This window comes from Ruegeria sp. J8, from assembly GCF_056531925.1.
This window is the reverse complement of record NZ_JBQFMR010000007.1, coordinates 1-56,180: the sequence shown is the minus strand read 5'-3', so window position 1 is coordinate 56,180 and position 56,180 is coordinate 1. Positions and strand designations below refer to the sequence as shown.

Here is a 56,180-nt window from a genome sequence, read left to right as displayed (position 1 = left end):
CCGACGGCGCATCGCTCAGGCGGCCTTCGTCTTCCCAGAAGAAATGCGGATGGTCATGGGTGTTGGTGTCGAAATAGCTTTTCGAACCGTCCACGGTGATTTCCTGCAACACCCCGGCCTCGCAGAACGCGCGCAGCGTGTTGTAGACCGTCGCCAAAGACACAGCATCGCCGTTCTTTTTGGCCGATTCAAACAGGCTTTCCGCGGTGACATGACGATGATTTCCGTCACCCACCAAAAGCTCCGCCAGGGCCACGCGCTGACGTGTCGGGCGCAATCCGGCGTGAACCAACCAATTAGTGGCTATGCTCTGGCTTTCTGGTGTCATGAATCCGATACCGATTTGTTGCTTGTGTATATATAAGTGCTGAGGCCTAGGAATTTCAAATGAAATTCATTCGCAAGAACAGACGGAACTGGTCATGATGTATGTCACCGCTCTTGCAGGACCTTGCATACGGGTGCTAGACGAGGCCAGATTAGATAAACGGACCCCTGGCAGGAGAGGCGGCAAGAATGGCCCAATTCCCGAGCAGCTTTGACAAGGATGATCTGCTGAAATGCGCCCGTGGCGAATTATTCGGCCCCGGTAACGCGCAGTTGCCCGCCCCGCCGATGCTGATGATGGACCGGATTACCGATATCTCAGCCGATGGTGGAGCCCATGGCAAAGGTCATGTTTTGGCGGAATTCGACATTACTCCGGACCTGTGGTTCTTTGACTGCCACTTCCCCGGCAACCCGATTATGCCCGGTTGTCTGGGGCTGGATGGCCTGTGGCAGCTGACCGGCTTTAACCTGGGCTGGCGCGGCTGGCAGGGGCGTGGCATGGCTGTTGGCGTGGGCGAGGTCAAGCTGACCGGCATGGTCCGCCCCGACCGCAAGATGCTGACTTACAAAATTGATTTCAAAAAAGCGATCCAGACGCGCCGCCTGACCATGGGTGTGGCGGATGGTATCGTCGAAGCGGACGGTGAAATGATTTACGACGTCAAGGACATGAAAGTCGTCCTGTCCGAAGCCTGAGCCTGATCGGCCCGAAATAAGGAGCACGCATATGCGTCGAGTAGTTGTCACCGGTTTGGGGATTGTCTCCTCCATCGGGAACAATGCCCAAGAGGTTCTGGCCTCACTTAAAGCTGGCAAATCCGGCATTGAGGCCAACGACCAGATGGTCGAACACGGTTTCCGCAGCCAGATTGCAGGGTCGCTGAAGATCGACGTGACCGAGTATGTGGACAAGCGCACCTTGCGTTTCATGGGTCCCGGCGCGGCTTATGCCCATATCGCGATGAGCCAGGCGATCGCAGATTCCGGTCTGACCGAAGATCAGGTGGTGAACCCGCGCACAGGTCTGGTGGCCGGCTCGGGTGGCCCCTCGACCAGTGCGATGCTGACTGCGCACCAAACCGTACTGAAGAATGGCGCGACCAAGCGGATCGGGCCGTTTGCAGTGCCGAAATGCATGTGCTCAACGATTTCGGCCAACCTTGCGACCGCGTTCAAGATCAAGGGCATTAACTACTCGATCACCTCGGCTTGCTCGACCTCACTGCATTGCATCGGCAACGCGGCGGAACAGATCATGCTGGGCAAGCAGGACGTGATGTTTGCAGGCGGCGGCGAAGAGCTGGACTGGACGCTGTCCTGCCTGTTTGACGCGATGGGCGCGATGTCGTCGAAATACAATGACACGCCGGACAAAGCCTCGCGCGCCTTTGACCAGAATCGCGACGGGTTCGTGATTTCCGGTGGCGGCGGCATTGTCGTGCTGGAGGATCTGGATCACGCGTTGGCACGCGGTGCCAAGATCTATGCCGAAGTGACCGGTTATGCCGCAACCTCGGACGGGCATGACATGGTGGCCCCTTCAGGCGAAGGCGGCGAACGCGCGATGCGTCTGGCCCTGTCCACCCTGCCCGAAGGCCGAAAGGTTGGATACATCAACGCCCACGGCACCTCGACCCCGGTCGGCGATGTGGGCGAAGTTGAGGCCGTGCGCCGCATCTTTGGTGAAGGCAACGTGCCGCCGATTTCCTCGACCAAGTCGATGACCGGCCACGCGCAAGGTGCCGCAGGCGCGTTAGAGGCGATCTTCTGCTTGCTGATGCTGGACAATGATTTCATTACACCGTCGATCAATGTCGAAACGCTCGCCGAAGGCATCCAGCCCGGTGAAATTGCAACGCAAGTTGTTGAAAATGCGGGACTCGACTCGGTGATGACCAACAGCTTTGGCTTTGGCGGCACCAACGGATCCATGGTTCTTTCAAAGTATAACGGGTGAATGTGATGTCGGATCTTCTTAAAGGCAAACGCGGCCTGATCATGGGCGTGGCGAACGACCGCTCGATCGCGTGGGGTATCGCCAAAGCCATGCACGAGGCCGGTGCTGAACTGGCATTCACCTATCAGGGCGAGGCTTTCGGCAAACGGCTGGAGCCGCTGGCCCAGAGCCTCGGCAGCGACTTCATGGTCGACGCCGATGTCACCGATGACGACTCGCTGGACCGAGCGTTCGGCGAGCTGGGCGAACGCTGGCCCACCATTGATTTCGTGGTTCATGCGATTGCCTATTCGGACAAGTCGGAACTGACCGGCCGCTTCCTGAACACGACGCGGGCGAATTTCAAACACTCGATGGACGTGTCGGCCTATTCCTTCATCGAGGTCGCGCGCCGCGCCTATCCGCTGATGAAAGACAATGGCGGCACGCTGCTGACGCTGACCTATCAGGGCTCGAACCGCGTGGTTCCGAATTACAACGTGATGGGTGTAGCAAAGGCGGCGCTGGAATCGGCGACGCGTTATCTGGCCAATGATCTTGGCCCCGAAGGCATTCGCGTCAACGCCATCTCGCCCGGTCCGATGAAAACGCTGGCCGGTGCGGCCATCGGTGGCGCACGCAAGACCTACAAGTTCTGCGATCAGAACGCCCCCATGCGCTCGAACGCAACGCTTGAGGCCGTAGGCGGCACCGCTGTTTATCTGGCATCCGAGGCCGGGGCATGCACCTCGGGCGAGATCATCAAGGTAGATGGTGGCTTCCACGTTCTGGGCATGCCGCAGCCTGACTTTATGTGACCCCAATTTTCCCCGCCGGTGCCCAGATTTGACCATCTTTCACCGGCAGGGATACGGGTATGAGCAAAGCTGAACATATCGCGGCAAGCACCGCACGCACGTCCCGATCCCGTCGCAAGTCTGGATTTCTGGGTGCGCGAGGGCGCATCGCCCTGCTGGGCCTGACCACAATGCTGATGCTGTTTGTGTACTTCACCCAGCCGCAGGTCAGAACCGCAGTCGCATCCTGGACCAGCCTGCTGACAGGCTGAACCGCATCGGCGCGGGGTCAGTTGATCGACACCACCTCGATATCAAACACGAGATCCTGACCGGCCAAGGGATGGTTGGCGTCCAGTGTCACCGTCGCCTCATCCGCATCAACCACCGTCACAGGCATGACCTGCCCGTCGGGTGCCTGCATTTGCAGGCGTGAACCGGGCTCCAACGGGATATCGTCGGGGATGCCTTCGCGCGGGATGCTTTGCCGCATCGCCGGGTTGATCGGCCCGTACGCGTCGACACAGGCAATCTCGACCTTCTTCTTTTCACCCACCGTCAGGCCAGACATGGCGCTGTCGAGCCCCGGAATGATCTGCCCCGATCCCACCACGAATTCCAGTGGATCGCGCCCGTCCGAGCTGTCAAAGACATTCCCGTCCAGCAACGTCCCCGTATAGTGAATGCGAACCGTGTCGCCCTGTTTGATAGCGGTCATTCTGGCCTCCGGCCTTTAAAGAGTTGAACGGCCAACCCTAGAGTGTGACACGCCATTGTAAACCCGTTCCTCTTTTGCCAACCTGCGCCCCAGGGATGGAGGGATCAGATGCCGATCAAAACATGTATCTTCGACGCCTACGGAACGCTGTTTGACGTAGCCGCCGCCGCACGACAGGCCGCAGCCGAGCCGGGGTTTGAGGAGCTGGGGCAGAAATGGCCCGAACTGGCTAATTACTGGCGCCTGAAACAGTTGCAATATACTTGGTTGCGCGCAGTCTCGGACGCACATGCGGATTTCTGGGATGTCACTCAGGACGGGTTGGATTGGGCTTTGGAGGCCACCGGTCTGGATGGCGATGCAAAACTACGGCAACGTCTGCTCGACCTCTATTGGGAGTTGCAGGCCTACCCCGAAGTGCCCCAGATGCTGCAAGCGCTCAAGGCCGGAGGATTGCAGACCGCGATTCTGTCGAACGGCTCGCCGCCGATGTTGGACGGTGCGGTGCAATCTGCGGGGATTGGCGATGTGCTTGACGATGTCCTATCGGTCGAAAGCGTCGGCGTCTTCAAACCCCATGTGCGCGTCTACGATCTGGTGCAGGAGCGGTTCGGCGGCGAACGGGACGAGATTTTGTTCGTGAGTTCAAACGGCTGGGACGCCGCAGGCGCCAGTGGCTATGGTTTTACCACCGCATGGGTCAACCGCGCGCAAGAACCGATGGACCGCTTGCCCTGGAGGCCCGCGCATGTATTGTCCGACCTGACGACGATCCCTCAACTTGCTGGGCTGGAATGACATTTTTTACAACAACTGATGGAAAGAACCTGTATTTCGAAGAAAACGGATCAGGTTCGCCCGTCCTTTGCCTTGCAGGGCTGACACGTAATACCCAGGACTTCTCGTTTCTGACACCGCATATGGCAGATCATCGGATGATTGCGATGGACTACCGAGGGCGCGGCCAGTCGGAGTATGACACCGACCACGGCAACTATAACGTTCTGCGCGAAGCCCATGACGCGATCGAATTGCTGGACCATCTTGGGCTTGAGCGGGTTTCGGTGATCGGCACTTCGCGCGGCGGGTTGATAGCCATGGCGCTCGCCGCCAGTCACCCCGAGCGTCTGGCCTCGGTCGTGCTGAACGATATCGGGCCGGTTATCGACACTTCAGGGATTGCCAAAATCATGGGCTATGTCGGTAAAAAGCCGGTTTCCAAAACCTATGATGAAGCAGCTCTTGCCCTGCAGCATATGATGGCCGAACAATTCCCCGGAGTTCCGCTGGAGCGATGGCGGCAAATGGCTGAATTCCAGAATCAGGAAACTGAACAGGGCCTAGCTTTGCGCTATGATCTGGGGTTGCGCACCGCCTTGCTGGAACAGGCCGCCGCCGGGGCGATTCCGGATATGTGGCTGTTTTTTGAAGCTTTGCGCGACATTCCAACCGGCGTCATTCGGGGTGCAAATTCCGATGTGCTGGGCAAGGACACTCTGGCCGAGATGCATAGACGTCATCCCGGCCTGGTCTCAGTCGAAGTCCCTGACCGGGGCCACGCGCCCTTTCTGGACGAACCGCAATCCCTGGAGCTGATCCGCAACATATTGGACGCCGTATGAGCACATTGCAAATGATTGAAGCGGCCGCAGAACGGTTGCGGGGCCACGTGCGGGAAACACCGATCCTGACCTCCCCGTTTCTGGACGAGATTGCGGGCCGCCGGGTGCTGGTCAAACCCGAATGCCTGCAACATACCGGCAGCTTCAAGTTTCGCGGAGCTTGGTCGGCGATTTCAGCGCTCAGCGAAGCCGAGCGCAGCCGCGGGGTGATCGCTTTTTCCTCGGGCAATCACGCGCAGGGCGTGGCCCACGCCGCCGCCCGTCACGGTATCGCGTCGGTGATCATCATGCCGTCAGACGCGCCCCAGTTGAAAATCAACAACACCCGCGCTCTGGGCGGTGAGGTGGTTCTGTACGACCGCGCTACGGAAAGCCGCGAAGAAATTGGTGAGGCTTTGGCCGTCGAGCGTGGCCTGACCCTGATCCGCCCCTATGACGAACCGCAAGTGATTGCCGGGCAAGGCACCACTGGTCTGGAGATCGCCCGGCAAGCTGCGGATTTGGGCGTGCAACACGCAGATGTGCTGGTGTGCTGCGGTGGCGGCGGGCTGACCTCGGGCATTGCGCTGGCGCTTGAAGAACACGCCCCCGGTCTGCGCCCCCGCCCCTGCGAACCCGAGGGGTTTGACGACGTGAAACGCTCTTTGGCGACAGGGCAAATCCAAAGCAACGCAGCGACCAGCGGCAATATCTGCGACGCCATCCTGACTCCGCAACCGGGGGACATCACCTTCCCCATCCTCAACCGCCTGTGCGGCCCCGGCCTGTCTGTGTCCGAAGATGAAGCCATGCACGCCATGGCGCTGGCCTTCTTGCGCCTCAAGATTGTTCTGGAACCGGGCGGAGCGGTATCGCTGGCCTCGGCCCTGTTTCGGAGCGACGAGATCGAGGGTGATGCGGTGATCGTCGTCGCCTCGGGCGGCAACACGGACCCGGATGTCTTTGTCAAAGCGCTGGAGTTCCTGACCTGACAAACCCTACGCGATTTGGGTATTAGTCGGTTCCAGATGGGATGAACGGGGAAACAGTCATGCAGATCGCTGATCTTGGGGATGTCCAGATTCACTATCGGGTCGACGGAGACCCCGATGGGCCGACCGTGGTGTTCGCGAACTCACTGGGCACCGATATGCGCCTGTGGGACGCCGTGCTGCCCCATCTGCCCGCTGGTCAGCGGATCATTCGGTATGACAAACGCGGGCACGGCCTGTCGTCGTGCCCAACGGGTCCCTATTCGATGGGGGCGCTGGTGCGGGATGCCGAAGCGTTGCTAGATCTTCTGAATGTGCGCGACTGCGTGTTTGTGGGCCTGTCTATCGGCGGGCTGATTGCGCAAGGCTTGGCCGTTAAACGCATGGATCAGGTGCGCGCACTGGTGCTGTCGAACACGGCGGCCAAGATCGGCACGCCCACCATGTGGCAGGACCGGATCGACGCCATCAGCAAGGATGGGATCGAGGCGCTGGCCGACGCCACGATGGAACGCTGGTTCTCGCGCGCGTTTCGCACCACGCCTGATATGCTGCTGTGGCGAAACATGATGGAACGCCAGCCTGCCGAAGGATATATTGGGTGTTGTGCAGCCATTTCGGGCACGGATTTTTACACCCCCACAAGCGGCTTGCGCCTGCCCACGATGGGCATTGCGGGCAGCGAGGATGGCTCGACCCCGCCCGATCTGGTGCGCGAGACCATCGAGTTGATCCCCGGATCGAAGTTCGAGTTGATGCGCAGGGCCGGTCATTTGCCCTGCGTCGAGCAGCCCGAAGAATATGCAAACCTGCTGCACCGTTTCCTGACCGATATCGGTCATATTTGAAGGAGGGCGACATGGCGGATTTTCTGTTGGTTCACGGCTCCTGCCACGGCGCGTGGTGCTGGCGCGATCTGATCCCGGCGCTTCAGGCTTTGGGACACACGGCCCGCGCGATCGACATGCCCAGCCATGGCTCGGATCCGACGCCGGTCGCGCAGGTCACATTGGCCGGGTGCCGGGATGCGGTGTTGGCCGCCTCGACCCCCGAAACGATCATCGTCGGACATTCCTGGGGCGGCTACCCGATCAGCGCCGCGGCCGAGGCCGATCCTTCCGCCATGAAGGCGCTGGTCTATCTGTGCGCCTATGTGCCCAAAGATGGCATGTCGATGGTCGAGATGCGCCGCCAATCGCCGCGCCAGACCATCGCTGACGCGGTCGACAAATCCGCGGATGGCCTGTCGTACACCGTAAAGCCCGATTGCGTCCAAGAGCTGTTCTATCACGATTGCCCACCTGCCACCGTGCGAAATGCTCTGGCGCGTCTGTGCCCGCAACCCATCGCGCCGCAGGACACGCCTCTGCCCCTCACCGACAGGTGGGATCAAGTTCCAAAGGCTTATATCCGCGCGACCGACGACCGCACCATTCCCCCAGAATATCAGTCACAAATGAGCCTGTCGGTGCCGCCAGATATGCGCTTTGACATCGACAGTTCGCACTCTCCGTTCTTCTCGCAGCCTGACACATTGGCCGGAATTCTGAACGCCATCGCCGAACAAACCTTTCCATCCGGTCGTCCGTGTTGACGCTTTTCGTCCAATCACCGAGGGACCAGCGCCCGCCGGACCACTTGGGTGATTGCTGACGATGCGCCTGCCCTTCCTCTTTGTCCTGCTGACCGTGATGATCGACGCGATGGGCATCGGCCTTGTTCTGCCAATCATGCCAGAGCTCATTGTCGAGGTTCAGGGCGGCACCCTCGCAAGCGCCGCTATCTGGGGCGGCGTGCTCAGCACAACATTCGCGGCCATGCAATTTGTATTCGGCCCGATCCTGGGCAACCTCTCGGACGCGTATGGGCGGCGGGTTGTTTTGCTGGTCTCGCTGTTCGTGATGGCGCTGGACTATGTCGTGATGGCACTGGCAGGCAGCATTTGGCTCTTGCTGATTGGGCGCCTTGTCGGAGGTATCACAGCAGCCACCCATGCCACCGCTGCCGCCTTCATGGCCGATGTCTCGAAACCGAAAGACAAGGCAGCCAATTTCGGCCTGCTGGGCGCGGCTTTTGGCATCGGCTTTGTCCTTGGCCCCGTAATCGGTGGATTGCTCAGCGAATACGGAACCCGCGCGCCCTTTTGGGCTGCCGCTGGGCTTTCAACCCTCGCATTCGCCATCGGTGTCTTTGTCATGCCCGAGACCGTTACCGACAAAACCCGCCGCGCGTTCAGCCTGCGCCGCGCCAATCCGGTCAACTCTTTGCGCGCCATAGCCAGCCTGCCCGGAATTCGCCCGTTGTTGTGGGTTTATTTCCTCTATTCCGTGTCGATCTACGTCTATCCGGCAATCTGGGCTTATTTCACCACCGAGCGCTTTGGCTGGTCGCCGCAGATGATTGGCCTGTCGCTGGGCGTCTACGGCATCGGAATGGCCGCGGTTCAGGGCGGGTTGATCCGACCGGCCATGCGGTATTTTGGTGAGCGCAAGACCATCATCTACGGCATGGGCTTCGAGATCGTCAGCTTTATCATACTGGGATTTCTGACCAACGGCTTCATCGCCCTGATGCTGATCCCGATCACCGCCATTGGTGCAATCGTCACCCCGGCGTTGCAAGCGATGACATCCCGCGCCACGCCGGATTCCCAGCAAGGAGAGTTGCAGGGCGTCCTCACCTCACTGCATGCCTTGTCGATGGTAATATCGCCTTTGGTGATGACCAGCGTCTTTGCGCAGTTTGCGCGCCCGGATGCCGTGCTCTATCTGCCGGGGGCACCGTTTTTTCTGGCCATGCTGTTGATGGTTGTGGGCTTTGTCCTTTTCTTCCGGTCACCTAAGGTCATGACCTGACAACGACACTTTTGTGACGGTTTCCACCTTGCGTCGCGCGCCCGTCCGCGTCACCGTGACCGGAAAAGGACGAGGGCAAACCATGCAAACCATCAAAGCCGCCGTATGCCGGGCGTTTAACGAACCTCTGGTCATCGAGGACGTGCAACTGGCACCACCGGGAACGGGCGAGGTCGAAGTGACCCTGGATGCGGTGGCGATCTGCCACTCGGACATTTCCTACGCCAGTGGCGCGTGGGGCGGGTTCCTGCCTGCGGTCTATGGGCATGAGGCTGCGGGTGTGATCTCCGCCGTGGGCGCTGCAACCGACGGGTTTCAGGTCGGGGATCCAGTCGTTGTCACGCTGATCCGCGCCTGCGGGTCCTGTCCGTCCTGTGCGGGTGGGCAACCGACCATTTGCGAAACGCCCTACGACACAGTGAAAGGTCCACTGCGGACCTCGGACGGCGATCCGCTGGAACAGGCCATGGCCTGCGGTGCCTTTGCCGAAAAGGTCGTCGTCAGCCATAGGCAGATCGTGAAAATCCCCGAAACCATGCCCAAGGACGTTGCCAGCCTGCTGTCCTGCGGTGTGATCACCGGTGTAGGTGCTGCCGTCAACGCCGCTGGTTTGCGGGCCGGTCAGGACGTTGTCGTGATCGGCGCGGGTGGGGTGGGCCTGAACGCAATTCAAGGCGCTCGTATAGCCGGGGCCCGCCGTATCGTGGCTGTCGACATGACCGAAGAGAAGCTTGAGATCGCGAAAGAATTCGGTGCGACCCATGGCGTTCTGGCAACGGCCAAAGCCCCTTGGAAGGAATCCTACAAGGCTTTGGGCGGGCGCGGCGCGGATGCGGTACTGATTACCGTCGGCGCCATCCCGGCCTATGATCAAGCCCCGCGCTATCTCGGACGCGGCGGCAAGGCGATCATGATCGGAATGCCGCATTCCGGGGATATGTCGACCTATGAACCGGTTATGCTGGCCGCTTTGGGCCAAGGCGTGATCGGGTCGAAAATGGGCGATGTGGTCATTCAGCGGGATATCCCATGGATGATCGACCTCTATGAACAAGGGCGGCTGAAACTGGATGAGCTGATTTCGGGCCGCTGGTCGCTGGATCAAATCAACGAGGCCATTGCCGACACCAAGACCGGATCGGCCAAACGCAATGTGATCCTGTTTGACCGAGGCTAGCCACGCATGAAACTGCAAGATCTCGACATCATCGTCACCGCCCCGCCTGCGCCGGGTTGGGGAGGGCGTTATTGGATACTGGTGAAGCTAACGACCGATACCGGGATTACCGGCTGGGGGGAATGCTATGCATCCTCCGTCGGGCCCAAGGCGATGCGCCACGTCATCCGCGACGTGTTCGAGCGGCATATGCTGGGCGAGAACCCCGAGAACATCGAACTCATGTTCCGCCGCGCCTATTCCAGCGGCTTCACGCAGCGCCCCGACCTGACGGTGATGGGCGCGTTTTCGGGGCTCGAGATCGCTTGCTGGGACATTCTGGGCAAAGACCGCGACCGCCCGGTCTATGCCTTGTTGGGTGGGCTGATGAATGACCGCATTCGCGCCTATACGTACCTCTATCCCCTACCCCAGCATAACCTGACCGACTTCTGGACTTCGCCCGAACAGGCCGGGGAATGCGCGGCCGAGATGGTGCGGCGCGGCTTTACAGCCGTCAAATTCGACCCCGCCGGGCCTTACACGATCCGGGGCGGGCACATGCCCGCGATGTCCGATATCTCAATGTCCGTGGCCTTCTGCAAAGCGATCCGCGAGGCGGTTGGCGACAAAGCCGACCTGTTGTTCGGAACCCACGGCCAGTTCAACACCGCAGGCGCGATCCGTCTGGGACAAGCGCTGGAACCATATTCTCCGCTATGGTTCGAAGAACCGACGCCGCCCGACATGGTCGAGGACATGGCCCGCGTCGCCCGAAATGTCCGCATCCCGGTGGCAACCGGTGAACGAATGACGACCAAGGCCGAATTCGGCGCGGTCCTGCGCGCGGGTGCGGCTGAGATCCTGCAGCCCGCATTGGGACGTGCTGGCGGGATATGGGAGATGAAAAAGGTCGCCGCCATGGCCGAGGTTTTCAACGCCCAGATGGCACCGCATCTTTATGCCGGGCCGATCGAGTGGGCCGCGAATATCCATCTGGCGGCCTCAATCCCGAACCTACTTCTGCTTGAGACGATCGAAACCCCGTTCCATGACGCGCTGATCAAGGGCAGCCTTCGGGTTGAGGACGGGTTTGTCACCGCGCCCACCGCGCCGGGGTTGGGAATTGAAGTAGACGAGGAATTGGCCCGCGCGCATCCCTTTGACGGAACGGGTCTGCATTTACAGATGCAGGAAGAACCTTGCGACTATGTCAACGGAAATGCGTTTCAGGGCGGCGCGCCTGCAACCGAGGGGTGACAAACCGCAGGGTTTTGCGGCATATTGCATGAACCCCCTAGTTTCAGACAGGCCACCCATGACACTCATGGAAAACGACACGCAAACGGCAGATGGTGCCGTAACAGATATGAAGGAAAGCGCCGCGCAGGCGGCGGCTTTTCTCAAAGCTCTGGCCCATGAAGGCCGACTGATGATCCTATGCCATTTGGGAACGGGCGAAAAATCGGTGGGTGAGTTGGAAAGGCTGCTGGAAATCCGTCAGGCCGCCGTCAGCCAGATGCTGGCGCGTTTGCGGGCCGAGGGGCTGGTTTCAACCCGTCGCGATGGCAAGACGATCTATTACTCGTTGAAAGACGGCAATACCGAGCAGGTGATCGGCCTGCTTTACGATCTGTTCTGCAAGCCGCAGGATTAGTTCGACACGTAGCCCGCAATCACCTGCATCAGCTTAAACGCCGTCGCGGCGTCATTTTCCACAACGGCCAGGAATTCCTCTTCGCCCACGCGCAGACAGGACAGCTCTGTCTCGGCGATCATGCTCAGCGCGCGCGGTTCTTTGCGGATCAGTCCCAGTTCGCCCACCAACGCCCCTGCGCCTACAGTGGTGATCAACTGATCCGGTCCGTCGGGCTGCGGCAAGTACAGCCCAGCCTCCCCTTCCAGAACTACATAGGCCCCGTCGGTAGGCTGGTCATCTTTGAGGAAAACAATCTCGCCCGGTTTGGCGTCGAACCAGCGGGCACCAAATGCCAGTAGGCGAAGTTGGCGACGGTCGAGGCCAGAAAACAGCGGCGTCTGCTCCAACGCGCGCAGTTTGCGCGCGAGGTCGGCCGATGCAGCACTGTCTTCTTCCACGTCCGTAGGTCCTTCGTCTGAAACCACACGACCTTGCCGTATTTCGACAAACATGTCGAATACGGCGGGGTTGTCGAACTGGTCGTTCAGATAGATGACAGTCGTCTCGGGTAGCAGCGATCGCAGGTTCTTATAGACCGCAACCTGCGTGGACATGTCATAGCTGGCGAGCGCACTATCAAGGATCAGGATATCGGGTTTCTTGATCGTCGCACGGGTAAAGGAAAGCGGTTCGGCAAAAACCGCAGGCAGGTTCTGCCCGCCCAACGCCACCGGCACGTCATATATCAACTCGACCACTAAAGGCCGTGCGCCGTTCTGATCCAGCACATCCACGATCAGCTTGCGCACCTCGTCCGAGCGCGCGCCACCGATCTGGCTGACTTTTCCGAACAGCGCATTCTCCATCACCGTCAAACCCGGTGCAAAAGCATCTGCGTTCAGCGGCACAAACACATCGTGCAGCGTTTCCAGCAGCTTTTGCGAGTGACTGTGGCGCAGTTCCAGAATCCGATCCTTCAGCTCATCGGTGAACGCAGGCCCGATCTGCTCGGCCGAGATCACAACAGGCACGGCCAGAAGCGTGGCAAGCTGTTCATCATCCAGACCTGACACGCCTTCGTCCCGCGTGCGTTCCAAAAGTTCGATGGCCTTTTCATAGGTCTGCGCCTCAAGCCCAAGCTTTCGGAACAAAGGGTGATCGGTTCCGTCCAGACCGAAAATCTGGCGCAGCATTTCGATTACGTCGCGGGTCAGATGCACCAGCGTTTCATCCAGCCCCAATTCCCGAAGCTGGCCAAGGAAAACGGTCTGCTGTGCCAACAGGGCCTGCGTCACCGGAACGCGCGGGGTGGCAAACAGCAGGTTCTCGGCCACCGGCAGGGCCGCGTTGTAGCAGCAGCGATCAAAGACCAGCGCCTGTTGCTCCAGCCCGGCATCACGCACGGCCTGCTGCACCACCGGGCGCAGCTCAATCAGTTTTCCCGCCAGATTTTGGTGCGTGTCCGGATCAAACGCCTGTTCCGCCCCGCGCTGGAACAACGCCCCACCCGAGCCCATCCCGTCAATCAGGTGCAACCACCAGTCGCGTAGCGCCTCGGGGCTGTCCAGATCCGCACGCGACGGGTCCAGCCATTGGGCCTGCAACGGGTCATCGCTGTTGCCCGCCCGTCGAGTTTCGGCAAATCCGGGATCGTCTGTGGACGCGCTTAGCGGTTTGAACCGGATCGGCATCATTACGTTGTCGCCCAGCGTGCCCTGAAACATCACCGGGCGAGACGAAGCATAGCCGATACGCGCCGCGACGACCCCCTGATGCAGGCTCGCAATATCCTGTGTCCCTATCGACACTCGCCCGGCACTGGGCAGCATCTCGCGCGTCAGCAGCTCGGCAATGGCGCGGCGATCTTCCTCGCTGGGTGCCGCGATCCCGATAGTCTTACCCGCCGGAAAGCTGAGGTTCAGATCATCCAGCACCTGATTGCCGTCCATATCCCGGACCGAGACATGATCCAGCACGATATCGCCCCGCAGACGCGGTTGTTTTTCGGGCTCACCCTCAAACAGCTTTTCGTCCAGCATGCCCGGTGGGGCAAATCGCTCGACGACCACCTCCCATCTCAGCGACATGTCCTGAGTCTGGTTGTAGTAGGTCAGCAATTCCTTCCAGGGCGAGCTGAGGTCCTTATACGCCGCCAGCGCCGCCACCAGCGCCCCCAGCGAGACCGAACCCTGAAGTACCAGCAAACCACCGACCAGATAGAACATGAACGGGGTCAGTTGCGAGATGAAGTTGTTGATGAACTTCATAAAGAACTTTTTCTGGTAGATCTCGAACCGGATACCGAACAGACGCCCCAACTGATCCGAGACCATCGCCCGCCGATACCGCCATCCGCCATTGGTGCGCAGGGTCGAGGCACCAGCCGCGTTTTCACCGATCTGGGCGGCCAGAACGCGGACTTCCTGAATACGCTTCTTGTTCAGCAGGTTGATCTGGCGTTGAAGCTTGGGGATCAGCCACGCCTGCACCGGGATCAACGCAACAGCGGCCAGGCCGAACCAGACGCTTTGCAAAAACAGGAAGGACAGGATGGTAATCATCTGTCCTGCCTGCAACACCGGCTGACTGATCGCATCGCCCATCAGCCCGCCCATCGGCTCGCTTTCGGCGGTGATCATCGACACCATCTCACCCTGACTGACCCGTTCAAAATAGGGTTGAGGGAACCGAAGGGCACGGCTGATTAACTGATAACGAAAGCGGCGCAGCATCCGCTCGCTCAGCACACCTTTCATCGTGTTGATCCGCATTTTCATCAGGCCATGAGCCAAAACTGCGGCAAGGAAAGCAAAACACAGGATGATCAGAAATGTGGTTTGCGGCAGTTGGTAGCCAAGCACATTCACCACCGAGCTTCCGGCCCCGATGGCGTCATTGATGATCCGCTTAGGCAACTCCAGCGTGAGATACAGCAAGGGAAACAGCGTCGAAGTCACAGCCAGCAGGATTAACTGGTCGCGCTTCGAATATTTCCAAATAAAGCGGAAGATCGTGCGTTCTATGGAACCTGCCCCTGCTACGGTTCATGGACCCGGCCTGAACAGCATCGCCGCACAACCGTTGCTTTGAATTTACCGCAATCGAGACCAGCGACGCAAACAGTTTCCAATTTGATCAGATTTTTGCCGAATGTGAACAAGTTCATTTGCGCAACCACAAGTTAGCGCCTAGACTTTGCATCAGGACGATGTCGGGAGGATTCATTTGCATGCCAGTTTAGGCGCAGTGTTTTTGATGCTCTGCTTATTGCAGATCAAACATATGTTTGCGGACTACTACCTCCAAACGCCAAAAATGCTGGCGGGACGCGGAGAATATCTTCACATGGGACGGGCACAACATGCAGCGGTGCATGTAGTGGGCTCTGTCCTTGTGTTTTTGCTGTTCGGCGCGCCCTGGGCCTTTATTCTGATCATCGCCGCGTTGGAATGGATCGTTCATTTCAACATTGATTTCGCCAAGGCCAGTTATTCCGACAAAAAGCAACTGGTACCGACGCAATCGGCCTTCTGGCGTGCTGCCGGTCTAGACCAATGCCTGCACAATCTGACGTATGTCGCTATGGTCTGGGCTTGGGTAAAATTTGCGGTTTAGGCCACGTCAACAAGGCCGGATCGACTGTAGATCGACAACCACATGTCATCCAGCACATCCAGCTTCTCAACGTCAAAATTGTCTGCATGTTCCCAATACCGACCACTCGGAACATAATATCCCAGATCCCGTTCGCACCGCAAAACGTTGTCCATCCCATCCGTCGATGGCAACTGAGGTGACATCAAAGAGGTCGTGGAAACTGAGGGGTAGACCAACCTGCTGCACCCTTGCGACAGCCGCACGACCCGGCAGCCCTGCGCAGCCCCGAACAAGCCCAGACGCGCGGACTTGGCCTCGAGCGATCTAAGCGTGACATCATCACGCAAGGGATCGGCGGCCCCGCGACCGTAGAAATGCGTCTTGCCTACTTTCGGGTAAATCATGTCGCAGCCAAAGTAGGCTAGAACCGCCGGGCGCAGCGATGCCAAAGCCCAATACCCAGCCGTCAAGGCCATCGTCCCGCCCGCATAGACGAAACCGCCATAAGCATTTTGCAGCGGAACATACTCCGAGGCCTCGACAATGCGCTGACCCGGATCTGACGCGGCAGGTCTGTTATCGACCGGAAAATCCTCGGGGTGAATCAACACATCCCAATCCGGTCGGACACGCCAGGCATTATTGATGGCGACTATATGGGTAAAGGGCGCGCGGGGCCACTGTCGGGCGGCCACTGCGCTTGGGGCGCTGCCCAGTATCAGAACTCGGTTCCTCGGTTCGGTCATTCTGGGCTCCGTCCCATTCTGCTCCCGGAATTCTAGAGCGATTCAGCCTGACGGCTAGCCCAGAACCGAAAAACTGCTTTCTTCGTTAATGGGGCGCTTACGAGAATAGAACCCCACGTCGATCATTCGCTTGATATAGGGCAGTTCGAATTGCAGCGGTTGCGTGTCGTGATCTGCACCGCCCTCGCAATAGTTGATCAGCGCGGCCATCATCTTGCCGGCAATTGGCGCGTTCTTGTACTGGTTCCCGCTGGTCCCGCAGGCCATGTAGAACCCCGGCAGGCTGGATTTGTCGTAGATCGGAATCCAGTCGGTCGACGCATCATACAAGTCCACCACTCCGCGCGTTTTCGAGGGAATGCCAAGGCTGGGCACCCGTTGTGCATAGCGCATCGCCTGAGTGGTCCACTGATCGGTGAAGTCGCGGTTGTAGTGCACGTCATCCTCGCACCACTGATGCGGATCGCATTCGGGATCTTCCGAGCCAACAAGGATGTGGTTGCCATGTTCCGGCCGGCAGTAAAGCGCGATATCGCTGTCCGACACGATGGTGCCGTCGTTTTCGAAATCAAACCCTTCGGGCGCGGGGACGTGCACCACCTCTTGCCGCAGGGGGCGGGTTTCGATGGTCATGTCATCCAGCACACCCGCCATACCGTTGATGATGGCCGAGCCCGGCCCAGCCACATTCACCACCACCTTGGCACGGATTTCCTCACCCGAGGCCAGCTTGACCCCGGCCACGCGCCCGTCCTCGGTCAGAATCTCGACCACTTCGGCCCCGGTGCATACTTCGGCCCCGTTCAATTTGGCCGCGTCCATCAGGTTCTGCGCCGACAGTGCCGGGTCGGTAACGTAGCCCGCTTGCGGCCAGAACACCCCGCCCTGCATCTTGCCCCCGTTGGGCTGGCCAAATTCCGGGTCATCCATGCGTTTGGGCGGCGTGAAACTGTCCAGCGAATAGACAGGCAAGCGCTCGGTGATCTTCTCAGGCGACCATTCCTCAAACGGGCAATCCAGATCAGCGCTGTTTTTCATATGCTTGTCCAGCATCCCGTTGGCATCGGTCTTCATCACCAGACACCCCGTCTCGCGGAACTGCGCCAGATTGGCATCAGCGGGCAGGCCCAGATAGGCAGCCCAGTCGCGCCAATAGTGATACCCCTCCCACGCGAACGCAGTGCCGTCGAAGGTCGAATAGTGCATTCGAATGATGGCGCAGGACCCGGCTGTGGACCCGTGCCCGACCTGAGCGTTGCGGTCCAGTGACAGGGTTTTCCATCCTGCCTTGGCCATCTCGAATGCGACGGCAGCCCCGATCACTCCGGTGCCGATGATGATTGCGTCAGGTTGACTCATGACGTGTTCTTCTCCCAGTAAAACCGCGAATAGGCGCTGAACTCCTCGATCTCTTCGTCGAGCGGTTCCACACCAGTGAAAACAAACAGGTAGTGAGAGACCAACGACAGCCGCAGCGACATCGGCTCATTTAGCTGCGCCAAATCGTACCCGATCTGCATGTAGTAGAGCACGCGCGCCCGCGTCTCGGCCTCGGTCTCATCATAGTCATAGCGGATGAACATTGCCCGCAGCGCCGCCAGCCGCCGTGCATCTGACTGATCCAGCATTCGCCGTACCTTGCCCGACCGCCGCGCCCAGTCGCGCATGGCAAAATCCAGCGCGGTATCGAAGAGTTCAGAGTTCACGACACAACGCTGCACATTGCAAACAGCGGCGGTGATCGTTGCGGCAGGGAGTTCGGATTGGGCGATCAGGGCCGCCGTATTGGTCGCCTGCCATTTGGCGAGCAACGCATCCAACAGCTCCTGCCGGGACTTGAAATACCAATAGAAAGACGACCGCGACACGGCCATACGCTCGGCCAGGTTCATCACCTTGACCTGCTCGACCCCGTCCGAGATCAGCACGTCCATCGCGACATTCAGCCAGTCGTCCCGCGTGACCTTGATATTGCCGACCAAAGGTTCGGCATCCGGATCATCACGGTGAAGAATGGGTTTGGTGTTCATTCAACTCTCCGGCGGCGCGCCGCCCTCGGCGGTCCTGCGCGCGATGAAATCCTGCAAGGCACCCAGCTGGTCGCTGTTGCTGCTGGGGGGCTTGAAATCATTAAGGATACCCTTCCAAACTTCGGTGGCGCGGTGATTGGCATCGACCGAGCCACGCTCGGTCCACGTCCCGAAATTGGCGTAGTCATGGACATGGGGCTGATAGAATTCGGTGTTGTACCGTTCCATAGTCTGGGTTGAGGCAAAGAAATGCCCGCTAGGGTCGACCTCGCTCAGCGCGGTGTCAAAACCAATCTCGGCAGCGCCGGCCTGAGCGCCTGCGCAAAGCTCGGCCACCATGTTCAGCACCTCGGCGTCACAGACAAGCTTTTCGAATGAAACGGACAGCCCGCCCTCCAACCATCCTGCCGCGTGTATGATCACGGTGGCCCCGGCCATTAGACAGCCCCACAGGCCAAACTGGTTCTCATTCGCCGCCTGCACATCGTTAATGTTTGAAGCCGATCCCGCAGCGGATCGCCATGGCAAGCCCAAATGCCGCGCGAGTTGCCCTGCAGCCAGTGACGCTTGAAAATGCGAGGGCGTCCCGAAAGCAGGGGCGCCCGATTTCATGTCCACGTTGCTGGTGAACGTGCCATAGCAAACTGGCGCGCCGGGTTTGGTCAGTTGGGTCAGGGTCAATGCCGCCAGAGCCTCGGCATGGGACAGTGTGATCGCGCCCGCCACGGTGATCGGGGCCATTGCTCCCATCAGGGTAAAAGGCGTGATAATCGACATCTGCCCATGCCGCGCAAAATCGATCAGCCCCTGTGCCATGGGGATATCCAGCGTGCGCGGGCTGTTGGTATTGATGATCGTGTAACAATGCGGGTTTGTACGGAATTCGTCATCGCTTAGCCCCCGCGCGGTCGAGAGCATTTCGAAACAATCCATCACCTGCGGCGTTCCGCGCGAGAAGAAGAAGGGGAACTTGTCTGTCAGTTCCATTTGCGCCTGCGTGGTGAAATAGTGCCGCAAATTGGTCGGCACATCCTGCGGCTCTACCTGGGGTGAGATCATCTGGAACACATCGAAATGATGCGTCAGCTTCAGGAAATCCAGATAATCCTGCCCCGTCGCAGGACGGCGACCCCTTTCCAGATCGGTGGCGTTTGGCGCCCCCGCCCCTGGCTGAAACACCAATGAGCCCAGCTCCAGCGTGAAATCGCGACCACGTGACCCGGCACGGCAGGCAATCGACTTGGGGGCCGAGGCGACGGCGGCCTCAACCATGTCGCGACCGATAAAAACCATTTCACTGCCTTCATCCACGCGCGCTCCAGCAGCGACATAGATACGACGTGCCTCCGGCAGCAGGACCTTGACCCCAAGTTCTTGCAGGATGCGCAGCGCAGTGTTGTGAATGTCCGCGATCTGATCTGCAGGGAACACTTCCATCTGCGGAAAGGGATTTCTGAGCTGGCGGTAGTTGACGTCGCGACTGGGCGGTGGCGCGGTGTCCCCACCGCGCCCACGCCGTCTTCGGCCCCGTTCAGACGTTTGCGCGTTCATGTTCAACCCCGCATCGCTTTGCCCTGCGGATCGTAGGGCGAAGCAGAAATGACCCGCGCGGGACGCTCGACGCCAACCACATGCACGGACAACTCGGTCCCCGGCTCGGCCTTGTCGCGGTTAACCAGGGCCATCGCCAGAGATTTGCCGGTGTAGTGCCCGTAGCCGCCCGAGGTCACAAAACCCACCCGCTCATCACTCGACCAGATCGGTTCATACCCGCTGGCATCCGCATCCAGCGCATCGACCTCTAGCGTGACCTGAACCTGCGCTGGTCCGTTGCCGTCGCGTTCGGCCATGGCGGCCTCTTTGCCCACAAAGGATTTGTCCCAGTCGATCCAACGATCCATCCCGGTCATGCCCGGCGTGTACGCCTGAGTAAATTCAGCCGACCAGATCCCAAAGCTTTTCTCAAGTCGCGTAGACAGCATCGCGTTAAAGCCACATTCGCGGATGCCTTCGTCAGCCCCGGCCTCAAGCAAAATTCGGCGCAGTTTGATGTGATCACCATAGCGGCAATTGATCTCATAGCCTTTCTCGCCCGTCACCGACATGCGGGCCACGCGCGCGCGGACCAGACCGATGTCGAAATCCCCACAGCCCATGAAAGGAAGGCTTGCGATATCCTGCTCGGCCAGTTTCTCGACCACCGCCTGCGACTTCGGTCCAACCACGGCGAATCCGCAATATTTCTCACCAAGATCGCGGACCGAGACACCGTCAATCATGTGGTCATCGAACCAGCGCATGTGCCAGGCCCGCAGGTAGTAGCTACCCATGATCCACCACGTTCCGTCGCCCCAGTTAAGGACAGTCAGATCACCTTTAAGCCGCCCGTTCTCGCCCAGCATCGGGGCAAGCTTGGCACGCCCCGGCGCAGGCAGTTTCGAAGCCATGACCTTGTCCAGCCAAAGCTGCGCATTGGGGCCGCTGACCTCGAAACGCGAAAAGCCGGAAATATCCAAAAGACCCGCACCTTCGCGGATCACCTTGCATTCCTCGGCCACAATGTCATGCGCGTTTGACCGTTTGAGCGTCGGCGTTTCCTCGAACCCTTTCGGCGCGAAATAGAGCGGCACCTCAAGATCCCAACTGACGCCCCACTTGCACCCGGCCTCGGTCATCGCGTCGTGCGCGGGGGCCATTTTCAGCGGGCGGCCTGCGGGCAGTTGCTCGTTCGGATAGGTCATCACGAAGCGGCGCGAATAGAACTGCCCCGTGGTTTCGCGGATATACCGCTTGTTCTGCGCAAAATCCCCGAAACGCGCCACATCCATCGGCCACGCATCCGCCTCGGGCTCGCCATGGATCATCCACTCGGCCAGTGTTTTGCCAACGCCGCCGCCCTGCAAGAACCCGGCCATCACCGCACAGGCCGACCAATAGCCGCGCTTGCCGGGCACCGGCCCGACCAGAGGGTTGCCATCCGGCGCAAAGGTAAACGCGCCGTTCACCCAGGTCTTGATGCCCACATTCTGGATCGACGGATACCGCTCAAAGCCCAGCGTCAGCTCATTCTCGATCCGATCCAGCTGTTCCTGAAACAGTTCCTCGCCATAGTTCCACGGCGCGCCATCCATCGCCCAGTGTTCATGCTCAACTTCATAAATACCGACCAGAACGCCTTTCTGGTCCTGCCGCATATAGGTGAACCCTTCTAGGTCCACGGTCATCGGCATCTCGAAATCCGCTTGCGCGACCTCGGGCACCGTGTCGGTGATTAGATAGTGGTGCTTGAGCGGCGAGACCGGCAATTCGACCCCGGCCATACGTCCCACCTGCTTGGCCCACAGACCCGCTGCGTTGACCACATGCTCGCAGGTGATGGTGCCTTTGTCGGTGACAACTAACCAACCATCGGCCGTCTGCGTCAGGCTTTCGACCTTGGTTTCCTCGTAATATTCCGCACCGCGCTTTTTGGCTGCTGTCGCATAGGCCTGCACCGTGCCGGTTGTGTCGATATATCCCTCGCGATCAGCCCACATTGCGCCCAACACGCCCTCGGTCGACATGATCGGACAACGCCTCTGCGCCTCTTCCGGGGTCAGCAACTCGCAATCATCAATGCCGATGGACTGGAAGATGCGGTAATTGGCCTGCAACCACTCCCAACGCTCGGGTGTACCAGCCAAAGTCAGACCACCAGTCATGTGCAGGCCGATATTCTGGCCGGATTCTTTCTCGATCTCGCTCAGCAGGTCGATTGTATAGGCTTGCAACGCCGCCATGTTGGGATCGGCGTTCAACGCATGGATACCGCCCGCCGCATGCCAAGACGACCCCGAGGCCAACCGCCGCCGTTCCAGCATAACCACATCCGACCAGCCAAACTTGGCCAGATGATACAATACAGACGCCCCCACGACGCCGCCCCCAATGACCACTACGCGATACTGAGATTTCATCTTGCCCTCCCCTGCATGGCTCGCGGGGAACGCTAGACGCACTGTTCATATCTGTCTAGACATTTCTGTACAGTTCTGAACTTTAGAACGCCTCTCGGGGTTCAATGGGCCTTAAAGCTGGGCGCTGTGGCGGCCGGCGACCTTATCGAACCACGCAAGCGTCGCCGAATTTTCCTGCGGGATCCGCATCTTGATCACCCGAGCGAAATCCACAAACACAAAGGTCGAGATATCGGCCAGCGTAAACTCTGGCCCAGCCACATTGGCACTGTCTTTCAGCCGATTTTCAAGCATCGCAAAGAACCGTTCCACCCGCTCGACCCCGCGCTGCGCCAGCTCGGGAATTTGGGCATAGTTTGCAGGACCGGGAATCGCTCGGCCTTCGAAAGCTGGATGCGCGTTGCGCAGCGCCTCGGCCACAGGGGCACCACCTTGCTGTTCGACGATGCTGTTCCACATCAAAACCAACCCTTTTTCATCCGGGGTACGCCCCATCAGCGGCGGTTCTGGGAACTGCGCCTCAAGATAGGCCGCGATTCCGAGGTTTTCGGTCAATACCGTCCCTTCATCTGTCACCAGCACGGGCAGCGTGGCATTGGGGTTGATCGCACAGAAGTCCTCAGCCAGCTGTTCCCCCTTTGCGATCGAGATATCGCGGGTCTCAATCTCCAGCCCTTTTTCAGAAATGAACATCCGCGCGCGGCGTGGGTTCGGGGCAGTCGAGCAATCGTAGAATAGCATTAGAGCCCCCTTCAGCGGCGATAAATGAAACAACGCCCTTCAACTGCTCCGTCTGGCAGGGGCAGTTCAGTCAGCCCATCGAAATACATCCGGTCGCTGGAGACCATCAACCCGCCCTCGGCCAGAAGCGGCTCGATCAACGGGGACACGAACCGGGCAAAAGCGTCGTTCTTTTCGCGGTTATGCCCGCCCAGATCGGCATGGATCAAACTGGCCGTAGCGCCGAATCGATCCAGCGATGCGGGCAACGTCTCGCGCACATCGCCCAAAATCACCAGATCTTCCGGCGGGGTCGAATCCGGGTGCGAGGCCACGGCGCGTTCGAACACATAGACCGGGCGGTTCCGCACATACTGCACCATGTGGTGATAAGTACGGCCATTACCCAGGCCCAGCTCGAACACCGGCCCGTCCATCCCCTGCGTTTGAGCGATGGCATAGTCCAGACAGGCCCGTTGCGAGACCATGCGGTCAATGAACAGATCGAGGCGGCTTTGGGGATCGGGCACGGGAAAATCTCTCCTTGATAGTTGCCGAAGCTTAATCAGGCATCGACGCCGCCTGTGATGACAAATCCTCAAGGGTTTGTGTAGGCAATTTCGCCTCAGTTTCATATTCCCGCGACATTTCAGCCCAAGAACGGGTTTGACTAATCAGGCCCAACCGCGCGAAACTGCGACAAAAAACACGGGGAGTTGATCAAGCCTATGCCGAGTGACGGCCGAACGGGTGGGAAACCCGCATGACTGCGTTGTTGTCTGTCAGGGACCTCAGCATCGGCTTCGGTGCGGGTGAGGCCGTGGTTCAGGGCGTCAGTTTCGACGTCGAGGCCGGGCAGACTTTGGCGTTGGTGGGCGAGTCCGGGTCTGGAAAAACCATCTCGTGCCGCGCAGCGCTTCGCATCCTGCCGCGCACGGCCCAGATACGCAGCGGCACCATTACTCTGAATGATTCCAAAGGATTGGAAGACCTGACGGCAATCAGTGAGCGCCAGATGCGTGACATTCGCGGCAATCGGGTCTCGATGATTTTTCAGGAACCGATGCGGTCGCTGTCGCCCTTGCACAAGATCGGCAATCAGGTCAGCGAGGTTCTGTGGCTGCATCGCGGCGCGTCCGAGGCGCAGGCCCGCAAAGAAGTTCTGACCCAGTTCGAACGCGTGGGCTTTCCTGACCCCCAGCGCGCCTATGATTCTTACCCGTTCGAGCTGTCCGGCGGCATGCGCCAACGTGCGATGATTGCCATGGCAATGGTTGCCAAGCCGGAACTGCTGATCGCGGATGAGCCAACCACCGCGCTGGATGTCACCACGCAGGCGCAGGTTTTGGGGTTGATCAAAGAGTTGCAGCGCGAGACGGGCATGGCGCTGATCCTTGTGACCCACGACCTGGGCGTCGTTGCCAATATGGCCGAACAAGTGGTCGTTATGCACAAGGGTAGGGTGATGGAATCCGGGGCGGCCGCGCCTATTTTGACCACACCTGCGCATCCCTACACCCAGCAATTGTTCAACGCCGCGCCCCAGATTCCCGACAAGGAAGCTGTTGGCATTCCGATGCCCGGCGAGGACCTAATCCTGCAAATGAACAGTGTCTCCAAAACCTATACCATGCGCTCCAGCAAAGGGTGGCAAGGTGACCGGCTGATCCATGCCTGTCGCGGTGTCGATCTGAATCTGGCACGTGGCAAGACACTGGCCATTGTCGGCGAAAGCGGATCAGGCAAAACCACGGCCGCCCGCATTGCGCTCGGGGCCGAGCCCCCCGATCCGGGCGGAGAGGTTCTGTTTCGCACCGCGCCCGACGCCGACCCGATCACGGTTCACCACATGACCCGCGCCCAGCGCACTGCGTTTCAGCGCAAGGCGCAGATGGTGTTTCAGGACCCCTACAGCTCGCTCAGCCCGCGGATGCGCATTCAGGACGCGATGACCGAGCCGTTGGAGATCCACAAGATCGGCTCGCCCGCTGAACAACGGGACAAAGCGGCCGAGATGCTGCAACGGGTCGGGCTGAACGCCGACATGCTGAAACGCTATCCTCACGCGTTTTCAGGCGGTCAGCGACAGCGCCTTTCCATCGCACGGGCGATGATGCTGGACCCACAGCTGATTGTCTGTGACGAGCCGACCTCGGCTTTGGATGTCTCGGTGCAGGAACAGATCCTGACGCTGCTGGAAAACCTGCAAGACAGCTTGAAACTGTCCTATTTCTTTATCTCGCACGACCTTGCGGTCGTGGCGCGCATCGCAGACGAAGTTGCAGTGATGCGCCGGGGCCTTGTGGTGGAACAAGCCCCGCCCGAGACACTGTTCTACAACCCGCACCACCCCTACACAAAGGCGCTGATCGCCGCACAACCGGAACCCGACATCAACCGGCCCATCGACCTGAATTTGGTTGCTTTGGGCGCCGGTTCGCCCGACAGTTGGGATGACGCCTTCCGATTTACCGACTCCGTGATACCATCATTGGTGGAAATGGAGCCCGGCCATAAGGTACGATGCCATGTTTAAGACCACTCGCCCCCTGATCCTGGCAGCCGCAATGTCGGCGCTGTGGTTTCTGCCCGCCACTGCAGAGACCCCCACCCCTCAGGAAAGCGCGTTCTGGGAAGACGAAGTGGCCGCCGGAAACATGCCTCCCGTCGCAGAACGCCTACCGGCTGAGCCGCTGGTGGTCGATCTGGCCGCCAAAGGGCGTGAGTTCGGAACGCCGGGCGGCACGTTGCGCACCATGGTGACGCGATCCAAGGACATTCGGCAGATGGTTGTCTATGGCTATGCCCGCCTGGTCGGTTTTGACGAAGATTACGAAATTGTCCCTGATCTGCTGGAATCCTTCACCAATGAAGACAACCGCAAATTCACCCTGAACCTGCGCGAAGGCCACAAATGGTCCGATGGGTCGCCCTTTACGTCCGAAGATTTTCGATACTGGTGGGAGGACGTAGCCAATAACGAATTGCTCAGCCCGTCGGGGCCGCCGGATTTCCTGATTGTCGAAGGCAAGAGCCCGACCGTCACTTTCCCTGATGAAACGACCATCGTGTTCGAATGGGCCGACCCGAACCCTGATTTCCTGCAATCACTGGCACAGGCGCGCCCGCCGTTCATCTACCGCCCATCCGCGTTTCTGAAACAATATCACGAGAGCTTCGCTGACGCCGATGAGCTGGCCTTTCAGGTCGAAGACGCCCGCGTCAAAAGCTGGGCGGCGCTACATAACAAGCTGGATAACCTCTATAAGTTCGACAATCACGAGTTGCCGACGCTGCAACCTTGGCTGAATGCCAGCTCGGGCAAAAAGATCCGGCACAACTTTGTCCGCAACCCCTATTACCACCGCATCGACAGCAAAGGTGTGCAACTACCCTATATCGACGTGGTCGAGATGGAGATCGTGGCACCCGGTCTGGTCGCCGCCAAGACCAATGCGGGCGAGACCGATTTGCAAGGGCGTGGGCTGGCGTTCCGGGACGCCTCGATCCTGAAAAAGGGTGAAGCCGGGGGGAATTACAAAACCCTGCTGTGGAAAACCGGTGTTGCCTCGCAGATTGCGATCTATCCCAACCTGAACTTTGCCGATGACGGATGGCGAGAAGTTCTGCGCGACGTGCGCGTGCGTCGCGCGCTGTCGCTGGCCATTGACCGCAAGACGATCAATCAGGCGCTGTACTTCAAACTGGCGCAACCGGGCGCGATGTCGGTTCTGCCTGCCTCACCCTTCTATGACGAGGAAAACGCCAAGGCCTGGGCGCAATATGACATCGAAACCGCAAACGCTTTGCTGGACGAAGCTGGCCTGAACCAGCGCGACAAGGATGGTATTCGTTTGCTACCCGATGGCCGCCCGATGGAGCTGATCATTGAAACCGCCGGTGAGCGGCAAGAGGTCGAGAACGCCTTGCAGATCGTTACCGACACATGGCGCGAGATAGGCGTCGATCTGGTGATGCGCCCGCTGGACCGGGACATCCTGCGGAACCGGGTGTTTGCGGGTAACACCATGGCCTCGGTCTGGTTTGGCTGGGATGACGGTATCCCGCAGGCCCACACCTCACCCGCCTATCTGGCACCCACCGATCAGGTGTTTCTGGCCTGGCCTAAATGGGGGCAGTATTACCAGACCGGCGGCGATGTCGGCGAAGCGCCCGATATGCCCGAGGCCGAGCGCCTGATGGAACTTGCCCATGACTGGGAAATCGCCACATCAGATGACGAACGCAAGGCCGTCTGGTCCGAGATGCTGAAGATACACGCCGATCAGCTTTATGCCATCGGCATTCTGAATGGCGCCCCGCAGCCCATCGTTGTGTCCAACCGCCTGCGCAACGTGCCCGAACAGGCCATGTGGGCATGGGAACCCGGCGCGCATTTCGGCATCCATCGCCCTGACGAGTTCTACTTCGCCGACTGACAGGAGCAGCTAAATGGTAATGCTGCGCTACGCGGTGTATCGCTTTTTCACGATGCTGCTGACACTGCTTGTGGTGTCGGTTCTAATCTTCGTGATCATCAACCTGCCGCCTGGCGATTACCTCAGCAACCAAATCGCCGAGCTTCAGGCCTCAGGGCAATCCGCCGGTGTGGCCAAGGCCGAATTCCTGCGGACCGAATACGCGCTGGACCGTCCGATGTGGGAGCAATACCTGATCTGGATGGGCTTCTGGCCCGGCCCCCATGGGTTTGAGGGGCTGATTCAAGGCAATTACGGCTGGTCCTTTGAATTTGACCGCCCGGTGGCCGAGATTGTGGGCGACACACTGTGGCTGACCGTTGTGGTGAACCTTGCCGCAATCCTGTTTGTCTACGCGGTCGCTTTGCCGCTTGGTGTCCTTGCGGCGGCGCGGTCGCGGACGTGGATCGACTATACCTCGGCCTTTGTGGGCTATCTGGGTCTGGCCACGCCGAACTTCCTGCTGGCCCTGATCCTGTTCTACTACGGCCACCAATATTTCAACCTGCCCATCGGCGGGCTCATGGACCCGATTTACGAGGGTGAGCCGATGAGCTGGGACAAGATGAAATCCATACTTCTCCACCTGATTGTGCCAACCTTTGTAATCGGTACCTCGGGCGCCTCGGCGATGATGCAACGGCTGCGCGCGAATATGTTGGACGAGCTGGGTAAACCCTATGTGGAAACCGCCATCGCAAAAGGCATGGCTCCGTCGCGGATGCTGACCAAATATCCGCTGCGCGTGGCCTTCAACCCCTTTGTCGCCGATATCGGCAACCTGCTGCCCTCAATGGTGTCGGGGTCGGTTCTGGTCTCGGTGGTGCTAGGGCTGCAGACCATCGGCCCGACCTTGCTGACCGCGCTGAAGACGCAGGATCAGTTCCTGTCTGCCTTCATCCTGATGTTCGTCGCACTGCTGACGCTGATCGGGACAATGATTTCGGACATCTTGCTGGTCATGTTGGACCCACGAATTCGGTATGAGGGGCGTGAAGCATGACCAAACGCTCTGACGGTCGCTATGTCGACGATGCCCCCTTCGATCCAGACGCCGCCCTGCAACAGCTCGAGCGAGCTGATCTGGACGCCCCCAACTGGCTGCTGGTCTGGCGCAAATTCCGCACCCACAAACTGGGCTTGATCTCGGGTATCTTCTTGCTGCTGTGCTACCTGATGCTGCCCTTTGCCGGGTTCATTGCCCCCTATGGTGCGAATGAACGCAATGACGAGCATCTTTATGCCCCACCCCAAAGCGTCAACTGGTTCCACGAAGGCGAATTCGTCGGTCCGTTTGTCTACCCGACGGTGATCGAGGCCGACCTTGAGACCTTCCAGTGGAAAGCCGTGACCGACACCAGCGATCCGCGCCCGCTCCAATTCTTCTGTGAAGGGGCCGAGTACAAGCTGGCGGGGCTGATCAAGTCGGACACGCATTTGTTCTGTGCGCCCGAAGGGGCAACGCTGTTCCTGTGGGGGTCCGACCGTCTGGGTCGGGATGTCTTCAGCCGCATTCTTTATGGCGCGCAACTGTCGCTGACCGTGGGCCTGATCGGCATCTCGGTGTCGTTCTTCCTAGGCATCCTGTTCGGGTCGATGGCGGGTTATTTCGGCGGCAAGATCGACTGGGTCATCAACCGCGTCATCGAGATTCTACGCTCACTGCCCGAACTGCCATTATGGCTGGCCTTGTCTGCAGCGGTGCCCTCGAACTGGAGCCCAGTGGCAGTGTTCTTCATAATCTCGATCATCCTCGGGATACTCGACTGGCCCGGCCTTGCCCGATCTGTGCGCGCCAAGTTCCTGTCGTTGCGCGAGGAAGAATATGTGCGCGCAGCCGAAATGATGGGTGCAAGCTCGGGCCGTGTGATCCGCAAGCACCTGCTGCCGAACTTCATGTCCCACCTTATTGCCTCGGCCACTCTGTCGATCCCGGCGATGATCCTGGGGGAAACGGCGCTGTCTTTCCTAGGCCTCGGCCTGCGGGCTCCAGCGGTTAGTTGGGGCGTGATGCTGAATGACGCGCAGAACCTCGCTTCGATCGAGATCTACCCGTGGACGGCGATCCCGATGCTGCCGATCATCGTGGTTGTGCTGGCTTTCAACTTCCTTGGCGACGGGCTGCGTGACAGTCTCGACCCCTATCAGCAATGACACTGGTTTCGGCGCTTCCTGACCCGGAAAGCTATCGAGTAATCGGAAGCGGAGCGCGGCCCAGCGCCTTTGCCGTATCTGAACTGGCCACCGCCAGCTTTGCCGCGGTGGGGCAAGAGCTGGCGCGCTTGATGGTGTCCCTGAACCTGACGTCCAGCGCGCCCGACGTCACGGTTGATCACCGGCTGGCTTCACTGTGGTACGGGTTTTCCTTCAAGCCCGAAGGGTGGGAGATGCCGAGCCTCTGGGACGCCATCGCCGGGGATTATCAAGCTTCTGACGGGTGGATCAGGCTACATACCAACCTAGCGCGCCACCGACTGGCCGCATTGAAAGTGCTCAAGGTCGATGCGAACCGCGATGCTGTCGCTCAGGCCCTCAAGACATGGGCTGTCGCCGATCTGGAAACCGCCATCGTGGCCGAGGGCGGCGCCACCGCCGCAATGCGCAGCAGGGCCGAATGGCTGGAGCATCCCCAAGGCCGGGCGATGTCGCGTGATCCGTTGATCGGCTGGCACAACCCCCGCCAGATCATGCTGCGCGACCGTCCAGAGGCCACGGCCGAACGGCCGCTTCAGGGCCTGCGCGTTCTGGACCTGACCCGCGTTCTGGCAGGCCCCATTGCCACCCGCACTCTAGCCGGGGTCGGGGCCGAGGTTTTGCGTATTGATCCGCCCGGCTGGGACGAACCCGGCGTGATCCCGGATGTCTCGCTGGGCAAACACTGTGCCTATCTGGATCTAAAGTCGCCCGCCGGAATGGAGACATTACAGGAATTGCTGTCTCAGGCGGATGTGTTCGTGCATGGCTATCGCCCAGGCGCGCTGGATGCGCTGGGGTTGACGCAAGCGAAACGGGACGCGATTGCGCCCAACCGGGTCGAAGTCACATTGAACGCCTATGGCTGGCAGGGGCCATGGGCGAACCGGCGCGGATTTGACAGCCTTGTGCAGATGAGCGCAGGCATCGCCGATACTGGCCGCATCTGGGCCAAGGCAGACAAGCCGACGCCCCTGCCGGTGCAGGCGCTGGACCACGCAACCGGCTATCTGATGGCCGCCGCCGTGCTGTCTGCTCTGGCCGAGGCCGCCCAAGGTAACTCAATCATGCAGGCCCGCTTGTCCCTTGCCCGAACTGCTGAATTGCTGGCCATTCTCAGCAAGTCCGAAACGTCTGAGGATATCGAAAATGCCAACCCGACCGACTATGCCCGCACGCCCGAGGAATCCGGCTGGGGTGTCGGTCATCGTCTAAAACCGGCCCTGAGGTTGAGCACAACGGACATGCACTGGCCTCTGCCTGCATCGAAACTGGGCACGTCCCAACCCGTCTGGCCAACGCTGAAGCCCTAGCGCATCCGCCGCGCGGTACGCGCGGCCCGGCCCAACGCTTTGGGTGGCGTTTCGTCAGAAACGCGGCCCAAAGGGGCGGGAGCACGTCCTATCTGTCATCCCCTCCGCCGGGGCCGATATCGTCCAGATAATCTTCGTCAATCGCGGCCTGCACCGCACCTGTCACCGCCTCGCGCTGTTTCGGCGTCAGGTCTTCGGGCGCTTTCTCATCGGCCAGACGCACCGTTACCTCGCGGTGCGCAAACCGGATACCTTCGCGGGCGAACAATTCGCGGATTTCCTGATAGACCTTTTTGCGCACCAACCACTGATCACCCGGCTTGGTCATGAACTTGACGCGGATGATCATTGCGGAATCCTGCATCTCGATCACGCCCTGCGACTTGAGCGGCTGGATGAAATTGTCGCCGATGACCGGGTCGCTCAGCAATTGCTGCCCCAGCTTCTTGATCAGTTTGCGCACCTTCTCGACATCAGTGTCATAAGTTACGCGCAAGGGTAACTTCATGATCACCCAGTCACGGGAATAATTGGTCAGCACCTTGATCTCACCAAAAGGAATGGTGTTCAGCGCACCCAGATGATGACGCAGCTGGAACGACCGGACCGATATTTTCTCGACAGTGCCTTTCACATCACCAATGTCGATATATTCCCCTTTGCGGAACGCATCATCCATCAGGAAAAACGCCCCCGAGAAAATATCCCGCACCAGCGTCTGCGATCCAAACCCAACGGCCAGACCCACAACACCCGCGCCCGCAAACAGGGGGCTGACATTGATGCCCATTTCCATCAGCGCGATCAGCGCAATGGTTACGACAACCACCGCCAAGATCGCCCCCCGGAACAGAGGCAGCAGAGTGGCTAGACGGCTTTGCCCGCCTTCGCCACCTTCATCGCCCAGCTCGGCCTCGGCCCCGCCATCGTCAATCTCTTCAGCAATCTTGCTGTCAATCCAGATGCGGAAGAAATGGAACAGGACATAGCCAATGAAGATGATCACCATCACGTCCAGGAAACGCTCGATAGGCAGTTCCTCGCTCCAGCTGGCATCCGGGTTCCAGATGACGACCAGCGCGTAAAGCCCAACCACAAAGGCCAGAATACCAGCCACACGGCGCGCCAGATCCTCGTACGTCACGATGGAATGCGCGCGTTTTTCGGCCAGAGGGGTCTCGATTAACTCCTCCTCGGGCGCATCGGCGTCTTCGGCGTTCATCTCCTCCATCTGGCGGTTGCGGTCGAAATACCGCTCAAGCAGATAGTTCATAGCACCGTAAGCGATCACCACCGACATAAAGATGGCATAGCTACTGGCCACGATCGGGATAGAGTTCTGGTTTTCAAGCACCAGATCGACAGCCAGTTTGAACCAGCTGAACACGATATAGACGATCAGCGCAGGTGCCCAAGCCAGCGAGATGAAACGCAGGATCCACGACACTTGTTCCTTGGTACGTCCGCCCCGGATGGCATGGGAAATGGCACGCCCATTGAACGCGATCATCAGCAAATTGCCCAACGCACCCAACATGGTCAGGCCGCCATAGACCATGGCATAAACGTTATAGTTCAGCCCGAAATCCGCGACCCAGGTCGAAAACATCACGACCGAGATGTCATAGGTCGCAATCGCCGAAGCCCAGATATAAAGCCGTTTGGCGTCCCGGTCCGAAAACGGCGGCAGGCGGTACTGGCTAAGATAGGGCGACAGCACCATACGCCACAGATCGGACACCGTGCGCGACAGGAAGAAGGCCGCGAATATCGCCGTGACCGTGAACTGGATCGAGATATCCTCAGCCTCGCCGAAAAACAGGAATCCAACGATCAGGGCCATCAGCATGGCAAAGATCGTACCCCCGATCCCCATAAGGAAGCGGAACACCAAAAACGGCATTTTTTCGCGGTAGCCCTGCGGGTTTTCCTTGGATCGCGCGACCACGATCCCCTTGGCGATGCGCTTGCCGTAAATCTCAGTTGACAGCCACCGCCCCAGCAACAGGAACAGGATGTTCCAGAACAACACCTCGACATAGGTCTGTATTCGGCCATCGGGGCTGGTTTGGCGCAGGACGTATTTCACCTCGAAAATCGAATAAGGCAGCGCCTCAAGCCGCGACTGCATCGACTCGCGGAATTTCGAAAACCGCTCCTGCGCCTTCATCAATTGCGACCCATCGGCCATCGGGTCGCCTGCGGCGTCCTGATTGGCCTGTGCCGGTGCACCCGACGATACGATTTTCCCCGCACTGTCGATGACGATAACGCTGGCACCAGCCTCGGTTGCTGAGCGGATCGCAGCAGCCAGATCCCCACCTTCCGAGGCCTCGTCGGTGCTGTCCGCACCCGTTGTGTAGCCGGGAATGAGCGATGTTTGCGCTTCAGCTCCGCCTGCAAAAGTCAACGCGATTGCCCAGGTCAACAGCGCAAAAACGGCAAATAATCTTGTTGTCATCGGGTCTTTCATCCACGTCCGCATTTGCCCCGCAGCCTATAGAAGCACAATCCCGTGTTCAAATGCTCAACAGATGTCGACCCCAGTTCGTCTTTCCACGTGTTCCCACCGCAATAGCGGTGACCGAAGTATTTCCATCGCGATGGAAAGTGAATAAGACCGGGCCGGACAACAATTGAGGTTTTCGACCCGGAACCTGATGTAGAGCAAAGCGACGTTGGGCCATTTCATTGCAACATGTAGCCAAATCGCAATGTTTGTCGGTTTTGACCCGCCGGAACCGCGTTTTTTGCAAGCCGACCGAAAACAAATACGATAGAAGTGCACCCGCGCGGACATGCACCAAGACACGGACACAGGCAAAAGTATGAGCCTTAAAAGAAAACAGAAAATAGCCGGACGTGCGCCCCGTATTCTGTTCTACAGCCACGACACCTTTGGTTTGGGTCATCTGCGCCGCTCGCGTGCTCTGGCCGCTGCAATGACACAGGCGGACCCTTCGGCCTCGGCACTGATCCTGACCGGCTCGCCCGTTGCCGGGCGGTTTACCTTTCCGCGTCGGGTGGATCACGTTCGTCTACCCGGTGTTACCAAACGCGCTGACGGGTCCTATGCCTCACAGACCATGGGCATGGGTATCGAAGAAGTGACCGAACTACGCTCGGGTTTAATCCGAACGTCAGTGCAGCAATTCGACCCGGATGTGCTTATCGTCGACAAGGAACCTACCGGCTTCCGGGGCGAGCTGCTGCCGACCCTTGACTGTCTGATGCAAAGCAGAAGAACCAAAATGGTCCTTGGATTGCGCGACGTTCTGGATGAGCCCGAGGTTCTGGCCGCTGAATGGGATCGTAAAGAGGCGGTCGCTGCAACCGAGGCCTATTATGACGAGATCTGGGTCTATGGGCTACGCTCGATCTACGACCCGACACGTGGCCTACCGCTGAGCCCCGAGGTGCAATCGCGCATCCATTGGACCGGCTATCTGCGCCGTGATCTTGGCCCCGTGGGCGAACCGCCCGAGCAGCCATATATCCTGATCACCCCCGGAGGGGGCGGCGACGGCAAGGCGATGGTGAACCTTGTTCTGTCGGCATACGAAAAAGACCCCACCCTGTCGCCCCGCGCCGTGCTGGTCTATGGTCCGTTCCTGTCGGGCGAGTTGCGGGACGATTTCGAAACGCGCGTTGCGGCGTTGAACGGTCGCGTGACTGCTGTCGGCTTTGAATCCCAGATTGAAACCCTGTTTGCCGGGGCCGCCGGTGTCGTCTGCATGGGCGGCTACAACACGTTCTGCGAAGTGCTGTCCTTTGACAAACGCGCCGTCATTGTTCCTCGCACGACCCCGCGTCTGGAACAGTGGATTCGCGCCTCGCGCGCAGAAGAGCTGGGGCTGGTGCGGATGCTGGACGAAAGCCGCGATGGCCTGACTCCCGAGGCAATGATTGCAGCCATTCGCGCCCTGCCCGATCAGCCCCTGCCGTCCCAAGCCATTGGCGACGGGCTGTTGGACGGGCTGGACTATGTCACGGACCGCGTTGACGCCCTGCTGAACGGAGAACAGGAACGGGCTATCGGATGACATCTGCGCCTCCTAATCTGGCGGTGCTGGTCAAAGGGTGGCCGCGCCTGTCGGAAACGTTCATCGCTCAGGAACTGGTTGCATTGCAGGATGCGGGCCATCGGTTCGACATCTGGTCACTACGCCATCCCACCGACGTCAAACGCCATCCGCTGCATGACCGGTTCAAGGGTCAGGTGCATTACCTGCCCGAGTATCTGTATCAGGAACCCCAACGCGTCTGGGCCGCGCGCCGTGCCGCGCAGGCCCTGCCCGGTTATGCCGAGGCCTACCGGATCTGGCGTGCAGATCTGCGCCGCGACCCGACTCACAACCGCATTCGCCGCTTTGGTCAGGCTTGCGTGCTTGCCGCTGAATTGCCGCAGGACACGCGGGTCATGTATGCGCATTTCATGCACACGCCGTCCTCGGTCGCGCGCTATGCCGCCATCATGCGCGGCCTGCCGTGGAGCTTCTCCGCCCACGCCAAGGATATCTGGACTTCTCCTGATTGGGAAAAAGCTGAAAAGCTTCAGGCCAGCACCCATGGTGCTGCCTTTGGTGCAACCTGCACAGCCATCGGCGCCGCACATCTGCGCGACCTGGCCGACGATCCCAAGCGGGTCGATCTGATCTATCACGGGCTGGACCTGAGTCGTTTTCCGGACCCGCCCGAGCGCACGCAGCGCGCGCCTGACGCGCCGTTTCACATGATCTCGGTCGGGCGGCTGGTCGAGAAAAAGGGCTTTGACCGCCTGATCGACGCCTTCGCGCTGTTGTCCGAGGCTCTTGACTGGCACTGGACGCATATCGGCGGCGGCACGCTGGCCGAAACGCTGGCCGGGCGTGCCGAAGATGCCGGGCTTGCAGCGCGGATCACCTGGAAAGGGGCCTGCGACCAGCCCGAAGTTATCGAAGCCATGCGCAAGGCCGATCTCTTCGTCCTGCCCAGCCGCATCGCCGCCGACGGCGACCGGGACGGCCTGCCCAATGTACTAATGGAGGCCGCCTCGCAAAAGCTGCCAATCCTATCCACACCGGTTTCGGCCATACCAGAATTTATCGACACCGGAATCCATGGCCTGTTATCCGAAGATGCGCCCGCCGCACTGGCCGCAGCGATCACCAGGATGGCGCAAGACCCTGCTGAGGCGATGCAGATGGCCGGTAACGCCTATGACCGCCTGATCGCCGAATTCCGTATGGATCCCGGCATTGCTTTGCTGTCCAAACGGCTAAGCACATTGGGGGCGGATCGGGGCTGATGGCACGCGTTGCGTTCTACACTCCGATGAAGTCCCCCGACAGTCCGGTGCCGTCCGGCGACCGGGAAATGGCGCGTAACCTTTTGGCAGCGATTGGTGCGCAGGGGGACGCGGTCGATCTGGTCTCGCATCTGCGCGTTTTCGACAAAACCGGCGACGCTCAGGTCCAGGATAAGCTGCGAACCGAGGCTGACGCCGAAGCCAAGCGCCTGATCCATACGCTCTCGCCGGATACCGCCCTTTGGGTGACGTATCACAACTATTACAAGGCACCTGACCTGCTGGGCCCGCGTATCAGCCGGGCGCGGAAAATCCCCTATGTGCAACTGGAAAGCACGCGCGCGACCAGCCGTCTAACCGGCCCCTGGGCAGGGTTCGCCCAAGCCGCCCATGAGGCCTGCGATGCGGCACAGGTGATCTTCTACCACACGGCCAACGATCTGATCACACTGGAACGTGAAAGATACGGGTCACAGCAGCTGATCGAATTCCCGCCCTTCCTGCCTCGCGCGGACCTTCCGGGTGCGGCGGTTTGTGAAGGCCCTATGCTGGTCGTCGGGATGATGCGGCACGGGGACAAGCTGGCCTCGTACCAGATTCTGGCACAGGCTCTGGCGTTGCTGGACGGCGCCTGGTCTCTGGATATCGCGGGCGATGGCCCGGCGCGGGCCGAGGTTGAGGCTTTGATGGCGCCTTTTGGGGCGAAAGTTCGGTTTCTGGGCCAATTGGATCGCGCCGATATGCAGGCGCACTATCAAAAGGCGTCGCTGTTGGTCTGGCCTGGTGTGAACGAAGCCTACGGCATGGTTTATCTTGAGGCGCAATCCTGCGGCCTGCCGGTCGTTGCGCAAGACCGTCCGGGCGTGCGCGACGTTCTGGCCCCGTCGGACTACCCAACGGTCGAGGACGGCCCGGCCGGGTTGGCCCATCGGCTGCAAACCCTTTTGGCCAATCCCTCACTGCGCCGAGACATTGGCGCTGCGGCCCAGGCGCATGTTGCCGCGCGCCATCTTCAACCCGCCGCCACCGAACGCTTCTGGCAAACGGTGCGCCCCCTGATCGGAGGGCAGAAATGACCCAGCTTGCCTTGCTCCGCCATGGACATACGACATGGAACCGCGCCGGGCGCATCCAAGGGCGCAGCGATATTCCATTGGATGACGCGGCCCGGTCCGAGCTTGCGACTTACGCATTGCCCGAGCCGTGGGATCAGGCGGCGCTCTGGTCCAGCCCCCTGAAACGCGCGCATGATACGGCGCGTCTGGTGGCCGGGCGCGACCCCATGACGGCAGAGGAGCTGACCGAGATGAATTGGGGCGATTGGGAAGGGTTGCGCGGCGTCGATTTACTGGCTGAGCCCGACAGTGGCTATCGACATATCGAGCATTGGGGATGGGACTTCCGCCCCCCAAACGGAGAAAGCCCGGCCGAAGTTCACGACCGTCTGCGCCCGTGGTTAGGTGGTCTGACAGGCGACACGGTTGCTGTCTGCCATATCGGCATCATGCGGGTCATTCTGGCGCAAGCTTGGTCTTGGGAATTTGATGGACCCGCCCCTTTCAAAATCAAACGCAACCGGCTTTATATCATTGATATGAAGAACATGCGCGCCCAGACCGAACCTCTCCGCCTGATCAAAAGGGATGGCGCAGCATGAAGGTGATGATTGTCGTCACTCATCTGTTGGGCACGGGGCACCTGAGCCGCGCACTGACATTGGGGGGCGCGTTTGTGCAAGACGGCCATCAGGTTCTGGTGGTAACGGGCGGAATGCCTGCGCCGCAGCTGAATGTGACGGGCATGACCTTGCTGGGTCTGCCGCCGCTGCGCTCGGACGGAACAGATTTCACCCGGCTGCTGACCCAGACCGACGAAGTTGCCGATGTAGCATATCTGGCCGGGCGGCAGGCAGCTCTGGTTGAGGCGGTGCGCAGTTTTGCCCCTGATGTGCTGATAACCGAACTATTTCCGTTTGGCCGGCGGTCCCTGAGCGCTGAGTTCATCGCCTTGCTCAAGGCCGCCTCTGCACTGCCCAAACGACCGGTGATTTTGGGCTCGATCCGGGACATCCTTGCGCCGCCCTCAAAACCAAGCAAAGCCACGCGCGCAGAAGAGATCGTGCTGACCACATACGATGGGGTTCTGGTGCATTCTGACCCGCAGATGGTTCCGCTGGACGTCAGCTGGCCAGTGTCAGAGCACTTGCGCCCGCGGCTATACTACACCGGGTTTGTCGCCCCGGAGGCGGCCCCTCCACACCCCGACGCGTTGGGGCAAGGTGAGGTTCTGGTCAGCGCGGGCGGAGGCTCGGTCGGGCAGCCGATCTTTCGCGCGGCCATCGAGGCCGCCCAAAAGATGACCAACAGGCGCTGGCGCCTGCTGGTTGGCGGGCAGGACGCGCAGGTGCGCATTGCTCAACTGTCGGATTTGGTGAGCAGCGCAAATGTCACCCTGGAACCCGTGCGACCCGATTTTCGCCAGATGCTGCGCCACGCCGCAGCCTCGGTCAGCATGTGCGGCTACAATACAGCACTTGATATTCTTCAGGCCGCGACACCTGCGGTCTTTGTCCCGTTCGATGACGGCAATGAGGTCGAACAGACCCTGCGCGCCCAAAGCCTATCGGATCAGCCGGGGGTCGCGTTGGTTGCCAGCCACGATCTGGGCGGTGCATCCCTTGCACAGGCTGTAGACCGCGTTCTGAACGCACCCGCGCGGCCCGTTCCCTACCACGGATTTGACGGCGCGGCCAAATCTGTCGAGATCGCCAAGGCTCTGCTGGAGCGTCGGGGATGAAGGTCGATTGGCACTCTCTGGAAGCAGAACTGGCACTGTGGCGGCAAGAGGGATTGTCACTGCCGCTTTGGTGGCGGGATGACGATGCGATCACCACAACCCCGCAATTGGAGCGTCTGACTCAGCTGTCCGACGCGCTTGGGCTGCCTGTTCATCTCGCCGTGATCCCACGGAATGCCGATCACGCTTTGGCCGACTATGTACAGGCACATTCAGCGCTGGTCCCAATCGTCCACGGCTGGGCGCATCAGAACCATGCTCCGGCGGCCGAAAAGAAAGCCGAATTCCGGCTGCACCGACCCTTGCCCGATATCACGAAAGACGCCAAAGCCGGGCTGGATAGGTTGACCACCCTGTTTGGGCACCGGCTACGGCCGCTATTCGTGCCCCCGTGGAACCGTATCGCGCCCGAAGTAGTGCAGAACTTGCCGACGCTGGGTTTCACAACACTTTCGACCGCGACACCGCGCAAAATCGCGCAAACCGCACCGGGGCTGGATCAGGTGAACACCCATCTAGACCCGATTGACTGGCGCGGCACGCGCAGGCTGATCGCGCCGGATCAGCTTGTCGTCCAGACCGTCGATCTGCTTCGCGACAGGCGTTTGGGACGCGCGGACAACGCCGAACCCTTCGGCTACCTGACCCATCATCTGGTTCATGATGACGACATCTGGACCTTCACCCATGACTTCTTGCGGCGGCTTCTGGATGGGCCCACGACCCTCTGGACTGCCCCCGAGACCTTACGGAGACCTCAATGAGCCGATTGGATTCCATGCTGCGCCGCCTGACTGCCCAGCGCGACGGGCTGAACTGGGCGGTCGCGCAGATAGCGGACCACCCCGGAGACGTTCTGGACATGGGTCTTGGTAATGGCCGGACCTATGACCACCTGCGCGAAATCCTACCCGACCGGCGCATCTGGGTGATGGACCGGGTGCTGCAATGCCACCCCTCCAGCACCCCCCCTGCCGAGGATTTCCTGCAAGGCGAAGCTGAACCCATGCTGGAAAAACTGGCCCAAGGCGGGCCGAAGATCGCCATGGCACACTATGATTTCGGGCGCGGCATCAAGGCCGATGACGTGGCCGAAGCCGCCCGCCTCAGCCCCTTGATCGCGCAGGTCATGTTGCCCGGAGGGCTGCTGATCTCGGGGCAACCACTGGTAGGTTTCGACCAAATCACCGGGCCCGTAACCATCGCGCCAGACCGCTACCTGTTCTATCGCGCCTGATCAGGCTGATCTGACGCACCAATCAGGCCACACGCCGTCCGCGCGACCAAACGCCGTTCAACGCAGGTGCACCTTCGCGCAGACGGAACCGAATGACATCGGCGCGGGCACCTTCACGCAGCTCACCGCGATCCTGTAGACCCACAGCTTGTGCAGGTGTTTGCGTCACGGTGCGCAGGCCACGCGCCATATTGCCCCACATATCTCCCAGGCGGGTTGCCGACAGCAGCAGCGCGGCGGGCACGTAGTCTGACGACAGAATATCCAGATGGCCCAGATCAGCCAGTTCCTGCGCCGCGACATTGCCGGAATGAGACCCACCCCGGATCACATTGGGCGCCCCCATCATAACCTTGATTCCGTGATCGTGGCAGGCCCGGGCGGCCTCGACCGTGGTGGGGAATTCGGCCAGCGTGATGCCATGCCCCGCCGAAACGGCCACCTGATCCTGCGTCGTGTCATCGTGGCTGGCCAGCATCGCCCCGAACCGTTTGGCGGCCTTGACCGTCTCGACCTCGTGCTGATCGCCAAACCGATCGCGCAACGCCTTCAGTTGTGCCACGTGCTGCAGGAAGTCATCATCGTTCATGCCATGCTTGCCCTTCATGTAGGCCTCAAGCTGGGTCATATCGCGGAACTGCCTCTGGCCGGGCGTGTGATCCATCAGCGACACCAAACCGACGCGATCCTCGGGGCCGAACTCGTCCAGCTCGGCCACGAGGGTTTCCGAGCAGACCTCGGCCCGCAGGTGCAGAAAATGGCTGATCTTCAGCGCATCCTGTTCGCGCAGATCCCACAGCTCGCGCGACAGCTCGCGGGCGTATTTCTTGTATCGGTTGCCCGACGGGATCGAGCCGATACGCATCGCATCGAATACGGTGGTAATTCCGGTGCTGGCCAGTTCCGCATCGTGGGCCAGAATCGCCGCCGCGTGAGGCCAGTCGACTTTGGGGCGCGGCTGAATATGGCGTTCCAGATTGTCAGTGTGCAGTTCGACCAGACCGGGGCAGACATAGTCGCCGCCGCAATCCACTGCGCCGGGCGGCACGGTGCTGCCCGTGGCGATCTCGGCGATGGTTTCACCGGTGACGCGGATGCTGCCTGTGACCGTCTCATCGGGCAGAACCAGCGTGGCATTGGCAAGGATCATTTCTTCTGTCATCTGAACTTCACAAGGTCTGAGCTATTGGGTAGGCCACGCATAGGAGGCCAATGTGACATTCACGCGATACGCGATCTATTTTGCGCCACCCGAGGGGGCCGAGTGGACCCGGTTTGGCACAAGCTGGCTGGGCTGGGACGTTGAGACCGGCGCGACGGTCGCGCTCCCCGATATCCCAGATGTTGACGTGGCTGCCGTCACGCAGGTGCCGCGCAAATACGGGCTGCACGCGACGATGAAGCCGCCGTTCCGGCTGCGCGACGGGCAATCCGTTCAAGCGCTGCGCGAGGCTTGCGCGCAGATGGCTGCTGCGCAGGCTCCGGTCACGTTGGAGGGGCTTGAGATCGCACGACTGGGTCGGTTCCTGGCCCTGCGCCCCAAAGGTGACGGGGCCGCGCTGAACGCGCTGGCCGCCGCCTGCGTGCGTGATCTGGACAGCTTCCGCGCGCCCGCATCCGAGGCCGAATTGCAGCGTCGTCGTGGCACCGGGCTGTCGCCCGCGCATGAGGCCAATCTGGTGCAATGGGGATACCCTTACGTGATGGACTCGTTCCGCTTTCACATCACCCTCAGCGGCAAGTTGGACAAACCGACGCTGGCCACCGTTCAGGATGCGCTCGACACGCGGCTTGCGCCCCTGCTGCCCACGCCGTTCTACATCACCGATCTGGCGCTGATGGGCGAGACCGAGGACGGGCGGTTTCACCTGATCCATCGCTATGCCCTTTCCGGCTGAAGCTGGGTCAGGATGGCACTGACCGTCTGGTCCAGCGGACCGGAATTGTCGATCTGCACCACCCGGCGCAATCCATCGGGCAGCGTGATCTGCGCGCGTTCAAGCCGACGAGCCTGATCCGTCGCACTTTCGCGCCCACGCGCCGACAGGCGCTGCGCCAGCACCCGCGGGTCGGCAGTCAGCGAGATCACGACCAGATCACCAAACACCTCTTGCGCGCGCAAAAGCACGGATCGGGACAGGTTCACCAAAACTGCATCCGCCTGCCCCCGCAGCTGCTGGATGCTTTGGGGCACCCCATACAGCAACCCATGGGCCGGCCAGTGCAGGGCAAAGGCATCCTCATCCACCATCTGCTGAAATGTGCCTTCGGAGACCCGGTCGAAATCTTCGCCGTCCTCGCCCTCGGGGCGGGTGATCACCCGGCGCATCCGGTGGATACGTGCGGAGCGCGCCTCTAGCGCCTCGATCACGCTGTCCTTGCCAACGCCCGAGGGTCCGACGACCGCAATGACCGGTGCAAGGGTCATGCGGCCATCCCCGGAGTGAAGTCCGAGACGTTGATCTCTCGATCACACACCCGGTCACGCGCGCCGACATCGTGGAAAATGCCGATGATGGCCGCTCCACGCGCTTTGGCCTCTTCGATCAGACTCAGCACGGTTTCGCGGTTTTGAAGGTCAAGCGAGGCGGTGGGCTCATCCAGCAGCATCGCCGGATAGTCATGCGCAAAGCCCCGCGCGATGTTCACGCGCTGCTGCTCACCGCCCGAAAAGGTCGTGGGGCTAAGCGTCCAAAGGCGTTCAGGAATATTCAGCCGCGCCAACAGCCCTGCCGCCTTGTCGAGCGCCGACTGACGGTCGCATCCGACGGCCAGCAGAGGCTCGGCCACCACCTCAAGCGTCGGCACGCGCGGCACCACCCGCAGGAACTGGCTGACATAGCCCAGAGTGTCCCGCCGCAGGGCCAGAATCTCGCGCGGTTCAGCCTGCGCCACATCCACACCGCCCACCATGACTTGCCCCGAGGCGGCCAGATAATTGCCATAGATCACCCGCATCAGGGTGGATTTGCCCGCCCCGGACGCTCCGGTCAAAGCCACGCATTCCCCGGGGGCCACGCTGAGTGTCGCGCCCTCCATCACAGGGATCACCGCGCTGCCCTGATTGTGCAGGGTAAAGCTTTTGCTGACGTTGTTCAGTTCAATCATCTCTCACACCTGCAACACGCTTGAGACCAGCAACTGCGTGTACGCATGTTGCGGATCGTCCAGCACCTGATCGGTCAGGCCGGATTCGACCACATGACCGTCTTTCATCACCATCAGCCGGTCCGCCAACAGGCGCACCACAGCCAGATCATGCGTGACGATGATGGCGCTCAACCCCATCTCGCGCACCAACCCGCGCAGCAAATCCAGCAGACGCGCCTGAACCGAAACATCCAGCCCGCCCGTCGGTTCATCCATGAAAACCAGCCGAGGCCCGGTCACCAGATTGCGCGCGATCTGCAACCGCTGCTGCATCCCACCGGAAAAGGCGTTGGGGCGGTCATCGACGCGGTTCGCTTCGATCTCGACCCGGCCCAGCCAGTCGATGGCCTTGTCGCGGATGTCACCATAGTGACGGTCACCGACGGCCATCAGACGCTCGCCAATATTGCCGCCCGCGCTGACCGACATGCGCAGCCCGTCGCGCGCGTGCTGGTGGACAAAGGCCCAATCGGTGCGCCCCAGCATCCGACGTTCGGGTTCGGACATGGTCACCGTATCCACCGGCCCGTCGGTTCGTGTATCGAAAACAACCCGCCCCCCGTCCGGTTCCAGATGACCGGCCAGACAATTCAGCAACGTCGACTTGCCCGAGCCGCTTTCGCCCACAATTCCCATCACCTCACCGGGATAGAGATCAAAGCTGACGCCGGTACAGCCGATCCGGGAGCCATAGGTTTTGCGGATGTTCTGAACGCTTAACAGCGGGGTCATGGCTCTACCTCGGATCATAGGCAAATTCGATCCGATTGCCGCCTGGCTCTCGGATCATAAAGTGGATTTTTGGCCCAGCACCCGATGGTTCAGGGGCAAATTCCACCTGAACGCCGGGCCAGTCTTTCACAGCGGCAAACACCACATCCAAAGACTCGCGCGATGGGATTTTGAACGCCACATGGTGCAGCCCGACATTGGCATGACGATCAAAGCCGTGCTGATTTTCGCCCTTTTGTTGCCAAAGGGTCAGAACCGCCGAACCGTTGCTGATAAAGGCCGAGGGGTACTCGGGCCGTCCACCAACCACATCCCAGCCCAGCGCCTCAACAAAGAACGCCTTGGTCCCCTCAAGGTCCGAAACCGTCAGGCCAAGATGATCAATTCCCAGAACGTGTTCGCGTATCATGCTGCATCTTCCTTGGCCAAACGCCCCTCATGCCCCGCCGCGCGGCGCGAGCGGCAGTAATCGGTGTCGGAGCAGACAAACATCCGGTTGCCCGCGTCATCCATGATCACCTCGTCCAGATAGCTGTCTTCGGCCCCGCACAGGTCGCAGGGATGGTCTGCTTTGGTCGCCTCGAACGGATAGTCCTCGAAATCTAGGCTGACGACCTTGGTGTGCGGCGGCACCGCATAGATGCGCTGCTCGCGCCCCGCGCCGAACAGCTGGATCGCGTCCATTTCCAGCTTGGGGTTATCGAATTTAGGGATCGGAGACGGATCCATCACATAGCGCCCGGACACTTTTACCGGATAGGCGTATGAGGTCGAAATTGCCCCGTGCTGACTAATATCTTCGTACAGCTTCACATGCATCAGCCCGTATTCTTCAAGCGCGTGCATCTTGCGCGTTTCCGTCTCACGCGGTTCCAGAAAGCGCAGAGGCTCGGGAATTGGCACCTGATAGACGAGGATTTGATCCTCGGTCAGTTCCGCCTCGGGGATCCGGTGGCGGGTCTGGATGACAGTCGCCTTTTCGGTTTCTTCGGTGGTCTCGACCCCGGCGGTATTCTCAAAGAACTTACGGATCGAGACTGCATTGGTCGTGTCGTCCGCGCCCTGATCAATCACCTTGAACGTATCATCCGGCGTCAGCGTCGCGGCCGAGACCTGCACCCCGCCGGTACCCCAGCCATAAGGCATCGGCATCTCGCGGCTGGCAAAAGGCACCTGATATCCGGGTACAGCCAGTCCTTTGAGGATCGCCCGCCGGATCATCCGCTTAGTTTGCTCGTCGAGATAGGCGAAATTGTACTCGCTCATAGTATTCCTCTCTCGGACAATTCGGCTTCCAGTGCTTCGGTGCCGACAAAATGAATAGCGTCCATTCCCACGGCACACGTACCTTCGACATTGTGCAAACCATCGTCGATGAACACGCAGTCTTGGGGCTGAACAGCAGCCTGTTCGCACAGAAGTCTAAAAATACGCGGGTCGGGCTTCATTATGCCTTCCTGACCGGACACCACCAACGTTCCGAACACCTCACCCAACCGGGGGTGCACCTTTAGACCCTCTGGCCAGGTTTCAGCCGACCAATTGGTGATGGCGTGGATGGGGGTTCCATTTGCCTTGAGGCGATCTAGGATATCCCAAGTTCCGTGCACCGCGTTTTGAACGGTGAGGGTATATCGCTCCACGTAGGAGGCGAACAGGTTTTGATCCTTTGGGTCCGCCAACTCTTTGGCCATATCGGAGAACAGCTCGCCATTGTCTCCCTGCGCGTTTTTGGCTTTGAACCCGGTGCGTTCGATAAAGGCGTGGGCGGCGTCCTCGGACCCCAGATCGTCAACCCAGGCAAGATGGGGGTGCCAATCAACCAATACGCCGCCGATATCGAATACAACGACCTTCATTCCGCAGCCTCCTTTGGGGTGATCCGTTCCTGGGCCTCGCGGCGTAGTTTTCGGACTAGTTCCAGTTCGGACTGGAAATCCACGTAATGCGGTAGCTTGATATGTTCCAAGAAACCGGTGGCCTGAATGTTGTCGGCATGGCTTAGGACAAATTCCTCATCCTGCGCGGGCGCGCCCAGATTGTCTTCGCCCAACTCCTCCCACCGCAAGGCGCGGTCGACCAGAGCCATGGCAATGGATTTACGCTCGGATTGACCGAAGACCAAACCATAACCGCGGGTGAACTGAGGTGGTTCGGTTTTTGAGCCCTTGAATTGGTTAACTGTCTCGCATTCGGTCAACTCGACTTCACCGATTTCTATGGCAAAGCCCAACTCGGGAATGTCCATCTCGACTGCAACTTTGCCAATCCGCAGTTCGCCCACGAAAGCATGGTTGCGGGCGTATCCGCGTTGGGTGGAATACGCCATGCCCAGTACAAACCCTTCATCCCCGCGGGTCAGGGATTGCAGACGCAGGGGACGGGTCGAGGGAAACTCCATCGGTTCACGTGTCAGGTCGCCCGGTGTCTCGTCGCTGGTAGGTTCATCCTGAATGATGTCCTCACCCTTGAGGAATTCGGTGATATGTGGCGGTGGCTCGGTGCGCGGCGCGGCTTCGGGCGCAATCGGGTCGCCGCCTTCTGCGGCCAGTTTGAAATCCAGCAAACGATGGGTGTAGTCGAAGGTCGGCCCCAGCACCTGCCCGCCGGGCGCATCCTTGAACGTGGTCGAAATGCGCCGGTCGCATGCCATATTGCCTGTCGCAACCGGGTTGGTGTACCCAAAGCGCGGCAGCGTCGTGCGGTAGGCTCGGATCAGGAAAATCGCCTCGATCAGATCTCCGCGCGCCTGTTTGATCGCCAGTGCAGCAAGATCAGGGTCATACAGCGACCCTTCCGCCATCACCCGGTTCACTGCAAGGCTTAGTTGTTCGCGGATTTGGGCGACGCTCAGCTCGGCCACGTCCGGCGCGCCTCGGCGCTCTTCGGCCAGCCAGGCATGGGCGTTCTCGATCGCCTTCTCACCCCCTTTGACAGCGACATACATCGGTTACACCTCCGCGCTGATCTGGGTACTGCGCGGCAAGGCCGCTACGGTTGCACCAGATGTGAAAAAGAAATCGCAGCCCAGCGGATAAAGCGCCGCGTTGGCTTGCAGCGCCGGAATATCAGGCAGCGACAGTCGGGCCGTGTCCCGGATTCCCGGTCCTGACAACTGGGCCCCTTGCGCACTCAGACCATCACACTCCACGATCAGGGTGGCCGAGCGGTCGGGATATTCTGCCGTCCCTATGCGATACTGCCCGATCGGCAACAGCGCTTGCCAAGCACCGACCACAAAGTCGGCCTGCGCTGCATCCGTAAAGGGTGCGCCGGTGTGGAATGTCAGCCATTGCCGCACGGCATCCGTGTCTAACTCTCCGGCCAGACAAACCTTGGTGTCGGGGTCACACAATGTCAGCAGCAACGTGCCCGCCGCAACCGATAGCGGCGCAGGTGGCTGTGCCCCGGCCAGCGTTCTGATCTCCCCCGGCCGCGCCATGACGGTCATCGCGGCGCGAAAGGCGTGAGACGACTGAACCGGAGCATTATCGAACCCACCCGAAAACTGAGCTTGTGTGGTCATCAATCCTCTCCTCGGACCAATGTGAAGAACTCAACCTTGGTGGCGGCAGCTTTGGCCGCGCGCCGGGTGTGGTCTGCCTGCGCACGTTCTGACAAAGGGGCGATCACTTGGGCACGGACTTCATCCGCCGCAGCAGTTTGCATCAACGCGTCAATCAGCGCGGCAGCCTCAGATTTTGGCTTGGACCGGCCCTGGACATAGCCATGCCCGACCGTGCCATCCTCCAACACCACCGAACACCGGGTAACGGTCATTTCCCCCAGGTTGAATGGGGCGCCCGTAGCCCCCGCACGACCCCGCACCATAACGCCGCCGATTTCGGGGCGGCGCAGCCATTCAAAGCGCGGAGGCGTGGCATATTTCTGCCAAAGGGCCATTAATGCGTCTTCGGGCGCGCGGGCCAGAAGACCCATCCACGCCCGACGCGCTTCGGTGTTGATTTCTGACAATTCCGTCATCGGACCCTCTTGGATGGGTTGTCTATTTATACTATACAACTAGACAAATATTACACCTCAACGGTACCTTCCGCAATCCACCGGTGCATGAAGATTTGATGACATGAGTAAAACACCCATCTGGAAAAGCATCGCGTTGGCCCTGATCTCAGATATTGCCGAAGGCCGCTATGACACCGGCGACCGACTGCCGACCGAGGCGCAACTGGCCGCCAAGCATGGTGTGAACCGCCATACGGTGCGACGCGCTCTGGCAGACCTGACCGAGCAAGGGCTAGTTCACCCCCGGCGCGGAGCAGGTGTCTTTGTGGCAGCGCGACCCACCGACTATCCGATCGGAAAACGCGTCAGGTACCACCAAAGCATATCGGCCAGCGGAAAAATTCCGGGCAAGAAAATCCTGAGCCTGACAACGCGAACGTCCGATGCGGCCGAGGCCGAGGCCCTGAGTCTGACCCCCGGCGATCCGGTGCACGTCTATGACGGCTTGTCTTTAGCGGATGGTCAGCCAATCGCTCTGTTTCAAAGCGTCTTTCCGGCCAAGCGCCTGCCCAATATTCTGACCGCCTTGTCCGAGACACAATCCGTGACCAAAGCATTGCAACGCTGTGGGATCGACGACTACACCCGCGACTCCACCCGCCTGACCGCACGCGCCGCGAGCGCAACCCAGGCTTTGCACCTGCGCTTGCCCGAGGGTGCCCCTGTCCTGCATTCGATCGGTATCAACATAGCGCCCGATGGCACACCCATCGAATATGGCCGCACCACATTTGCCGGTGAGCGCGTTACTCTGACACTTGGGGATGATTGAGCCCAAAATGCTCCCGCCCGTCTTCAACCTCCTGCCGGAGGGATCATCCTGTTGGGCATAGCGCCGCGCAAAGCGCGGCGCCGGGCCCAAGGCCGCCAGCGGGTATCGGCGTAGCCGATGCGTGCGCGGGCGCGGGAGGACCACGCCCACACATGTTGCGGCTACTCGTATTTCTCGAGGAACGCTTCCGCCTGCAGCGACCGGAAATCCGGAAGCGCAGCCCGCAGGCGCGCATTGTCCCAATCCCACCAGGCCAAGGCCAGCATTCGCTCCGCGACGCCAGCGGGGTATCTCGGCCGGATCGGAGCAGCCGTCACACCACCTACAATGGTGTATGGTGTGACATCCTTGGTCACGACCGCGCCTGAGGCCACAATCGCACCGTGACCAATTGTGACTTCGGGTTTGATGATCGCAGCATGGCCGACCCATGTGTCATGACCAATCACGGTCATCCGACTGGCGCGATGTTCGAACCAAGCTGCATCATCTTCTACGTCATCCCAATAATCCGCCGAACGATACAGGAAGTGATGCAACGAGGCTTTCTCCATCGGGTGATCCGTTGCACCGACCCGGGTAAAACTGGCGATGTTGGCAAACTTGCCGATCTGTGCGTTCGCGATATCACAGGTCCTGTCACAATATGAATAATCCCCAAGCTCCACATTGGCCAATCGCGTCCCGGCACCAATTTCGACATACGCGCCGAATGTGCTGTTGGTGATCGCACAATCTGGGTGGATAAACGGTTGATCGGAACTCAGTCGTGCCATGTGATTTCCTTAGCTCGCGGATAACGCGATCTTTGCCTTTTTCCGTTGCGGCTTTGTTTCGCCCTGGATCAATCGGCGACGCAGCCAGCCCGAGAACCAATCCATCAGCATTACCATCAGGATGATCAGAACGATGTAGTAGGCAACCTCTTCCCAGTCTTTCTGGGTGATGATGGCCTGCGTCAGCAGCAAGCCTATCCCACCGCCCGTAATCGCACCAATCACAGTGGCGCTGCGCGTGTTGGATTCGAGGAAATAGAGCAACTGGCTGAGCAGCACCGGCGTCACCTGCGGGATCACCCCGAACCGATAACGTTGCGGAGCATTGGCTCCGGTCGATTGGACGCCTTCGATCTGTTTTTGATCCACATTCTCCAGCGCTTCCGAAAAAATCTTGCCGAACGTCCCCGTATCCGTCACCAGAATGGCCAGCGCACCTGTCAGCGGACCGGGGCCGAATGCCCGCGCCAGAACGACGGTCCAGATCAGAGCGTCCACACCGCGCACAAAATCAAACACCCGGCGCGTGAGAAACCGAACCGAACGCAGCGGGTTGAAATTGCGGGTCGCAAGGAAAGCGAGCGGCAGGGCCACAATGCCTGCCCCCAAGGTTCCGAGGAAGGCCATCAGGATCGTCTCGAAAATGGCCCAAGCCACGTCCTGATGGCGCCACATCTTGTTGGTCCAGAAATCATTCAGGATCGCGCCTGCCTCACTATTTGCGGCCAGCCCAATGAGTTGCGGGAACGACTTGCCATAGTAGGGGCTATCGAGGGTGAAGAAGAACAGCTCCCACCCGTTGAAATAGCGGAACACTTCGGACCGGTTGCGCGTCACGGTCAGGCGGCCGGCATCCGTGGTGATCGCCATCCGGTTCTTTGAGACATTGATCCAGTCGGGCACGTCGCCTGCGGGCAGCTCGGCCTGAACACCCGCCGAACGGGTCGGCGTAGCACGCACCGTGCCATAACCGGGGATGTCATATTCCACCGTCTCGGGGCCAAACCGCACGATATGGCCGTCTTCCAGATCAATCACCGTGGTCTTGCCCAGAGCGACCCAATCCGACGCTTGGCCTTCGGGATATGCACCCTTGCGCTCACCTTCGATAGCGGCCGAGACTTCACCTGTGCGATTGTCACGCTCGATGTGGGTTTTGTAACTGTAGCTGTCAGCCACAAGCGTCTTGCCGTTTTCCCAGTTGGCGCGTCCGGCCAATCCGGGCACGTCGAAAGCGAAAAACACATAGGTCAGATAGACCAGCACCAACGCAGGCAATCCAAAATTGATCAGGCGCTTTCGGCTGAACAGACGATCAGCCTCGGCCTTCAACTCATCAAGGGTGAGGTCAGTGGCGAAGGTGCTCATGCCCGCGCTCCTTTCTCGGATCCGTGGGTCAGGCGATCACGCAGATGGCCCGAGATTTGGTCGACCACAACGATGGTGACGAACAACAGCAAGAAAATCGCGGCAGCCTGATCGTACTTGCCCTGCCCCCAGGACATCGAGTTGCGCAGCTCATAGCCAAGACCACCTGCACCGACGAAACCCAGAATGGCCGAGGCGCGAATGTTGATCTCGAACCGCAGCAGCGCGTAGCTGACATAGTTCGGCCCAACCTGAGGGATCACGCCCAGGTACATGCGCTGCGACCAGTTCGCGCCGACCGAAGCCAAACCCTCGACCGGTTTCAATGAGGCGTTCTCATTCACCTCAGAAAACAACTTGCCCAGTGCGCCAGCCGTATGGATTGCAATGGCGATCATCGCCGGAACCGGGCCGCCACCCAGAATAAAGATCAGGACCAGAGCGATCACGATTTCAGGGATAGCGCGACAGATATCGGCGATACGCCTAAACAGGGGGATCAGCGCGGGCCAAAGCGCCATTCCACGTGTGGACATCAGCGCAAGGAACGTACCCGCAATGGTGCCGATCAGCGTAGATGCGGCGGCGATGTTGATCGTTTCAACCAGCGCAGGGAAGAACTTGACCAGATTGGCGGGCAACGCGTCGATCTTGTCCCATGCCTCGGACAGAACCTCGGCCGGATAGTCAAAAATGCAGCGCCAACCGTCAAAAAAACTGCCGGCGTTGCGGTCATCCGCGGTGCGGAACCCGGCGGCCATCAGGGCCACAAATACGATCAGAAGAATACCACCATAGACCCGCTTGCGTCGTGTCATCTCGGTATAGTCGTCCCGGATCTGGTCGACGGTCGGGGACCCTGCGGTCAGGTCTGTCATGGAATGCTCCTGAGTGGAAAACGGGGCCCGGCTTGGAACACCGGACCCCGGTCTTTGGGGTGTGCAGGCTTAGTTGGACTTCAGCTTGCGCGCTTCGATGATGATCTCATACGCGTCATGCGTGATCGGCTCGAACGCGCGGGCTTCACCGGCGGCAACGCCGTAGAAGCACTCACGGTCTTTCTCAGCCAGACCAGCCATCAGAGCGGTCATTTTCTCTTTTACATCTGCAGGCAGCGCGGTGCGCAGAACAACCGGACCTTCGGGGATCGGCTTGGATTTCCAAATCTGGACCATGTCGTTCATGTCGACCAGACCGGCATCAACAGCGCGACGCAGCGCGCCCGACTGATACCCATCTTCCCAATCGCCCAGGCCGTCAGCCCAAGTTACGCCACCATCGACGTCACCGTTGTTCACGGCAACGATGGTCTGCTCGTGGCCACCGGTGAATTTCACCTCACCGAAATAGTCGCCCGATTCCATGGTGGAACCCGTTGCCGCAGGGATTTCGATCGACGGGATCAGGTAGCCCGAGGTCGAGTTCGGATCGCCAAAACCAAAGGTCTTGCCCTTCATGTCCTCCAGCGAGGTGATGCCGCTGTCTTTGCGCGCAAAACCGATCGAGAAATAGCCATAACCGCCATCGGTGTTGACCTTGACCAGAACCGGCTCGACCGCTTCGGGATCAGACAAGTAGGTTTTCGCATAACCCGAAGCACCCAGCCACGCCATGTCGATGGTGCCGCCCAGCAAGCCCTGGATCACGCCGTCATAATCAGCCGGTGCGAACAGTTTGGTTTCAACGCCCAGAGTTTCCTCGGTGTATTCGCGCAGGCATTCGTTGTTGTTCAGACGGTCCTGAGCGTTTTCACCGCCCAGAATGCCGATGCGGAATTCGTTGATATCCGCGGCCAGGGCCGGCGCGGCCATTGCAGTTGTGGCCACTAGGGCTGCCATCAGTTTTTTCATCTGTTTCTCTCCGGTTTGATATGCCGGCCTTTCATCGGCCGGTCGATGAAAGGGGTAGTTGGCTTAGATGGTTGCTTCTGCTTCCATCAGGGCCTTCTGAGTCGCATCCAGCGTCTCAATCTCGGTCGATGTCGCCTCTTCCGAGAAGCTGGCATCAGCGCCATAGATCTCGCGGGCGACGCCGGTTGTCAGTTGCTCAGGCAGGCCGTCGAACACGATGCGACCGTCACGCATACCGACAACGCGATCGCAATAGCGACGAGCCGTATCCAGCGTGTGTAGGTTGGCGATTACTGTGCGGCCGTCTTCTTCATGGATGCGGCGCAGTGCCTGCATGACGACCTGCGCATTCATCGGGTCCAGCGAGGCAATGGGTTCGTCCGCCAGAATGATGCTTGGGTCCTGCATCAGCGCGCGCGCGATGGCGACCCGCTGTTGCTGCCCACCTGACAGCGCTTCGGCCCGTTTGGGTGCGTGCTCTGCAATGCCCAGACGGTCAAGAATGTCGATGGCGCGGTGAATTTCCTCCATCGGAAACAGGTTGAACATGGTCGCCAATGTCGAATGGCGGTTCAGCGTACCATGCAGCACGTTCGACACCACATCCATGCGCGGCACCAGATTGAACTGTTGGAAGATCATCGCGCAATCGGCCTGCCAGGCACGCTTGTCGCGGCCCTTCAGCTTGGTGACTTCACGTCCTTGGAAAGTGATCTCGCCTTCGCTGGCGTCCGTCAGACGGTTGATCATCCGCAGCAAGGTCGATTTCCCTGCACCGGAACGACCGATGATCCCGATCATGCAAGGTTTGTCCACGTCCAGCGTGGCCCGGTCCACGGCGATATTGTCGCCAAAGCGCTTGGTCAGTTTTTCGATACGCAGCACGTGCCACCCCCAATACATGTTGGCGGTCAGCTACAGATCCTGCTCAACGAATATGTGTCAGGGCAGTGAAAGTTTTGTAACGGCGCAAAATGCGCGGGGGCTACCCTTTGTAGGACGTCGGCGGTATATGCGACGACGACTCTACTGATGACATGAGGCCGCCATGAGCTTTGACCGCACCATCAAGATCGCACCGTCGATCCTCTCCGCCGATTTCGCCAATTTCGGGGCCGAGATTCAGGCCATCGAAGCCCAGGGCGCCGATTGGGTCCATGTGGATGTGATGGACGGTCATTTCGTACCTAACCTGACCTTCGGCCCTCCGGCGGTCAAAGCGTTCCGACCGCATGTGAAAACGGTGATGGATGTCCATCTGATGATCACTCCGGTCGATCCTTACATTCAGGCCTATGCCGATGCCGGAGCCGACATCCTGACCGCGCACATTGAGGCAGGGCCGCACACTCACCGAACCCTGCAAGCGATCCGCGCTGCAGGCATGAAGGCTGGTGTTGCCCTGAACCCCGGCACCCCGGCCGAGGCGGTCGAACACCTGTTAGACCTGACTGATCTGGTTTGTGTGATGACCGTGAACCCCGGTTTTGGCGGGCAGAAATTCATCGACATGACCGACAAGGTCCGCCGTCTGCGCCAGATGATCGGCGACCGCCCCATCCATATTGAGATCGACGGCGGCGTCGATCCAAACACCGCCCCACTGGTCGCGGCGGCCGGTGCAGACGTTCTGGTCGCAGGGTCGGCTGTGTTCAAAGGCGGATCAGTCTCGACCCCCGAAGTATATGGCGAGAACATCCGCACCGTGCGCGCCGCCGCAGAAACAGCACTTTAACGCCTTCGGGCCATGCACCTGCTGCACTGCGGCTATGCCTGATTTCAGCTACCTAATCGCACAAGCTGCGATTAGGTTTCGGACTGTCAGAATTCAAACCTATGGCGTGTTTCCATGTCCAAACCCTCTTCACCCCGCCCGTACAGCTTTAACCCCGTTGGCCTGACCGGGCGCTTGCCGCATAGACTGCGCACAGCACTGCACAAGCTGTCCAAGGCGCGATCTTCGGCTCGACGCATCCGTGCCTATTGGGTCATGAGCGATCAGGACCTGCGCGCACGCAGCTTGAGACGCGAAGACATCATCCGACTGGTTCTGGCGGATGTGATCTAAACACAGTCCCCACCCAAGGCGATTTGTGGTGCAGGGCTCAGGCGCATCCCTGCGCTATTTGGCTTTGCTTGTCATCCGGGACAGCTTTGCGTCCCGATAGTCAAATTTCGCGCTGCGATAGGGCGCGAAGATCGCGTCGCAATCCGTGGCATCTGGTGATGGAGGCCGAATGAAATCGTGCAGTTCAAAGCCCTGCTCGGCCATCACTGCCACAAAGTCACTGAACCTGTAACCACCTTGGTATCGCCGCCGAACCGAGACCTCGGCCAGAACAAAGGCGCAGTTTTGCAGCATTTCGCTTGCGCCCTTGATCACCTCAATCTCGAACCCTTCGGTATCGATCTTCAGGCCAAAAGGCCCATCGTAAGAACGCGCAATCTCATCCAACGTGCGGACGGGCACCAGTCTTTCCTCAATGCCGGACGTATGCGCACTGGCGGCTTCGTCAAAGGCCATCATCGTAGCGCGCGTTCCCAGCACTCGGCCAGCAACTGTCGGTATATGAAGGGTGGTCTGCCCGTTTTCCGCGCCAACACCGCAGGCATGGAAGTCGAAATCAATTTTGTCGCCCCAATTCTTGCGCAGCTTAACTTCATAGTCCGCGATCGGCTCGACCAGAACAAATTTCGCCTTTGGAAAGGCCTCATACAGATGAGAGGTGCCCGACGCGACGCCAACATCGAAAATAGTGGCGGCCTCAAAGCCCAGGCTTGCGATATAGTCCCCGCTCTCTCTATTGACCGATACTTGATAGCCGCGACGTTTCAGACGCCGAGCCAATCGAATTTCGATGTCATCCATAGGTGAATTCTCCGTTGGCGCGCCTAACACAGTCGGCGAAGCAGTCGAGCTAAAGAAACATCGCTTTGCCACAAGCACAACGAAAAAGGCCGCCCCCTATGGAACGGCCTTCTTTAGTTCAACGTTTAGGGCCGAGATTATTCGACGAATAATCTCAGCACCTTCACCGATTACTCAGTGATTTTCGACACAACGCCGGCGCCGACGGTGCGGCCGCCTTCGCGGATCGCGAAGCGCAGGCCCTGCTCCATCGCGATCGG

At 59.9% G+C, this 56,180-nt stretch carries 58 protein-coding genes (1 of these 58 running past the window's edge); 30 read left to right on the top strand and 28 right to left on the bottom strand.

Features of this window, described 5'->3' with window-relative positions; genetic code table 11:
• A protein-coding gene (gene irrA, locus ACR0L1_RS15285; protein WP_170769903.1) for an iron response transcriptional regulator IrrA crosses the window boundary here: on the bottom strand, positions 1–328 show its 5' portion. The gene continues 89 nt to the left of window position 1, outside the view; the window shows 328 of its 417 coding nt (coding positions 1–328); it begins with the start codon at positions 326–328; its stop codon lies off the left edge, out of view.
• A gap of 188 nt (positions 329–516) precedes the next feature.
• Here irrA and fabA point away from each other — a divergent pair, with 188 nt between their 5' ends.
• The 4 genes from fabA to ACR0L1_RS15265 are packed head-to-tail and all read left to right on the top strand — an operon-like array spanning position 517 to position 3,335.
• A complete protein-coding gene (gene fabA / locus ACR0L1_RS15280) occupies positions 517–1,026 on the top strand; it encodes a bifunctional 3-hydroxydecanoyl-ACP dehydratase/trans-2-decenoyl-ACP isomerase (RefSeq protein ID WP_170326986.1) in 510 nt (169 codons plus the stop codon).
• 31 nt (positions 1,027–1,057) lie between these two features.
• Positions 1,058–2,287 carry a beta-ketoacyl-ACP synthase I gene (gene fabB, locus ACR0L1_RS15275; RefSeq protein ID WP_170354844.1) on the top strand — a complete coding sequence of 410 codons (1,230 nt, stop codon included), beginning with the start codon at positions 1,058–1,060 and terminating at the stop codon, positions 2,285–2,287.
• A gap of 5 nt (positions 2,288–2,292) precedes the next feature.
• Positions 2,293–3,084: an enoyl-ACP reductase FabI gene (locus tag ACR0L1_RS15270; RefSeq protein WP_170769901.1), complete on the top strand. Its 792-nt coding sequence runs from the start codon at positions 2,293–2,295 to the stop codon at positions 3,082–3,084.
• A gap of 59 nt (positions 3,085–3,143) precedes the next feature.
• The gene (locus ACR0L1_RS15265) at positions 3,144–3,335 is read left to right on the top strand and encodes a hypothetical protein (RefSeq protein ID WP_170769900.1); all 192 of its coding nucleotides are present in this window, start codon (positions 3,144–3,146) and stop codon (positions 3,333–3,335) included.
• A gap of 17 nt (positions 3,336–3,352) precedes the next feature.
• Here the strand turns inward: ACR0L1_RS15265 and ACR0L1_RS15260 are convergent, their stop codons facing one another.
• Entirely contained in the window at positions 3,353–3,781 is a 429-nt protein-coding gene (locus ACR0L1_RS15260) for an FKBP-type peptidyl-prolyl cis-trans isomerase (protein WP_170769899.1), read from the bottom strand.
• A gap of 108 nt (positions 3,782–3,889) precedes the next feature.
• Between ACR0L1_RS15260 and ACR0L1_RS15255 the strand changes: the two genes are divergently transcribed.
• The 9 genes from ACR0L1_RS15255 (at position 3,890) to ACR0L1_RS15215 (ending at position 12,042) form a co-directional block, all read left to right on the top strand.
• Entirely contained in the window at positions 3,890–4,579 is a 690-nt protein-coding gene (locus tag ACR0L1_RS15255; RefSeq protein ID WP_480859689.1) for a haloacid dehalogenase type II, read from the top strand.
• Positions 4,576–5,403, top strand: coding sequence for an alpha/beta fold hydrolase (locus ACR0L1_RS15250; protein WP_480859687.1), 828 nt, complete (start codon positions 4,576–4,578; stop codon positions 5,401–5,403). The genes ACR0L1_RS15255 and ACR0L1_RS15250 overlap by 4 nt, the downstream gene beginning before the upstream one ends.
• On the top strand, positions 5,400–6,374 hold the full coding sequence (locus ACR0L1_RS15245; RefSeq protein ID WP_480859685.1) for a threonine ammonia-lyase: 975 nt from the start codon (positions 5,400–5,402) through the stop codon (positions 6,372–6,374). The genes ACR0L1_RS15250 and ACR0L1_RS15245 overlap by 4 nt, the downstream gene beginning before the upstream one ends.
• A gap of 59 nt (positions 6,375–6,433) precedes the next feature.
• The gene (gene pcaD / locus ACR0L1_RS15240; protein ID WP_480859683.1) at positions 6,434–7,222 is read left to right on the top strand and encodes a 3-oxoadipate enol-lactonase; all 789 of its coding nucleotides are present in this window, start codon (positions 6,434–6,436) and stop codon (positions 7,220–7,222) included.
• An 11-nt stretch (positions 7,223–7,233) separates the two neighbouring features.
• A complete protein-coding gene (locus ACR0L1_RS15235; protein WP_480859681.1) occupies positions 7,234–7,968 on the top strand; it encodes an alpha/beta fold hydrolase in 735 nt (244 codons plus the stop codon).
• A 61-nt stretch (positions 7,969–8,029) separates the two neighbouring features.
• Positions 8,030–9,229, top strand: coding sequence for a TCR/Tet family MFS transporter (locus ACR0L1_RS15230; RefSeq protein WP_480859679.1), 1,200 nt, complete (start codon positions 8,030–8,032; stop codon positions 9,227–9,229).
• An 82-nt stretch (positions 9,230–9,311) separates the two neighbouring features.
• Complete coding sequence (locus ACR0L1_RS15225; RefSeq protein ID WP_480859678.1) at positions 9,312–10,406, top strand: Zn-dependent alcohol dehydrogenase; 1,095 nt, start codon at positions 9,312–9,314, stop codon at positions 10,404–10,406.
• A 6-nt stretch (positions 10,407–10,412) separates the two neighbouring features.
• Positions 10,413–11,645: a mandelate racemase/muconate lactonizing enzyme family protein gene (locus tag ACR0L1_RS15220; protein WP_170769891.1), complete on the top strand. Its 1,233-nt coding sequence runs from the start codon at positions 10,413–10,415 to the stop codon at positions 11,643–11,645.
• A 109-nt stretch (positions 11,646–11,754) separates the two neighbouring features.
• Positions 11,755–12,042, top strand: coding sequence for an ArsR/SmtB family transcription factor (locus ACR0L1_RS15215; protein ID WP_170770588.1), 288 nt, complete (start codon positions 11,755–11,757; stop codon positions 12,040–12,042).
• On the opposite strand, the gene ACR0L1_RS15210 is transcribed toward ACR0L1_RS15215, so the two are convergent.
• A complete protein-coding gene (locus ACR0L1_RS15210) occupies positions 12,039–15,035 on the bottom strand; it encodes a cyclic nucleotide-binding domain-containing protein (protein ID WP_480859865.1) in 2,997 nt (998 codons plus the stop codon). The two genes, ACR0L1_RS15215 and ACR0L1_RS15210, sit on opposite strands and share 4 nt — an antisense overlap.
• A gap of 244 nt (positions 15,036–15,279) precedes the next feature.
• Between ACR0L1_RS15210 and ACR0L1_RS15205 the strand changes: the two genes are divergently transcribed.
• Positions 15,280–15,639 (top strand): DUF3307 domain-containing protein, encoded by a 360-nt coding sequence (locus ACR0L1_RS15205; RefSeq protein ID WP_480859864.1) that lies wholly within the window; start codon positions 15,280–15,282, stop codon positions 15,637–15,639.
• Here the strand turns inward: ACR0L1_RS15205 and ACR0L1_RS15200 are convergent.
• The 7 genes from ACR0L1_RS15200 to ACR0L1_RS15170 all read right to left on the bottom strand — a co-directional run bounded on the left by ACR0L1_RS15200 (position 15,636) and on the right by ACR0L1_RS15170 (position 23,603).
• Positions 15,636–16,367 carry a hypothetical protein gene (locus tag ACR0L1_RS15200; protein ID WP_170790335.1) on the bottom strand — a complete coding sequence of 244 codons (732 nt, stop codon included), beginning with the start codon at positions 16,365–16,367 and terminating at the stop codon, positions 15,636–15,638. The two genes, ACR0L1_RS15205 and ACR0L1_RS15200, sit on opposite strands and share 4 nt — an antisense overlap.
• 54 nt (positions 16,368–16,421) lie before the next feature.
• Positions 16,422–17,726: an NAD(P)/FAD-dependent oxidoreductase gene (locus ACR0L1_RS15195; RefSeq protein ID WP_480859676.1), complete on the bottom strand. Its 1,305-nt coding sequence runs from the start codon at positions 17,724–17,726 to the stop codon at positions 16,422–16,424.
• A complete protein-coding gene (locus tag ACR0L1_RS15190) occupies positions 17,723–18,397 on the bottom strand; it encodes a TetR/AcrR family transcriptional regulator (protein ID WP_170782943.1) in 675 nt (224 codons plus the stop codon). Before ACR0L1_RS15190 ends, ACR0L1_RS15195 begins: the two co-directional genes overlap by 4 nt.
• Positions 18,398–19,948 (bottom strand): trimethylamine methyltransferase family protein, encoded by a 1,551-nt coding sequence (locus ACR0L1_RS15185; protein WP_480859673.1) that lies wholly within the window; start codon positions 19,946–19,948, stop codon positions 18,398–18,400.
• Positions 19,949–19,950: 2 nt separating this feature from the next.
• A complete protein-coding gene (locus ACR0L1_RS15180) occupies positions 19,951–22,353 on the bottom strand; it encodes a GcvT family protein (RefSeq protein ID WP_480859672.1) in 2,403 nt (800 codons plus the stop codon).
• Positions 22,354–22,464: 111 nt separating this feature from the next.
• Positions 22,465–23,094, bottom strand: a complete 630-nt coding sequence (locus ACR0L1_RS15175; protein ID WP_480859670.1) for a glutathione S-transferase family protein — start codon at positions 23,092–23,094, stop codon at positions 22,465–22,467.
• An 11-nt stretch (positions 23,095–23,105) separates the two neighbouring features.
• Positions 23,106–23,603 (bottom strand): class I SAM-dependent methyltransferase, encoded by a 498-nt coding sequence (locus ACR0L1_RS15170; protein WP_331252079.1) that lies wholly within the window; start codon positions 23,601–23,603, stop codon positions 23,106–23,108.
• Positions 23,604–23,836: 233 nt separating this feature from the next.
• On the opposite strand from ACR0L1_RS15170, the gene ACR0L1_RS15165 reads away from it, so the two are divergent.
• Genes ACR0L1_RS15165 through ACR0L1_RS15145 form a run of 5 tightly spaced genes read left to right on the top strand, consistent with a single transcriptional unit; the run spans position 23,837 to position 31,057 of the window.
• A complete protein-coding gene (locus ACR0L1_RS15165; RefSeq protein WP_170769883.1) occupies positions 23,837–25,609 on the top strand; it encodes an ABC transporter ATP-binding protein in 1,773 nt (590 codons plus the stop codon).
• Positions 25,602–27,512: an ABC transporter substrate-binding protein gene (locus ACR0L1_RS15160; protein WP_170769882.1), complete on the top strand. Its 1,911-nt coding sequence runs from the start codon at positions 25,602–25,604 to the stop codon at positions 27,510–27,512. Before ACR0L1_RS15165 ends, ACR0L1_RS15160 begins: the two co-directional genes overlap by 8 nt.
• Positions 27,513–27,525: 13 nt before the next feature.
• Positions 27,526–28,554, top strand: coding sequence for an ABC transporter permease (locus tag ACR0L1_RS15155; RefSeq protein WP_170769881.1), 1,029 nt, complete (start codon positions 27,526–27,528; stop codon positions 28,552–28,554).
• On the top strand, positions 28,551–29,705 hold the full coding sequence (locus tag ACR0L1_RS15150; protein WP_170769880.1) for an ABC transporter permease: 1,155 nt from the start codon (positions 28,551–28,553) through the stop codon (positions 29,703–29,705). Before ACR0L1_RS15155 ends, ACR0L1_RS15150 begins: the two co-directional genes overlap by 4 nt.
• A complete protein-coding gene (locus tag ACR0L1_RS15145; RefSeq protein ID WP_480502855.1) occupies positions 29,702–31,057 on the top strand; it encodes a CoA transferase in 1,356 nt (451 codons plus the stop codon). The genes ACR0L1_RS15150 and ACR0L1_RS15145 overlap by 4 nt, the downstream gene beginning before the upstream one ends.
• An 88-nt stretch (positions 31,058–31,145) precedes the next feature.
• On the opposite strand, the gene ACR0L1_RS15140 is transcribed toward ACR0L1_RS15145, so the two are convergent.
• Positions 31,146–33,518, bottom strand: a complete 2,373-nt coding sequence (locus ACR0L1_RS15140) for a mechanosensitive ion channel domain-containing protein (RefSeq protein ID WP_480502856.1) — start codon at positions 33,516–33,518, stop codon at positions 31,146–31,148.
• Positions 33,519–33,885: 367 nt separating this feature from the next.
• On the opposite strand from ACR0L1_RS15140, the gene ACR0L1_RS15135 reads away from it, so the two are divergent.
• From ACR0L1_RS15135 to ACR0L1_RS15105, 7 genes are read left to right on the top strand one after another with little or no spacing between them, the layout of a single operon-like run.
• Positions 33,886–35,100 (top strand): glycosyltransferase family protein, encoded by a 1,215-nt coding sequence (locus ACR0L1_RS15135; RefSeq protein WP_170769877.1) that lies wholly within the window; start codon positions 33,886–33,888, stop codon positions 35,098–35,100.
• Positions 35,097–36,344, top strand: a complete 1,248-nt coding sequence (locus tag ACR0L1_RS15130; protein WP_480859667.1) for a glycosyltransferase — start codon at positions 35,097–35,099, stop codon at positions 36,342–36,344. The genes ACR0L1_RS15135 and ACR0L1_RS15130 overlap by 4 nt, the downstream gene beginning before the upstream one ends.
• Positions 36,344–37,420, top strand: a complete 1,077-nt coding sequence (locus tag ACR0L1_RS15125; protein WP_480859665.1) for a glycosyltransferase family 4 protein — start codon at positions 36,344–36,346, stop codon at positions 37,418–37,420. Before ACR0L1_RS15130 ends, ACR0L1_RS15125 begins: the two co-directional genes overlap by 1 nt.
• Positions 37,417–38,001 (top strand): histidine phosphatase family protein, encoded by a 585-nt coding sequence (locus ACR0L1_RS15120; RefSeq protein WP_480859663.1) that lies wholly within the window; start codon positions 37,417–37,419, stop codon positions 37,999–38,001. Before ACR0L1_RS15125 ends, ACR0L1_RS15120 begins: the two co-directional genes overlap by 4 nt.
• Positions 37,998–39,140, top strand: coding sequence for a glycosyltransferase family protein (locus ACR0L1_RS15115; RefSeq protein WP_480859662.1), 1,143 nt, complete (start codon positions 37,998–38,000; stop codon positions 39,138–39,140). The genes ACR0L1_RS15120 and ACR0L1_RS15115 overlap by 4 nt, the downstream gene beginning before the upstream one ends.
• Positions 39,137–39,904 carry a polysaccharide deacetylase family protein gene (locus ACR0L1_RS15110; RefSeq protein WP_480859660.1) on the top strand — a complete coding sequence of 256 codons (768 nt, stop codon included), beginning with the start codon at positions 39,137–39,139 and terminating at the stop codon, positions 39,902–39,904. The genes ACR0L1_RS15115 and ACR0L1_RS15110 overlap by 4 nt, the downstream gene beginning before the upstream one ends.
• Positions 39,901–40,377 (top strand): class I SAM-dependent methyltransferase, encoded by a 477-nt coding sequence (locus ACR0L1_RS15105; protein WP_480859659.1) that lies wholly within the window; start codon positions 39,901–39,903, stop codon positions 40,375–40,377. The genes ACR0L1_RS15110 and ACR0L1_RS15105 overlap by 4 nt, the downstream gene beginning before the upstream one ends.
• A 22-nt stretch (positions 40,378–40,399) precedes the next feature.
• Here ACR0L1_RS15105 and ACR0L1_RS15100 read toward each other — a convergent pair whose 3' ends face one another.
• Complete coding sequence (locus ACR0L1_RS15100) at positions 40,400–41,539, bottom strand: alpha-D-ribose 1-methylphosphonate 5-triphosphate diphosphatase (protein ID WP_170769870.1); 1,140 nt, start codon at positions 41,537–41,539, stop codon at positions 40,400–40,402.
• Positions 41,540–41,591: 52 nt separating this feature from the next.
• On the opposite strand from ACR0L1_RS15100, the gene ACR0L1_RS15095 reads away from it, so the two are divergent.
• Complete coding sequence (locus tag ACR0L1_RS15095; RefSeq protein ID WP_480859657.1) at positions 41,592–42,275, top strand: DUF1045 domain-containing protein; 684 nt, start codon at positions 41,592–41,594, stop codon at positions 42,273–42,275.
• On the opposite strand, the gene phnN is transcribed toward ACR0L1_RS15095, so the two are convergent.
• The 9 genes from phnN to phnG are packed head-to-tail and all read right to left on the bottom strand — an operon-like array spanning position 42,257 to position 48,243.
• Entirely contained in the window at positions 42,257–42,805 is a 549-nt protein-coding gene (gene phnN, locus ACR0L1_RS15090; protein ID WP_170790317.1) for a phosphonate metabolism protein/1,5-bisphosphokinase (PRPP-forming) PhnN, read from the bottom strand. The two genes, ACR0L1_RS15095 and phnN, sit on opposite strands and share 19 nt — an antisense overlap.
• On the bottom strand, positions 42,802–43,485 hold the full coding sequence (gene phnL / locus ACR0L1_RS15085; RefSeq protein ID WP_480859656.1) for a phosphonate C-P lyase system protein PhnL: 684 nt from the start codon (positions 43,483–43,485) through the stop codon (positions 42,802–42,804). The genes phnN and phnL overlap by 4 nt, the downstream gene beginning before the upstream one ends.
• A 3-nt stretch (positions 43,486–43,488) precedes the next feature.
• Complete coding sequence (gene phnK / locus ACR0L1_RS15080) at positions 43,489–44,259, bottom strand: phosphonate C-P lyase system protein PhnK (protein WP_480859655.1); 771 nt, start codon at positions 44,257–44,259, stop codon at positions 43,489–43,491.
• 4 nt (positions 44,260–44,263) lie between these two features.
• A complete protein-coding gene (locus ACR0L1_RS15075; protein WP_480859653.1) occupies positions 44,264–44,668 on the bottom strand; it encodes a VOC family protein in 405 nt (134 codons plus the stop codon).
• Positions 44,665–45,525, bottom strand: coding sequence for an alpha-D-ribose 1-methylphosphonate 5-phosphate C-P-lyase PhnJ (locus ACR0L1_RS15070; RefSeq protein WP_480859652.1), 861 nt, complete (start codon positions 45,523–45,525; stop codon positions 44,665–44,667). The genes ACR0L1_RS15075 and ACR0L1_RS15070 overlap by 4 nt, the downstream gene beginning before the upstream one ends.
• Positions 45,522–46,118: an HAD family hydrolase gene (locus tag ACR0L1_RS15065; protein WP_480859650.1), complete on the bottom strand. Its 597-nt coding sequence runs from the start codon at positions 46,116–46,118 to the stop codon at positions 45,522–45,524. Before ACR0L1_RS15065 ends, ACR0L1_RS15070 begins: the two co-directional genes overlap by 4 nt.
• Complete coding sequence (locus ACR0L1_RS15060; protein ID WP_480859648.1) at positions 46,115–47,206, bottom strand: carbon-phosphorus lyase complex subunit; 1,092 nt, start codon at positions 47,204–47,206, stop codon at positions 46,115–46,117. The genes ACR0L1_RS15065 and ACR0L1_RS15060 overlap by 4 nt, the downstream gene beginning before the upstream one ends.
• A gap of 3 nt (positions 47,207–47,209) precedes the next feature.
• Positions 47,210–47,785, bottom strand: a complete 576-nt coding sequence (gene phnH / locus ACR0L1_RS15055) for a phosphonate C-P lyase system protein PhnH (protein WP_480859646.1) — start codon at positions 47,783–47,785, stop codon at positions 47,210–47,212.
• Positions 47,785–48,243, bottom strand: a complete 459-nt coding sequence (gene phnG / locus ACR0L1_RS15050) for a phosphonate C-P lyase system protein PhnG (RefSeq protein ID WP_480859644.1) — start codon at positions 48,241–48,243, stop codon at positions 47,785–47,787. The genes phnH and phnG overlap by 1 nt, the downstream gene beginning before the upstream one ends.
• 103 nt (positions 48,244–48,346) lie before the next feature.
• On the opposite strand from phnG, the gene phnF reads away from it, so the two are divergent.
• Positions 48,347–49,057: a phosphonate metabolism transcriptional regulator PhnF gene (phnF, locus tag ACR0L1_RS15045; protein ID WP_480502870.1), complete on the top strand. Its 711-nt coding sequence runs from the start codon at positions 48,347–48,349 to the stop codon at positions 49,055–49,057.
• Positions 49,058–49,218: 161 nt separating this feature from the next.
• Here the strand turns inward: phnF and ACR0L1_RS15040 are convergent, their stop codons facing one another.
• The 5 genes from ACR0L1_RS15040 to phnC form a co-directional block, all read right to left on the bottom strand.
• Positions 49,219–49,833 (bottom strand): LbetaH domain-containing protein, encoded by a 615-nt coding sequence (locus ACR0L1_RS15040; RefSeq protein WP_170782966.1) that lies wholly within the window; start codon positions 49,831–49,833, stop codon positions 49,219–49,221.
• A gap of 9 nt (positions 49,834–49,842) precedes the next feature.
• The gene (gene phnE, locus ACR0L1_RS15035; RefSeq protein WP_480859642.1) at positions 49,843–51,201 is read right to left on the bottom strand and encodes a phosphonate ABC transporter, permease protein PhnE; all 1,359 of its coding nucleotides are present in this window, start codon (positions 51,199–51,201) and stop codon (positions 49,843–49,845) included.
• Positions 51,198–52,079: a phosphonate ABC transporter, permease protein PhnE gene (gene phnE, locus ACR0L1_RS15030; protein ID WP_480859640.1), complete on the bottom strand. Its 882-nt coding sequence runs from the start codon at positions 52,077–52,079 to the stop codon at positions 51,198–51,200. The genes phnE (ACR0L1_RS15035) and phnE (ACR0L1_RS15030) overlap by 4 nt, the downstream gene beginning before the upstream one ends.
• A gap of 69 nt (positions 52,080–52,148) precedes the next feature.
• Positions 52,149–53,051: a phosphonate ABC transporter substrate-binding protein gene (gene phnD, locus ACR0L1_RS15025; protein ID WP_170790305.1), complete on the bottom strand. Its 903-nt coding sequence runs from the start codon at positions 53,049–53,051 to the stop codon at positions 52,149–52,151.
• 63 nt (positions 53,052–53,114) lie between these two features.
• On the bottom strand, positions 53,115–53,936 hold the full coding sequence (phnC, locus tag ACR0L1_RS15020) for a phosphonate ABC transporter ATP-binding protein (protein WP_480502875.1): 822 nt from the start codon (positions 53,934–53,936) through the stop codon (positions 53,115–53,117).
• Positions 53,937–54,099: 163 nt separating this feature from the next.
• On the opposite strand from phnC, the gene rpe reads away from it, so the two are divergent.
• Together rpe and ACR0L1_RS15010 are read left to right on the top strand one after the other, a co-directional pair.
• Positions 54,100–54,786, top strand: coding sequence for a ribulose-phosphate 3-epimerase (gene rpe, locus ACR0L1_RS15015; RefSeq protein ID WP_170782970.1), 687 nt, complete (start codon positions 54,100–54,102; stop codon positions 54,784–54,786).
• 114 nt (positions 54,787–54,900) lie between these two features.
• Complete coding sequence (locus ACR0L1_RS15010; protein WP_170790303.1) at positions 54,901–55,119, top strand: hypothetical protein; 219 nt, start codon at positions 54,901–54,903, stop codon at positions 55,117–55,119.
• A 54-nt stretch (positions 55,120–55,173) separates the two neighbouring features.
• Here the strand turns inward: ACR0L1_RS15010 and ACR0L1_RS15005 are convergent, their stop codons facing one another.
• Positions 55,174–55,920, bottom strand: coding sequence for an FkbM family methyltransferase (locus tag ACR0L1_RS15005; RefSeq protein ID WP_480859637.1), 747 nt, complete (start codon positions 55,918–55,920; stop codon positions 55,174–55,176).
• A gap of 170 nt (positions 55,921–56,090) precedes the next feature.
• The coding region (locus ACR0L1_RS15000) for an EF-Tu C-terminal domain-related protein (RefSeq protein WP_480495899.1) at positions 56,091–56,180 on the bottom strand (90 nt) is incomplete at its 5' end.

Coding starts and splice junctions, on each gene's coding strand:
- fabA (WP_170326986.1), top strand. CDS start 517: ATGGCCCAATTCCCGAGCAGCTTTGACAAGGATGATCTGCTGAAATGC.
- fabB (WP_170354844.1), top strand. CDS start 1,058: ATGCGTCGAGTAGTTGTCACCGGTTTGGGGATTGTCTCCTCCATCGGG.
- ACR0L1_RS15270 (WP_170769901.1), top strand. CDS start 2,293: ATGTCGGATCTTCTTAAAGGCAAACGCGGCCTGATCATGGGCGTGGCG.
- ACR0L1_RS15265 (WP_170769900.1), top strand. CDS start 3,144: ATGAGCAAAGCTGAACATATCGCGGCAAGCACCGCACGCACGTCCCGA.
- ACR0L1_RS15260 (WP_170769899.1), bottom strand. CDS start 3,781: ATGACCGCTATCAAACAGGGCGACACGGTTCGCATTCACTATACGGGG.
- ACR0L1_RS15255 (WP_480859689.1), top strand. CDS start 3,890: ATGCCGATCAAAACATGTATCTTCGACGCCTACGGAACGCTGTTTGAC.
- ACR0L1_RS15250 (WP_480859687.1), top strand. CDS start 4,576: ATGACATTTTTTACAACAACTGATGGAAAGAACCTGTATTTCGAAGAA.
- ACR0L1_RS15245 (WP_480859685.1), top strand. CDS start 5,400: ATGAGCACATTGCAAATGATTGAAGCGGCCGCAGAACGGTTGCGGGGC.
- pcaD (WP_480859683.1), top strand. CDS start 6,434: ATGCAGATCGCTGATCTTGGGGATGTCCAGATTCACTATCGGGTCGAC.
- ACR0L1_RS15235 (WP_480859681.1), top strand. CDS start 7,234: ATGGCGGATTTTCTGTTGGTTCACGGCTCCTGCCACGGCGCGTGGTGC.
- ACR0L1_RS15230 (WP_480859679.1), top strand. CDS start 8,030: ATGCGCCTGCCCTTCCTCTTTGTCCTGCTGACCGTGATGATCGACGCG.
- ACR0L1_RS15225 (WP_480859678.1), top strand. CDS start 9,312: ATGCAAACCATCAAAGCCGCCGTATGCCGGGCGTTTAACGAACCTCTG.
- ACR0L1_RS15220 (WP_170769891.1), top strand. CDS start 10,413: ATGAAACTGCAAGATCTCGACATCATCGTCACCGCCCCGCCTGCGCCG.
- ACR0L1_RS15215 (WP_170770588.1), top strand. CDS start 11,755: ATGAAGGAAAGCGCCGCGCAGGCGGCGGCTTTTCTCAAAGCTCTGGCC.
- ACR0L1_RS15205 (WP_480859864.1), top strand. CDS start 15,280: ATGCTCTGCTTATTGCAGATCAAACATATGTTTGCGGACTACTACCTC.
- ACR0L1_RS15200 (WP_170790335.1), bottom strand. CDS start 16,367: ATGACCGAACCGAGGAACCGAGTTCTGATACTGGGCAGCGCCCCAAGC.
- ACR0L1_RS15195 (WP_480859676.1), bottom strand. CDS start 17,726: ATGAGTCAACCTGACGCAATCATCATCGGCACCGGAGTGATCGGGGCT.
- ACR0L1_RS15190 (WP_170782943.1), bottom strand. CDS start 18,397: ATGAACACCAAACCCATTCTTCACCGTGATGATCCGGATGCCGAACCT.
- ACR0L1_RS15185 (WP_480859673.1), bottom strand. CDS start 19,948: ATGAACGCGCAAACGTCTGAACGGGGCCGAAGACGGCGTGGGCGCGGT.
- ACR0L1_RS15180 (WP_480859672.1), bottom strand. CDS start 22,353: ATGAAATCTCAGTATCGCGTAGTGGTCATTGGGGGCGGCGTCGTGGGG.
- ACR0L1_RS15175 (WP_480859670.1), bottom strand. CDS start 23,094: ATGCTATTCTACGATTGCTCGACTGCCCCGAACCCACGCCGCGCGCGG.
- ACR0L1_RS15165 (WP_170769883.1), top strand. CDS start 23,837: ATGACTGCGTTGTTGTCTGTCAGGGACCTCAGCATCGGCTTCGGTGCG.
- ACR0L1_RS15160 (WP_170769882.1), top strand. CDS start 25,602: ATGTTTAAGACCACTCGCCCCCTGATCCTGGCAGCCGCAATGTCGGCG.
- ACR0L1_RS15155 (WP_170769881.1), top strand. CDS start 27,526: ATGGTAATGCTGCGCTACGCGGTGTATCGCTTTTTCACGATGCTGCTG.
- ACR0L1_RS15150 (WP_170769880.1), top strand. CDS start 28,551: ATGACCAAACGCTCTGACGGTCGCTATGTCGACGATGCCCCCTTCGAT.
- ACR0L1_RS15145 (WP_480502855.1), top strand. CDS start 29,702: ATGACACTGGTTTCGGCGCTTCCTGACCCGGAAAGCTATCGAGTAATC.
- ACR0L1_RS15140 (WP_480502856.1), bottom strand. CDS start 33,518: ATGACAACAAGATTATTTGCCGTTTTTGCGCTGTTGACCTGGGCAATC.
- ACR0L1_RS15135 (WP_170769877.1), top strand. CDS start 33,886: ATGAGCCTTAAAAGAAAACAGAAAATAGCCGGACGTGCGCCCCGTATT.
- ACR0L1_RS15130 (WP_480859667.1), top strand. CDS start 35,097: ATGACATCTGCGCCTCCTAATCTGGCGGTGCTGGTCAAAGGGTGGCCG.
- ACR0L1_RS15125 (WP_480859665.1), top strand. CDS start 36,344: ATGGCACGCGTTGCGTTCTACACTCCGATGAAGTCCCCCGACAGTCCG.
- ACR0L1_RS15120 (WP_480859663.1), top strand. CDS start 37,417: ATGACCCAGCTTGCCTTGCTCCGCCATGGACATACGACATGGAACCGC.
- ACR0L1_RS15115 (WP_480859662.1), top strand. CDS start 37,998: ATGAAGGTGATGATTGTCGTCACTCATCTGTTGGGCACGGGGCACCTG.
- ACR0L1_RS15110 (WP_480859660.1), top strand. CDS start 39,137: ATGAAGGTCGATTGGCACTCTCTGGAAGCAGAACTGGCACTGTGGCGG.
- ACR0L1_RS15105 (WP_480859659.1), top strand. CDS start 39,901: ATGAGCCGATTGGATTCCATGCTGCGCCGCCTGACTGCCCAGCGCGAC.
- ACR0L1_RS15100 (WP_170769870.1), bottom strand. CDS start 41,539: ATGACAGAAGAAATGATCCTTGCCAATGCCACGCTGGTTCTGCCCGAT.
- phnN (WP_170790317.1), bottom strand. CDS start 42,805: ATGACCCTTGCACCGGTCATTGCGGTCGTCGGACCCTCGGGCGTTGGC.
- phnL (WP_480859656.1), bottom strand. CDS start 43,485: ATGATTGAACTGAACAACGTCAGCAAAAGCTTTACCCTGCACAATCAG.
- phnK (WP_480859655.1), bottom strand. CDS start 44,259: ATGACCCCGCTGTTAAGCGTTCAGAACATCCGCAAAACCTATGGCTCC.
- ACR0L1_RS15075 (WP_480859653.1), bottom strand. CDS start 44,668: ATGATACGCGAACACGTTCTGGGAATTGATCATCTTGGCCTGACGGTT.
- ACR0L1_RS15070 (WP_480859652.1), bottom strand. CDS start 45,525: ATGAGCGAGTACAATTTCGCCTATCTCGACGAGCAAACTAAGCGGATG.
- ACR0L1_RS15065 (WP_480859650.1), bottom strand. CDS start 46,118: ATGAAGGTCGTTGTATTCGATATCGGCGGCGTATTGGTTGATTGGCAC.
- ACR0L1_RS15060 (WP_480859648.1), bottom strand. CDS start 47,206: ATGTATGTCGCTGTCAAAGGGGGTGAGAAGGCGATCGAGAACGCCCAT.
- phnH (WP_480859646.1), bottom strand. CDS start 47,785: ATGACCACACAAGCTCAGTTTTCGGGTGGGTTCGATAATGCTCCGGTT.
- phnG (WP_480859644.1), bottom strand. CDS start 48,243: ATGACGGAATTGTCAGAAATCAACACCGAAGCGCGTCGGGCGTGGATG.
- phnF (WP_480502870.1), top strand. CDS start 48,347: ATGAGTAAAACACCCATCTGGAAAAGCATCGCGTTGGCCCTGATCTCA.
- ACR0L1_RS15040 (WP_170782966.1), bottom strand. CDS start 49,833: ATGGCACGACTGAGTTCCGATCAACCGTTTATCCACCCAGATTGTGCG.
- phnE (WP_480859642.1), bottom strand. CDS start 51,201: ATGAGCACCTTCGCCACTGACCTCACCCTTGATGAGTTGAAGGCCGAG.
- phnE (WP_480859640.1), bottom strand. CDS start 52,079: ATGACAGACCTGACCGCAGGGTCCCCGACCGTCGACCAGATCCGGGAC.
- phnD (WP_170790305.1), bottom strand. CDS start 53,051: ATGAAAAAACTGATGGCAGCCCTAGTGGCCACAACTGCAATGGCCGCG.
- rpe (WP_170782970.1), top strand. CDS start 54,100: ATGAGCTTTGACCGCACCATCAAGATCGCACCGTCGATCCTCTCCGCC.
- ACR0L1_RS15010 (WP_170790303.1), top strand. CDS start 54,901: ATGTCCAAACCCTCTTCACCCCGCCCGTACAGCTTTAACCCCGTTGGC.
- ACR0L1_RS15005 (WP_480859637.1), bottom strand. CDS start 55,920: ATGGATGACATCGAAATTCGATTGGCTCGGCGTCTGAAACGTCGCGGC.